Origin of the sequence: Citrobacter sp. Ce104, assembly GCF_030334595.1 — a bacterium.
GTDB classification, from domain to species: Bacteria; Pseudomonadota; Gammaproteobacteria; order Enterobacterales; family Enterobacteriaceae; genus Citrobacter; species Citrobacter europaeus.
In genome coordinates, this window is the sequence record NZ_JAOWDP010000006.1 from 1 (window position 1) to 54183 (window position 54183).

Annotated in this window: 67 protein-coding genes and 1 pseudogene (1 of these 68 only partly in view); 9 read left to right on the top strand and 59 right to left on the bottom strand. The window is 49.4% G+C overall.

All coding sequences use genetic code 11. From position 1 onward, the window contains the following. The 6 genes and pseudogenes from OGW16_RS00025 to OGW16_RS00050 all read right to left on the bottom strand — a co-directional run. Positions 1–1035: pseudogene (locus OGW16_RS00025) on the bottom strand (hypothetical protein); the annotation flags it as partial. Continuing rightward, a complete protein-coding gene (locus tag OGW16_RS00030) occupies positions 1035–1502 on the bottom strand; it encodes a hypothetical protein (RefSeq protein WP_071667140.1) in 468 nt (155 codons plus the stop codon). The gene OGW16_RS00030 and the pseudogene OGW16_RS00025, both read right to left, overlap by 1 nt. Before the next feature lie 127 nt (positions 1503–1629). Then, complete coding sequence (locus OGW16_RS00035; RefSeq protein ID WP_257664060.1) at positions 1630–2550, bottom strand: phage tail protein; 921 nt, start codon at positions 2548–2550, stop codon at positions 1630–1632. Continuing rightward, positions 2550–3974 (bottom strand): baseplate J/gp47 family protein, encoded by a 1425-nt coding sequence (locus tag OGW16_RS00040; protein ID WP_286517456.1) that lies wholly within the window; start codon positions 3972–3974, stop codon positions 2550–2552. The genes OGW16_RS00035 and OGW16_RS00040 overlap by 1 nt, the downstream gene beginning before the upstream one ends. After that, positions 3974–4321 carry a hypothetical protein gene (locus OGW16_RS00045; RefSeq protein ID WP_286517457.1) on the bottom strand — a complete coding sequence of 116 codons (348 nt, stop codon included), beginning with the start codon at positions 4319–4321 and terminating at the stop codon, positions 3974–3976. Before OGW16_RS00045 ends, OGW16_RS00040 begins: the two co-directional genes overlap by 1 nt. 173 nt (positions 4322–4494) lie before the next feature. Then, a complete protein-coding gene (locus tag OGW16_RS00050; protein ID WP_286517458.1) occupies positions 4495–8010 on the bottom strand; it encodes a transglycosylase SLT domain-containing protein in 3516 nt (1171 codons plus the stop codon). 361 nt (positions 8011–8371) lie between these two features. On the opposite strand from OGW16_RS00050, the gene OGW16_RS00055 reads away from it, so the two are divergent. Continuing rightward, positions 8372–9031 (top strand): ParA family protein, encoded by a 660-nt coding sequence (locus tag OGW16_RS00055; protein WP_071667145.1) that lies wholly within the window; start codon positions 8372–8374, stop codon positions 9029–9031. Positions 9032–9121: 90 nt separating this feature from the next. Continuing rightward, positions 9122–9379, top strand: a complete 258-nt coding sequence (locus OGW16_RS00060; RefSeq protein ID WP_185656587.1) for a chaperonin — start codon at positions 9122–9124, stop codon at positions 9377–9379. Positions 9380–9526: 147 nt separating this feature from the next. On the opposite strand, the gene OGW16_RS00065 is transcribed toward OGW16_RS00060, so the two are convergent. The 34 genes from OGW16_RS00065 to OGW16_RS00230 all read right to left on the bottom strand — a co-directional run bounded on the left by OGW16_RS00065 (position 9527) and on the right by OGW16_RS00230 (position 36225). Next, entirely contained in the window at positions 9527–10423 is an 897-nt protein-coding gene (locus OGW16_RS00065) for a morphogenetic protein (protein ID WP_286517460.1), read from the bottom strand. 9 nt (positions 10424–10432) lie between these two features. Further along, complete coding sequence (locus OGW16_RS00070) at positions 10433–11038, bottom strand: phage tail protein (RefSeq protein WP_286517461.1); 606 nt, start codon at positions 11036–11038, stop codon at positions 10433–10435. A gap of 3 nt (positions 11039–11041) precedes the next feature. Continuing rightward, positions 11042–11605 (bottom strand): hypothetical protein, encoded by a 564-nt coding sequence (locus OGW16_RS00075; protein WP_257664054.1) that lies wholly within the window; start codon positions 11603–11605, stop codon positions 11042–11044. Positions 11606–11641: 36 nt separating this feature from the next. After that, positions 11642–12355, bottom strand: a complete 714-nt coding sequence (locus OGW16_RS00080; RefSeq protein ID WP_257664053.1) for a hypothetical protein — start codon at positions 12353–12355, stop codon at positions 11642–11644. An 86-nt stretch (positions 12356–12441) separates the two neighbouring features. Further along, positions 12442–12648, bottom strand: coding sequence for a hypothetical protein (locus tag OGW16_RS00085; RefSeq protein WP_286517463.1), 207 nt, complete (start codon positions 12646–12648; stop codon positions 12442–12444). Positions 12649–12736: 88 nt separating this feature from the next. Further along, complete coding sequence (locus tag OGW16_RS00090) at positions 12737–13282, bottom strand: GNAT family N-acetyltransferase (RefSeq protein ID WP_239177791.1); 546 nt, start codon at positions 13280–13282, stop codon at positions 12737–12739. Then, the gene (locus tag OGW16_RS00095; protein ID WP_071667153.1) at positions 13266–13577 is read right to left on the bottom strand and encodes a type II toxin-antitoxin system TacA family antitoxin; all 312 of its coding nucleotides are present in this window, start codon (positions 13575–13577) and stop codon (positions 13266–13268) included. Before OGW16_RS00095 ends, OGW16_RS00090 begins: the two co-directional genes overlap by 17 nt. 303 nt (positions 13578–13880) lie before the next feature. Then, positions 13881–14375 carry a baseplate protein gene (locus OGW16_RS00100; RefSeq protein ID WP_185656593.1) on the bottom strand — a complete coding sequence of 165 codons (495 nt, stop codon included), beginning with the start codon at positions 14373–14375 and terminating at the stop codon, positions 13881–13883. Between the two features lie 15 nt (positions 14376–14390). Next, a complete protein-coding gene (locus OGW16_RS00105; protein ID WP_211924576.1) occupies positions 14391–14969 on the bottom strand; it encodes a hypothetical protein in 579 nt (192 codons plus the stop codon). Positions 14970–15010: 41 nt separating this feature from the next. Beyond that, positions 15011–15751 carry a hypothetical protein gene (locus OGW16_RS00110; protein WP_275377533.1) on the bottom strand — a complete coding sequence of 247 codons (741 nt, stop codon included), beginning with the start codon at positions 15749–15751 and terminating at the stop codon, positions 15011–15013. Positions 15752–15759: 8 nt separating this feature from the next. Further along, positions 15760–17361: a hypothetical protein gene (locus OGW16_RS00115; RefSeq protein ID WP_185656595.1), complete on the bottom strand. Its 1602-nt coding sequence runs from the start codon at positions 17359–17361 to the stop codon at positions 15760–15762. A 54-nt stretch (positions 17362–17415) separates the two neighbouring features. After that, the gene (locus tag OGW16_RS00120; protein ID WP_185656596.1) at positions 17416–19134 is read right to left on the bottom strand and encodes a DUF8615 domain-containing protein; all 1719 of its coding nucleotides are present in this window, start codon (positions 19132–19134) and stop codon (positions 17416–17418) included. 437 nt (positions 19135–19571) lie between these two features. Next, entirely contained in the window at positions 19572–20021 is a 450-nt protein-coding gene (locus OGW16_RS00125) for a hypothetical protein (protein WP_275377536.1), read from the bottom strand. Further along, entirely contained in the window at positions 20021–20803 is a 783-nt protein-coding gene (locus OGW16_RS00130; protein WP_286517470.1) for a hypothetical protein, read from the bottom strand. The genes OGW16_RS00125 and OGW16_RS00130 overlap by 1 nt, the downstream gene beginning before the upstream one ends. 352 nt (positions 20804–21155) lie before the next feature. Next, on the bottom strand, positions 21156–21530 hold the full coding sequence (locus OGW16_RS00135) for a hypothetical protein (protein ID WP_275377538.1): 375 nt from the start codon (positions 21528–21530) through the stop codon (positions 21156–21158). Continuing rightward, a complete protein-coding gene (locus tag OGW16_RS00140) occupies positions 21527–22267 on the bottom strand; it encodes a hypothetical protein (RefSeq protein WP_071667161.1) in 741 nt (246 codons plus the stop codon). Before OGW16_RS00140 ends, OGW16_RS00135 begins: the two co-directional genes overlap by 4 nt. Next, the gene (locus OGW16_RS00145; RefSeq protein WP_286517471.1) at positions 22267–23079 is read right to left on the bottom strand and encodes a DNA adenine methylase; all 813 of its coding nucleotides are present in this window, start codon (positions 23077–23079) and stop codon (positions 22267–22269) included. The genes OGW16_RS00140 and OGW16_RS00145 overlap by 1 nt, the downstream gene beginning before the upstream one ends. Further along, the gene (locus tag OGW16_RS00150) at positions 23061–23825 is read right to left on the bottom strand and encodes a hypothetical protein (protein ID WP_211924569.1); all 765 of its coding nucleotides are present in this window, start codon (positions 23823–23825) and stop codon (positions 23061–23063) included. Before OGW16_RS00150 ends, OGW16_RS00145 begins: the two co-directional genes overlap by 19 nt. Beyond that, positions 23822–24724: a recombination-associated protein RdgC gene (locus OGW16_RS00155; protein WP_286517473.1), complete on the bottom strand. Its 903-nt coding sequence runs from the start codon at positions 24722–24724 to the stop codon at positions 23822–23824. Before OGW16_RS00155 ends, OGW16_RS00150 begins: the two co-directional genes overlap by 4 nt. Then, positions 24724–24975, bottom strand: coding sequence for a hypothetical protein (locus OGW16_RS00160; RefSeq protein ID WP_139239846.1), 252 nt, complete (start codon positions 24973–24975; stop codon positions 24724–24726). The genes OGW16_RS00155 and OGW16_RS00160 overlap by 1 nt, the downstream gene beginning before the upstream one ends. Positions 24976–25242: 267 nt before the next feature. Next, entirely contained in the window at positions 25243–25854 is a 612-nt protein-coding gene (locus OGW16_RS00165) for a baseplate protein (protein ID WP_211924567.1), read from the bottom strand. After that, positions 25838–26848, bottom strand: a complete 1011-nt coding sequence (locus OGW16_RS00170; RefSeq protein ID WP_185656605.1) for a phage tail tape measure protein — start codon at positions 26846–26848, stop codon at positions 25838–25840. The genes OGW16_RS00165 and OGW16_RS00170 overlap by 17 nt, the downstream gene beginning before the upstream one ends. Next, entirely contained in the window at positions 26838–27653 is an 816-nt protein-coding gene (locus OGW16_RS00175) for a hypothetical protein (RefSeq protein ID WP_286517475.1), read from the bottom strand. The genes OGW16_RS00170 and OGW16_RS00175 overlap by 11 nt, the downstream gene beginning before the upstream one ends. Then, the gene (locus OGW16_RS00180; protein ID WP_286517477.1) at positions 27643–28401 is read right to left on the bottom strand and encodes a phage tail protein; all 759 of its coding nucleotides are present in this window, start codon (positions 28399–28401) and stop codon (positions 27643–27645) included. Before OGW16_RS00180 ends, OGW16_RS00175 begins: the two co-directional genes overlap by 11 nt. Next, a complete protein-coding gene (locus OGW16_RS00185) occupies positions 28401–29612 on the bottom strand; it encodes a phage tail protein (RefSeq protein ID WP_286517478.1) in 1212 nt (403 codons plus the stop codon). The genes OGW16_RS00180 and OGW16_RS00185 overlap by 1 nt, the downstream gene beginning before the upstream one ends. A 3-nt stretch (positions 29613–29615) precedes the next feature. After that, positions 29616–30809, bottom strand: a complete 1194-nt coding sequence (locus OGW16_RS00190) for a DNA-methyltransferase (RefSeq protein WP_286517479.1) — start codon at positions 30807–30809, stop codon at positions 29616–29618. Beyond that, positions 30809–31150 carry a baseplate protein gene (locus tag OGW16_RS00195; protein WP_257664038.1) on the bottom strand — a complete coding sequence of 114 codons (342 nt, stop codon included), beginning with the start codon at positions 31148–31150 and terminating at the stop codon, positions 30809–30811. Before OGW16_RS00195 ends, OGW16_RS00190 begins: the two co-directional genes overlap by 1 nt. After that, a complete protein-coding gene (locus OGW16_RS00200) occupies positions 31147–31794 on the bottom strand; it encodes a hypothetical protein (protein ID WP_286517480.1) in 648 nt (215 codons plus the stop codon). The genes OGW16_RS00195 and OGW16_RS00200 overlap by 4 nt, the downstream gene beginning before the upstream one ends. A gap of 225 nt (positions 31795–32019) precedes the next feature. After that, on the bottom strand, positions 32020–32646 hold the full coding sequence (locus OGW16_RS00205; RefSeq protein ID WP_286517481.1) for a Ref family recombination enhancement nuclease: 627 nt from the start codon (positions 32644–32646) through the stop codon (positions 32020–32022). Further along, entirely contained in the window at positions 32646–32891 is a 246-nt protein-coding gene (locus OGW16_RS00210; protein ID WP_286517483.1) for a hypothetical protein, read from the bottom strand. Before OGW16_RS00210 ends, OGW16_RS00205 begins: the two co-directional genes overlap by 1 nt. Positions 32892–33073: 182 nt before the next feature. Beyond that, positions 33074–33592, bottom strand: coding sequence for a hypothetical protein (locus OGW16_RS00215; protein WP_286517485.1), 519 nt, complete (start codon positions 33590–33592; stop codon positions 33074–33076). Positions 33593–33811: 219 nt separating this feature from the next. After that, positions 33812–34465, bottom strand: a complete 654-nt coding sequence (locus tag OGW16_RS00220) for a hypothetical protein (protein WP_286517486.1) — start codon at positions 34463–34465, stop codon at positions 33812–33814. Between the two features lie 378 nt (positions 34466–34843). Further along, positions 34844–35167, bottom strand: a complete 324-nt coding sequence (locus OGW16_RS00225; RefSeq protein WP_211924556.1) for a helix-turn-helix transcriptional regulator — start codon at positions 35165–35167, stop codon at positions 34844–34846. 20 nt (positions 35168–35187) lie between these two features. Beyond that, the gene (locus OGW16_RS00230; protein ID WP_211924555.1) at positions 35188–36225 is read right to left on the bottom strand and encodes a tyrosine-type recombinase/integrase; all 1038 of its coding nucleotides are present in this window, start codon (positions 36223–36225) and stop codon (positions 35188–35190) included. Positions 36226–36716: 491 nt separating this feature from the next. Between OGW16_RS00230 and OGW16_RS00235 the strand changes: the two genes are divergently transcribed. Together OGW16_RS00235 and OGW16_RS00240 are read left to right on the top strand one after the other, a co-directional pair. Further along, on the top strand, positions 36717–36965 hold the full coding sequence (locus OGW16_RS00235; protein ID WP_139239848.1) for a hypothetical protein: 249 nt from the start codon (positions 36717–36719) through the stop codon (positions 36963–36965). 67 nt (positions 36966–37032) lie between these two features. After that, the gene (locus tag OGW16_RS00240; RefSeq protein WP_071667180.1) at positions 37033–37893 is read left to right on the top strand and encodes a hypothetical protein; all 861 of its coding nucleotides are present in this window, start codon (positions 37033–37035) and stop codon (positions 37891–37893) included. Between the two features lie 33 nt (positions 37894–37926). Here OGW16_RS00240 and OGW16_RS00245 read toward each other — a convergent pair whose 3' ends face one another. Together OGW16_RS00245 and OGW16_RS00250 are read right to left on the bottom strand one after the other, a co-directional pair. Then, the gene (locus tag OGW16_RS00245) at positions 37927–39432 is read right to left on the bottom strand and encodes a terminase (RefSeq protein WP_071667181.1); all 1506 of its coding nucleotides are present in this window, start codon (positions 39430–39432) and stop codon (positions 37927–37929) included. After that, complete coding sequence (locus OGW16_RS00250; RefSeq protein WP_286517489.1) at positions 39416–40627, bottom strand: hypothetical protein; 1212 nt, start codon at positions 40625–40627, stop codon at positions 39416–39418. The genes OGW16_RS00245 and OGW16_RS00250 overlap by 17 nt, the downstream gene beginning before the upstream one ends. Before the next feature lie 219 nt (positions 40628–40846). On the opposite strand from OGW16_RS00250, the gene parM reads away from it, so the two are divergent. Together parM and OGW16_RS00260 are read left to right on the top strand one after the other, a co-directional pair. Continuing rightward, positions 40847–41938: a ParM/StbA family protein gene (parM, locus tag OGW16_RS00255; protein WP_071667183.1), complete on the top strand. Its 1092-nt coding sequence runs from the start codon at positions 40847–40849 to the stop codon at positions 41936–41938. Position 41939: 1 nt separating this feature from the next. Further along, positions 41940–42410 (top strand): hypothetical protein, encoded by a 471-nt coding sequence (locus OGW16_RS00260; protein WP_211924553.1) that lies wholly within the window; start codon positions 41940–41942, stop codon positions 42408–42410. On the opposite strand, the gene OGW16_RS26410 is transcribed toward OGW16_RS00260, so the two are convergent. The 6 genes from OGW16_RS26410 to OGW16_RS00285 all read right to left on the bottom strand — a co-directional run bounded on the left by OGW16_RS26410 (position 42366) and on the right by OGW16_RS00285 (position 46428). Further along, positions 42366–42803, bottom strand: a complete 438-nt coding sequence (locus OGW16_RS26410) for a hypothetical protein (RefSeq protein ID WP_441302999.1) — start codon at positions 42801–42803, stop codon at positions 42366–42368. The genes OGW16_RS00260 and OGW16_RS26410 overlap by 45 nt on opposite strands. Before the next feature lie 287 nt (positions 42804–43090). Then, positions 43091–43465: a helix-turn-helix domain-containing protein gene (locus OGW16_RS00265; RefSeq protein WP_286517491.1), complete on the bottom strand. Its 375-nt coding sequence runs from the start codon at positions 43463–43465 to the stop codon at positions 43091–43093. A 70-nt stretch (positions 43466–43535) separates the two neighbouring features. After that, positions 43536–43799, bottom strand: coding sequence for a type II toxin-antitoxin system RelE family toxin (locus OGW16_RS00270; protein ID WP_286517493.1), 264 nt, complete (start codon positions 43797–43799; stop codon positions 43536–43538). A gap of 120 nt (positions 43800–43919) precedes the next feature. Beyond that, positions 43920–44492: a DUF6884 domain-containing protein gene (locus tag OGW16_RS00275; protein ID WP_286517494.1), complete on the bottom strand. Its 573-nt coding sequence runs from the start codon at positions 44490–44492 to the stop codon at positions 43920–43922. Next, entirely contained in the window at positions 44489–44944 is a 456-nt protein-coding gene (locus OGW16_RS00280; RefSeq protein ID WP_257664021.1) for a hypothetical protein, read from the bottom strand. Before OGW16_RS00280 ends, OGW16_RS00275 begins: the two co-directional genes overlap by 4 nt. Continuing rightward, positions 44944–46428 (bottom strand): DUF5417 domain-containing protein, encoded by a 1485-nt coding sequence (locus OGW16_RS00285; protein ID WP_286517497.1) that lies wholly within the window; start codon positions 46426–46428, stop codon positions 44944–44946. The genes OGW16_RS00280 and OGW16_RS00285 overlap by 1 nt, the downstream gene beginning before the upstream one ends. 147 nt (positions 46429–46575) lie before the next feature. Here OGW16_RS00285 and OGW16_RS00290 point away from each other — a divergent pair, with 147 nt between their 5' ends. From OGW16_RS00290 to OGW16_RS00300, 3 genes are all read left to right on the top strand, one after another. After that, the gene (locus OGW16_RS00290; RefSeq protein ID WP_286517499.1) at positions 46576–46980 is read left to right on the top strand and encodes a hypothetical protein; all 405 of its coding nucleotides are present in this window, start codon (positions 46576–46578) and stop codon (positions 46978–46980) included. 803 nt (positions 46981–47783) lie between these two features. Further along, positions 47784–48380 (top strand): DNA-binding protein, encoded by a 597-nt coding sequence (locus OGW16_RS00295; RefSeq protein ID WP_286517500.1) that lies wholly within the window; start codon positions 47784–47786, stop codon positions 48378–48380. Then, positions 48373–48714, top strand: a complete 342-nt coding sequence (locus OGW16_RS00300; RefSeq protein ID WP_286517501.1) for a hypothetical protein — start codon at positions 48373–48375, stop codon at positions 48712–48714. Before OGW16_RS00295 ends, OGW16_RS00300 begins: the two co-directional genes overlap by 8 nt. Before the next feature lie 307 nt (positions 48715–49021). Here OGW16_RS00300 and OGW16_RS00305 read toward each other — a convergent pair whose 3' ends face one another. The 11 genes from OGW16_RS00305 to OGW16_RS00355 form a co-directional block, all read right to left on the bottom strand. Then, positions 49022–49330: a hypothetical protein gene (locus OGW16_RS00305; protein ID WP_286517502.1), complete on the bottom strand. Its 309-nt coding sequence runs from the start codon at positions 49328–49330 to the stop codon at positions 49022–49024. Next, entirely contained in the window at positions 49317–49613 is a 297-nt protein-coding gene (locus OGW16_RS00310; protein ID WP_286517504.1) for an antitoxin PHD, read from the bottom strand. Before OGW16_RS00310 ends, OGW16_RS00305 begins: the two co-directional genes overlap by 14 nt. 7 nt (positions 49614–49620) lie before the next feature. Next, the gene (locus OGW16_RS00315; protein WP_286517505.1) at positions 49621–49950 is read right to left on the bottom strand and encodes a hypothetical protein; all 330 of its coding nucleotides are present in this window, start codon (positions 49948–49950) and stop codon (positions 49621–49623) included. Positions 49951–50028: 78 nt separating this feature from the next. Beyond that, positions 50029–50664 (bottom strand): hypothetical protein, encoded by a 636-nt coding sequence (locus OGW16_RS00320; protein ID WP_286517506.1) that lies wholly within the window; start codon positions 50662–50664, stop codon positions 50029–50031. Then, on the bottom strand, positions 50657–50938 hold the full coding sequence (locus tag OGW16_RS00325) for an ASCH domain-containing protein (RefSeq protein ID WP_286517507.1): 282 nt from the start codon (positions 50936–50938) through the stop codon (positions 50657–50659). Before OGW16_RS00325 ends, OGW16_RS00320 begins: the two co-directional genes overlap by 8 nt. Before the next feature lie 225 nt (positions 50939–51163). After that, positions 51164–52246 (bottom strand): hypothetical protein, encoded by a 1083-nt coding sequence (locus OGW16_RS00330; RefSeq protein ID WP_286517509.1) that lies wholly within the window; start codon positions 52244–52246, stop codon positions 51164–51166. Next, positions 52246–52578, bottom strand: coding sequence for a hypothetical protein (locus OGW16_RS00335; RefSeq protein ID WP_286517510.1), 333 nt, complete (start codon positions 52576–52578; stop codon positions 52246–52248). The genes OGW16_RS00330 and OGW16_RS00335 overlap by 1 nt, the downstream gene beginning before the upstream one ends. Then, positions 52575–52901, bottom strand: a complete 327-nt coding sequence (locus tag OGW16_RS00340) for a hypothetical protein (RefSeq protein ID WP_286517511.1) — start codon at positions 52899–52901, stop codon at positions 52575–52577. Before OGW16_RS00340 ends, OGW16_RS00335 begins: the two co-directional genes overlap by 4 nt. Positions 52902–53129: 228 nt before the next feature. Beyond that, positions 53130–53327, bottom strand: coding sequence for a hypothetical protein (locus OGW16_RS00345; RefSeq protein ID WP_071667199.1), 198 nt, complete (start codon positions 53325–53327; stop codon positions 53130–53132). Further along, complete coding sequence (locus OGW16_RS00350) at positions 53324–54049, bottom strand: hypothetical protein (protein ID WP_286517512.1); 726 nt, start codon at positions 54047–54049, stop codon at positions 53324–53326. Before OGW16_RS00350 ends, OGW16_RS00345 begins: the two co-directional genes overlap by 4 nt. Then, positions 54046–54183, bottom strand: partial view of a hypothetical protein gene (locus tag OGW16_RS00355; protein WP_286517513.1) — the end only. Its footprint extends 141 nt past the window's final position; only the last 138 of its 279 coding nucleotides appear in the window; its start codon lies beyond the right edge, outside the window; its stop codon occupies positions 54046–54048. Before OGW16_RS00355 ends, OGW16_RS00350 begins: the two co-directional genes overlap by 4 nt.

Below are 54183 nucleotides of genomic sequence, written 5' to 3' on the forward strand. Positions count from 1 at the left end.
TAAACCAAGGTATTGGAGAAGACCAGCCACGTCTTTTCCGCTCAGATTCGTCAGCGTACTGTCTAACGGCTGCTTCCCAGCCAACTTATTAAGCATCGTGGTAGCAAAGTTGGGATCATTGCCTAATGCTTCAGCTAACTCTGCCAGTGTATCCAGAGCTTCAGGAGATGAGCCAACTAAGGCAGCGACCGCAGCCTGAACGAACTCAGTATTCGCAATCTGCTTGTTGCTGACACTTAATGGCGGAGTTGGTACGGTTGCAATCCCTGTCAGGGCTGGATCATGTAGCGGAGCCTTCAGCGCCAAGACAGCATTAAGTGTGTTGAAGAAATCAGGATCATTGTTAATGGCATCCGCAATTTTCTTCAACGTATCCAGACTCACTGGCGCATTATCTACCAGTTCTTCAATCTGTTTTTCTGTTTCGTCACGAGCTGCTTTTACTGCTTTTTTTACCGCGTGAGATGATGCGCCAATATGATCGGCATCGCTGTCTATAGCGCCACTCAGCGTAATCCCAACCGTTTTATTCAGGCGGCGAGAGATATCGATCATCTCTTCGGTAAGCTCAGGTGCGCCTGCTGGCACAGTCACGGTGCATAGTTCCAGCTGATTTTGACGAAGCGCGGTCCCTTCTTCCAGGAACTTTATTTCGGCCGCTTGAACTGCGGATTTACAGTTAACTTGATATGTTTCTTGTCCCAAAGCATAGGTTGCTTCAAGAACGACAATAACCTTTTTACCTGCGGTTACAGGCATAGTTACATCAGCCTGTTGGCGAACCGTCATCTGGTAGTACTTATCGATGTTAATCGATGCGGTACCGCCCTCTTCCCCTGATGAAATTTTTAAATTTAGTCCACCAGCCGGTGACGGTAAGAATCCACCATAAAAGCCGGGATTGACTATCCCTCTAAATTTTCGGTTAAGGGCCGCTGAGCTATATGGCTCGTTGAACTGCAGATCGCTAACGAGCGCCAGACTCGTTGCATCCGGGAACGACTTGATCGAGGAAACTACAACATCAGCAACCATTAGCTCACCATCGTATTGATTTCGGTGACCGTGACATATGATTTACCGAGGTAAAGGCTGTCCTGTTGGCAGCAAAGAACAAGACATGCTTTACCTAAGTTGTCGCAGACTACCAGGGTGTTAAAGGGATAGCTGACGTTCGCCTCCAGTTTTGAAGAGTCCAGCTCTGCGCGCAGCGTTATGATTCCCGAGTCGTATGACGTGAGGAATTTCTTGTTGGAGTTACCGCCTGGATCACCTTCTTTGGTCGACGTGGCCACCTGAGAAGTGAGGTCGGATAGATCAAAGTCTGCTGGGATATCAGCAATGTCATATATCCCTGAAGGATTGCTCGTAACGAGGCTTGAAGTGCCAAAAATGGCAGAGGTCAGCTCGAAGCGATCGCCGATGCCTATAGACGACTCTGCGCGGCGTTGGTAGTAATAATCCAGCAGTTTGACCTTAGATAGTTGGTCAGAAACATTCATTCAGATCCAGCTTCCTCATTAAGGCCCCGGCGCGTATTGCAAGCGGGCGCAGGGGCATGTTGATTCTTAATGCGAGTCTACTGAAAGTTACATTTAGCCTGGGTGCTGTTTTTCTTTCTTCCTTGCCCTATTCGATGGGTTTATGGCTGCCTATATCCTCACGGTCGCGAAGCTTAGTAACGATATCAGGAGCCGGGGCCACGAAATCGAGGTGATAAAGCGTATCGAGTACAGCGCCGTCATGACGGGTATGATCAAAGCGTCTGATTCCTCCAGGTACGGTTGAAGTAGGCTCAGCCACCAGCGGTGCCATTTCTGTACCTACACTGACCAATACAGGTATGTCAGCGAGATCCTGACTGGAATAAACCATCTCGGACGTTGAATAGGCATGCCAGCCAATATCCGGAGTTTCATCGATATGCAGTTTCAGCATCAGTTGCATGCCATCGAAAACGATATGTAATGGCAGCAGCGGTTTAACCACTTGCTTAAATTTGTTCAGAGCTATTTCCGTCAGCTCTTCGGTAGTTTTGGCCTCACCTAATATCAGGATCAGCTTCTGCAGGTCGACGATCGACACGCTGATAACGCCGCGGCTCGTCATAAATAACTCCCCGAACGATTCACCAATCGAATTCAGGTCATTTTCAGCTATGAGCTGTGAGCCATAAGGGTATTTTTCAACGTCTACCGGCGCGAACAACGGTTGCCAGGTAACGGGAATCCCATTGAATTCACGATAGAACGTTTGGGTTATTGGCTGCGCTGTACCCTTAAAGTGGATTTCGTCCAGTCGCTGCTGTAGCAACATAGGTTTACTGGAAGCATCAGATACTCGGATCGTGAAAAACTTCCCCATTTCCCCGATACGGGTATCGAGGTCTTCATCAGCCATTGTGAAAAAGGATTTACGGGCTGATATCCGGGAGAGAATGGGCTCCACGACCTCTTCGAAGATATCCTGGATGATGTCAGCAAGGCTGCCGTACATCTCCGATACGCGTTTCGAGGGCGTAAGCTGGTTTTTGAACCAACCGGGTTTCATCAGTTATCCTCCGGCTCCGGGAAAGTAGAGTTTTCGACATCGAGGTAAACGAAATCGTTGAACCCGTTGGATTCCTGCATACCGTTTACCTCGATCTCGAATTTCGAGAAATAGCCCTGCTGGTCGATGAAGGACCAAAGATCCTTCACTTTGATCACCTCGTAGCTGCCTATGTCGTCGGGGTCGAAGTATTTTGAGTCTTTGCCGAAACGCGTTTCCAGAGCCTTTTTGAGCTCAGAAATCACGACGCTCAATGTCAGGTTGCTTGGAATAGTGCCCGAGAGCGTGATGGTGAATGGTTTTTCTGCGGCTTCGACGTAGACATAGCGCTTATTCAGCGGGTTTGGCACATTCTTCAGCGTTGTCATTATCAGTTCGCGGAGCTCCGCCTGGGTTTTCCCCGGGAACCAGCCAGAAATGAAGATCCGGTTGATGAACTTAAGATCCATTTTTCCCGCTATTTTTTCCTGCTGTTCCTCGCCCCAGGCCGCTAACCAGGTGGTGGCTGGCAGGTTTCGCTTCAGGTAAAACGTGTAGTCTTCGGACCAACACACCTGGTTGTCATAGGACAGGTAATACATCGCCCGATTGCGAGTTGCTTCAATCGACTCAACATCGGTACCGCCGGTGATAGAGGTTTCCGTTTTTGCCGTGATGTAATCAGCCAGGAAAGCATGCTCGTTTGACGGGGTAAGGTCCTGGTTGGCCAGCAGGGTTATATCGCCATTGCTGCACCAGACCTTCAGTTTTATCGTCGCGCCAACGGGTAAGATCATGCCAATAGTGCCATCACCGAAGCGCACACCGAGCTGATCTGTTGGTTTGTAGAATTCCACATAGACTTTACTTGTCGATGTGGCCATGCGGAATTGAGTACTTTTGATCCACTGAGTTTCAACGCCATCAATAGTGATCAGCACGTCGAGTTTGTAACAGACTTCAGTCAGCGCGCGACTGAGCAACACGTGATAAAAAGCCTTTTCTTCGGTTACAGTCGTAATGACATCAATAATTTCCATTTGGGTCAGTCCAACCGTCGCCGTCCCGCCTACCGGTACAGTAACGACATCATCAGTCATATACGGGTATTGGTCATCGGATAAGAAAGTTGTGTACTGAGGCAACGACATTGCTTGTGTCGAGGTGTTGGTGACTAGCGCCCTCCCCTTACTGGGAGTTACTCGCGTACCAACATAGTTCCTGTCTTCTGACGCCGCCAGTATGCTGGCGCGCTTTGTCGCTGTAGAGATGAAGCCCTCTGCTAACGATGCGGAAGCGAATTGCAGGCAGCGATATACCATTTGCCAGATAAGAGTGGCCAGCATGTTGACGAACTGAGAACCGGCGAACTGGGACCACCAGCTGTTACCGGCGATGAGCTTGTTAAGCTTATCTTTGATTGTTGAGAGATCGAGTGTTGCCATTATTTTGATACTCCTGAGCTGATAGTTCCCTCGGGAAGGCGAATAGAGATAATGGCAAGGTCAAATTCCTGGCCGGTAAGTGAAATGCCGTTGATCTTGAGCGAGGGTAAGTCTTCGGCCAGCTTTTGAAGGAGTTTGCTCTCTATTGCCACCTGAACATGGTCTGAACCGATGGGATCATGCTTGAACTCTGAAAGGATGTTTCCCCAACCCGGGCGGCCATAAATGGAGCCTATAGGAGTATCGATCCATTCCTTCAGCATGGCGGCCTTAGCTTCGAGTGGGGTGTCGTATGTCCGTAATCCTGTTGATGTGAGCGTCATCAGGTAGTCGATTTCGTTATTCATTGCTTACCCTGAGCGGTAAATTGAATTGCCTGAGTTGACCTGAGCCAACCTAATCCTGGGGTGATTGTATGGATAGTTACTTTTGGATTGTGCGGCCGTGCTGATTTCACGTGATTTTGCTGTGTGAACAGATGCTAAAAAGGCCCCGAAGGGCCTTGAGGATGATGCCGGAGTTAGTTATTCGCGACTTCGTTTATCAGTGGGTCCTCGATAGACAATGGAACGCTCGTTCTTGGGGCTGGTTGTGGCGTATTGGCTTTAGGTGAGCTATCTCCTGTTTTCTCGGCCGTATCTTTAGTGTGGCCAGCTATTTCATCCAGGCGTTTAAGGATCATGTCCCAGGTCTTCGTAAGCGATTTTGGTAATGCCACTTCGTTAGCGACATTCACTGTCGGTTTCATCTGGCTTGCTGTCATATCCTTAACAGACGGGATTTTTGACGGTATGGCCATCGCTGCTGGTTGCACGTTCTGTTTGGATGGTGTCGCTTTTGCAGGTGCAATGCCTAATTGCATATCCTGAATTTCAGAGGCTGACGCCTGGTGGCGCAATCCCTCTGCATTAGCAATTTTATCCCCGCCATACTCACTGATGATCTTCCCTACAAACTCACCACCAGGGATATCTTTTAGCGACTGACTATCGGTAGGGAGTTTTGCCCGGGAGAACATTGAGCCAGTGGCTACGGCAGTGGCCTGGGCTGTGGCTTCTTTTGCCTCCTGAACTTTTTGCTGACTCTGTGGTGTTTGGCCACTTTGCAGCGCAAGAATATCAGCTGCGGAAACCTGGTGACGGTTGCCCTCAGCATTACGAATATTATCTCCACCAAGCTTATCTACGACGGCTCCGATTGGCGTATCGCCGATAAGTGATTTTGCTCCCGCTTCGTCTGTAGGTAACTTACCGGGGGTAAATAGAGGATTATTCCCAGTGGAAGCAACGGGCTGAACCTGTTGAGCTGGTGCTTGCTGTGTGGGATCAGTTGTAGCTGCAGCTACAGTGCTATCGTTGGCGCCAGTCGCCTGAGCATAGTTAATTGCTGTGGATGGTGCAGCCGCGCCAGCCGCCTGCATCGCTGCAAATACTTTAGGCGCGTACTCGCGGGTTTCCTTTGGTGCAGCCCCCATGCCCTTACGCTGGATATTACCTTCGCCCCAGTTGTAGGCAGAAAGCGCCAGGCCAACATCTCCGTTATAAAGCTTAACCAGGCCGCTGAGTTTTTTAGCTGCAGCAGCTGCTGACTTATCAGGGTCGTAAACGTCCTCACCAATCAGGCCGTATTCTGCAGCAGTTTTTGGCATAAACTGGAACATGCCTTTAGCGCCAGCACGTGAAACAGCTCCATTATCTCCGCCTGATTCAGTTGTCGCTACAGCTCTCAACAATCCCGGAGGTAATCCGTGCTGCTGTTCGAGTGCGGCGAACTTGCCAGCCATAGTATCCAGCTGCATCTTGCCGGTCGACGACGGCCTTGGGACCTTAATATCGCCTACAGCGACCGGGCCGTTATTCGGTTTACCTGTGAATATCTGGCGAGTAGCTGAAACTCCGTTGTCCACCAGCCGGTTAATAGCATCGATGGTATCTGATGCACCCTTCTTAACGGTTTCGACGAGAGTCTTGTTGCGCTCATCGGCATTTTTATCTGAATTAGTTATCCCGATAGCATCAGTTACTGACTTAACTACAGAGATTGAATCCCCTACCCCTTTATCAATCAGTTTGGCGATATCTGAGGTGTCAAAGTCCAGTGCTTTGGCAACACCGTCCAGACCGATCGCACTGGCACCGGATGACAGAAGGCCAGCAGCACCTGATACAAGTCCTCCCATATCCAGAATATTGGCAGCGGTGTACTCAGTTTTTTGGCGTGCAGATACCTTCTGATCTGGTTCCAAGCCGAAGGTATTTTGCTGGGCTTCCGTATCTCGCCAACCGGAAACAGCATCAATACCAGCACCAACTAATGGTCCCAATATGGGGATAGACCTGAGCGCTACCTTTCCCGCTGATTTTGCAGCAACTGTAGCCCCAGCTTTAACCGCTAATTTCTCCCCGCCCTCTTCCGCAGCTTTTAACGCGCCCTTTTCAACTGCCTTACTTGTCCCTTCTTTCGCAATTGCAGTCGCCTCTTTACTGGCAACCTTTTCTGTTTTAGCTGCTGTAGAGGCCTCTTTCGCTACCGTTTTTTCTGCCGGTTTAGCCCGTCCAGGTTCTTCCTTCGCTACTTTATTCTCGGTAGTTTTCTTTGGGGCTTCTTTGCCCTCACTCTTGTCTGCAGCATTAAGGTGGTCCATTGCCTCAGAAGCGGCATAGCCGGTTGCTGCGGTGGCTGTTACGCCTGTCGCTATCTGTACTCCTTTGTTTCTAAATAATTTATTTAGTAAACCTGGCTTCTTCGGTTTCTTTGGTGCGCGGGGTTTCTTTTTCTTGCCATGACGACCGTTACCATCGGGCAAACTGCCGTCAGCAACATCAGACAGTGTGCCTGCTGCACGGCTCCTGGTTGCCAGCGCAATGACTTCAAGAAGGATTTTTTTACCCAGCGTAAACGCCGATTTCATGACGGCGGCCGCTACTATAAATGGCGCAGTTATAACCGCACCGAGTAGTTTTCCAACGGTCTTTATTGGCTTGATGAACGCTTTGCCGAACAAGGCTCCCATCGTGCCCCAGATACCCTTACCGCCATTGCCGCCGCCCTGCTTATCGACCAGCTCATCGAGACGGTCAATAATTTCTTTATTGCCTTCCTTAATCTGTTCCGTCTGCTTTTCGGTTGCGTCAACCTGCTGTTTCTGGACCTGGCGTTCAATGACATCTTTGCTGCCGTCTTTTTCTTTTCTGGAGAATGCCCGGCGCAATAAACTTGGTTTCTTCTGTCCTTCGTCGTCTTCACCCTCGCCCGCGAGAAAGTCTTTCATCTTTTTACCGGTATCGAGAGTCCCACCGCCGACATTTTTAGCCATTGAGTAGACTTCATGACCAGCTTTCCAGAATGAGCCGCCCGCAGCCGTCCCCGCTGCATTTGTGGAGTCCGCTTCCATGGGGTCGCCCAGTTCGGACATCATCTTCCCTACCCGGGTTAAAAGAGCATTTTCTTTTCGGTCATTCTCTTCCTGGGCCTGGTCTCGGCGCTGGCGGCTACGCGCCTCCTTATCGTCATTTACTTTGTCTTTAGAGGTAAACCGCCCTTTTTGGTCGCGTGTCGCTTCCTGGCGTACTGGTGAACGTAATAACTTCAGCGCGATCTCACCATCCTGTTTTAAGTTTGTCGAATGGTTGTTATCTGATTGCTCTTTGGTTGGTCTGTCGGTTTTTACTGCATTTTCTGCTTTTTGGTTGACTCTTGGTTGTTGAATGGTTGTTTTTTGTTTCTCTTTCTGAGGTTTAACCTCAGTTGATTGGTTTTTTTGATTTATGTCTTTCTTATGGTTGTCATTTGCTTGGGTTTTGCCTTTTCTGCGCCTTACCTCATCTTGCTGAGCCTTTCTCTGCTGGTTCAAAACAACACTTCGTGGAATATTCGTATCTGGCGCTGGTGCTGTGTTACTGGCTCCATTCTTCGCCAGCCCCTCGGACAGGCTTTTCTCGATGCGTGCAAGTACGGCCAACTCCTTAGAGCTGGCGCCATCAACCGAGTCGATTACTTCTTTAAAGCCGGGTATCTCTGGCTTATCCCCGTTCATACTGCCTCCGGTTTGGGGGTTGGTTTACCTCACGGAGTGTATTGAAAGTTACATCCCAACCCGTCACATTGGCTTACTGGGCTGCACTGTATTGATAGATTCCCAAAGTATGTCCCTTGTCTTTCCATTGGATGTATTAAGTACATCCTTAATGCATCCATAGTAAATCTTCAGGATGCTGTGAAATTGACGGCTTTTACTGGGCTTAAGCCGATAATCTTTTCTGTGATAACGGTTTTATGTGGGATGTACTAAGGATTTACTATGGATGTCTATTAAAAACACGATGGATGCCTGTTGTACGCATCATGGATTTATGTAGTATGTACATGGGAAATCAACTAATAAAGCGAGTGTGATAATGGCAATTTACGCTATAGCCCATAACAAAGGCGGCGCGGGTAAGACCACCAGCTCGGTGCATATCCTCGGCGAGCTAGGGGCTGATGAAGTATTGGACCTTGATATTCATACCGGCATTTCTGTTATCAATACCCTACGGCCAGACGATAAAAAATGGTCTGTTACGGTCGTTAAGAGCAAAGAGGAACTGTTACAGCTACTGGAGCAGTTCGACGGTGAAGGTAAAGACGTCTTTATCGACTGCGGTGGTTTTGACTCTGATTTGAGCCGTACAGCCGTCGCTGTCGCCGACCTGGTTATCGTCCCTGCAAACGATAGCGTTCCTGAACAAATCGGACTGGTTACGTTCGATCAGACGCTTGAGGAAGTAAGTCAGCAAATGGGTAAAGACATCCAGGCCTACCTGCTGCTTTGTAAAACTCACCCTAACCAGAAGAACTTCGCTAAGTTGGACGATGTGCTATCCAACATGAAGCACATTAAGCAGCTTGAATCCAAATTGCCGTGGCGTACCGGCCAGCATGGTTTTCAGGATAGCCTGTCCTTTGGGTTGGGTATTACCGAGATCAAACATGGTCGCAGCTCGACCGCCGGTAAGGAAGTTGTTGCCCTGGTTAAAGAACTGAAGGCTTTAGTCAAAGAAAACATGGCTGATTGATTGGATGTATTAAGTACATCCATTGTGCATCCTTTGTGTGTATAATAGATTTACATTAGATGTATTTTGAGAATCTTTGAGGTATCCGTAATGGCTGATAAAAAATCGATATTTGATGCCGTCAGAAACAACAACGTCGGCGGTGATGCCAAACTGAAAGTAAACCAAGCGGCAGCACCAGCGCCGGAACGCAGAACCCGCGCGAAGACCATTAAGGCCATAAATGAAGAACTCTTCGAAGCTCACGCGCGACTGGTTAAGAAGAATAAGACGAACCTGGACGTGTCCAACTACATGAAAGAGGCCTTTCGTGAAAAGCTGGAGCGAGACGGGGCGTTTGAAGAATAACATCAAGTAATCCATAAGGCATACATTGAACCTCCTTTGAATGCCTTATGGATTTCCTTTATACATCCCTTGTATATCCTTTGTATTTCCTATCTTTTCCTCGGATTATTCTTCGCATATAGCGCATCAGCAAAACGTAACGCATCATCAACTGACATGCGCAGTATATCGCTGCGCGGTTGCGGGCCATATAACGCCAGGTTGGAGACTAATGTCTGCAAGGAGTCCAGTCCCAAGGTTTGGAATGAAGAGTGAATTCCGAAATCGGGTCAGCAGGCGCGTAGTAGGGCGTTCTGCTGACTCCTTATATTTCTCTGAGGTGCATTGGTGTGGCGGCAACACAAGGTCCGATTCGCCTTTGTCGAAACGAATATAGAGGCCGTGCTGCAGCTCTTGCTGCATGATTTTGACGTTGGCGGCCAGCTGCATTAATTCGGTGCCGACTGACATCTGGCCAATGAGTTCGAAACGAGTTTGCGCGGACGTATCAAAGTCAGGTTCGAGGTCATACACGAGTTTTGCCTGGTACGTCAGCTCCCATTTACGCAGTTGGGTTATCGCCTGTTTGAACTCATCCTGTTTGCTGGTAGGGGGGAGGGCGGCGCGCATAATTTCAAGACGCTCCATCGCGTAACCGTCCAGAGGTGAAAGCGACCATTCATAGGGTTTTCCATCGACAGGGATTGTAACCTCCCGGTATGGCTGAGTGGTTAACACGCTCAAGTCTTTAGTCAGTTTGAAGACGTCGCAGTTATACCAGTGGTCCTCGCCGCAATGTTGGCAGGTGTAACAAAAGTCGATCACTGTATCAGCACGTGAGTTAATGAATATCCACCATAACGCAGTTCGCCGGTCGCTGGCCGTCCACGTCCGGGAGTCAGAAAAGTTTTCTTTCTCCTGCAGCATGTTCAGGTATTCGGTTGTGTCACGTTCTTCCGTCGCTTCGGTTGATTTACAGAAGTAGATGGCATCGTCGACTGTTGGCCCTCTGAACGCGATATGTTTACGCGGGCGGGAGGGCAGGGGAAAGGCAGGGATTAACAAGTTTTACTCCTATACCTGCGGAAGGAAAATATCGGAGAAATCACCGAATGTTTTCCGTTGAACGAATGAGAGGGGAAACGACATATACTCGCTGACCTGATCTTTCGAAAAGGTCATTTCACCGCATTGTGTCGGGATGACGCTGAGTGATTCCATCAGTGTTGGTACGCCGGTGGTCTGCAGCCGGTATATGCGAATATCCATTAGATAGGCAGACTGAAGGTTTATCGTTCCGTCATCGTTTATGACGCTCGCCAGGCAGCTTTTGAACGTGTCGTAGATAAGACCGGCATTAGTGTCACGGACCACCATGGAAATAGGCTGTGCCGTCCTGGAAATAGGTTGGTTATACTCATTTGCCCCGAACTTCTTGGGCTCCGTCTCGATGGTGTATGTGCCCCAGGTGATGTCCTTCATGAAGAAATCTATTCCCATGCCGCCAATACCATCCACTTCAACGGCAAACATCCACCCCTGAGCAAACAGGATTTTGTTCAGCGCCAATGCCGTGAGCTTATTTATCTGGGTCTCACCGAGACCGGCGGCGAACATAAACGATGGCAGCGCGCCAACCATCGACTTTGCCGCAGTGGCGATCAAATCACTTACGGCCATCAGTTAGCCCCAGCAGGAGAAAACGGAAATTGCCTGCGGGATTGCACCGCGCGTCGACATTTCGTTTTCTAGGTCAGTTCTTCGCTGCACAAGGGCGGCTTCGTCCGGGATGTTTGAGGCATCAAGCTTACCCGCTATGGAGACGCGGCGATCGAGCTCTGAGTTGGGAATGGCGATAAGGATCTCCAGGTAATCCTTAATGATGCCCACGGCCACCGGCGGAACGATTCCTTTATCGAGGTCTAATTCCGACAGGTGAACGAGGTATTCCATTCGGAGTGGATATTTAAGGTACTGGTCAGTGCTTATCTCGACGGTACCGTTGAAAACGTCGCAAGATACGTAATTGCCGGTCGCATCTTTGACGACCACCAGCTCAAGATAGTCGTCAGGGCAGGGGGTACTGGTCCCTTCCTTTATCTGAATAGCTTTTATGAATCCAGCGCGGTCCTGGTACTCAGTCAACGCCTTAATGAGCAGGGAGTCGAGCAGGTCTTTTTGGTTTTCAACCAAGAGGGTGAGAAAGCGTTTCTTCACTTCCTCCAGTAGTTCGCGAGGTGTGGCCATAGTGCCTCCTGTTTAAAGGCACTATGTTAGGGAAAGTTACATCTGAGGTGTTTCAGTGGTAACGCGAGGAGATGGCGAAGGACTTTTGAGTACCCACGCAATTTCTCCATTTTCTAGGTGAGTTGGCAGAGCAAAGCCATTGTAGTAATCGAAGACACCTTCGCTTTTAGCATTTTTAAAGAATTTTATTAAGTCTTGCTCGTTTTCAATTTTGGGACCTTGAACAAATACCTTATCGAGAGCGGCGAAAAATTTATCAAAATTTTCTTTGGCTGCAAGGTTACTCGCTAACTTTGCTTCTAGGTCTTTATTCTCTTGTCTCTGTTTATTGATGAAGTCTGTGAGATTTGCTTTTTGGTTATATAGTGCCTGAGCTTTTAATGCAGCCCTGGCCAGTTTGACCTCTCTTGCCGCGTCTGCTGCTTTCTCGGCGGATTTTATACGACTACGGGCGTCTGCTACCAGACGGACATAAAGCACTATAATCCATGGCATGATGAACGCTGCTACTGTGCCCCATAGTATGGGAGACCAAAAATACTGGGTTAGAAAATCAGGCTGCGAAGTAATATTTTTAATTGTTTCTTCTATTGGCTTCTTGGACTTGAACAACATAAAAATATTTTGCCAATTACCGATGAAGAACGCCGTAACTAAATAACCGTAAAAGCCATCCTTCAATCTGTCGGAAACGACATTTGATGCTCTTTTTTTTGCGTCTTCTCTGACGTCTGCTGAGTTATCGCTCATTACATACCTTTTGTCGAAAAATATGATGGGTGCCTAATGGATGTATCAGGGATATCCTTGGTGTTTACATGGGATGTACGATGATGCTACGTGGTGGGAGAGCCCGCAATCCGCTCATTGAAATCTGAGAGCTCCGGAGCACTGTCTTCATACTGCGAAATTTTATCGCATAGGATGTCCACCAGCGGGCTATCAGGCTGGTGCTCCAGCAGATGTTCTACGGTCTTCAGGGCCTCTTCATAGCCATGCTGAGAGAGATTACCAGCGGCATTAATTTCGTGCGCGTACTTCACCTGTTGTACCTTTTTGAATTCGTTAACCTGACCTGTTCGCTGCTTGTTGAATAAAGTAATAAAAAGCCCGCCGAAGCGGGCTTATAAATTATGCAGCAAGTATGTGCTGTATGCCTAAAAACATTGGAGCAGCGCCATAGGCATTTGGCGGTTCCGGCAACTGGACGAACCCCAACCGCGCATAGAAATTTATGGCATCAGGGTCGGCGTCCAGGTAAACACCTTTGATTGGTAATGACTGGTGAATGACTTTGACGTGCTCGAAAAAATCGCAAAGCAAGTCTTGGCCATAACCTTTCTTCTGGTAGTTGGATGCTATTCCAAGCATTACCAATCTCACGACACCGATTTCAGAGGGCAGGGAGCCCTGCAGAACACCGGCAACGCGCTGTCGTTCGAGTGAGTACGCTGTGAATGTACACACACCGATAAGCTCACCGCTTTCAGAGTTGATAAGAGCTTTCGCGGCGCAATCGCCGTTGGCCACACTTCTCTTTAGCGAAGAGCGTACAAATTTATCGATTACGGGATTACCGCATTCGAAGTGCTTCTGACTCTTATAGGTGATGTCTGCTTGGTAGTTGCAGGACATCACCAGGTTTACTTCATCACTACTGTCATGCTGATCGACCATGTGTATTCTTCCTTCTCATCAACGCTTGTAAAGCGAGCGTAGGCTGAGCAGGTTCAGACATGAGCTGATTCATTAATTCCCAGCTCTGGTTCGAAAGCTGTCGGCGGCGCTGGTTGTCCAGCACACTTTCAGCTCGTTCCATCGCAGCACTGAGAATGAATGCACTCAGATCTAATCCTACAGCTTCAGCTGCTTCTCGAAGCACGTTTTTGGCGTCCGGGCTGGTTTTTAATTCAACCCTAGCGTTTTTCAGGGCTTTTTCAGCACCTGGCAGTGTTGCTACTTGACTTGTCATATTGTTTTCCTCTCGTTTGTTGATGAACCTCCTTCGTTTTTAAAAAAGGACCAACCAGTTAGTGGTGGTATCTTTATGATGTTTTTGCATTTTTAATGCCTCACTCTTTGTTTTTATCAACTAAGTTAACATCTCACTAAATTAGTAATATCTAAATTTAAATACGGCTATTGGCCGTATGCTCAATCTATACCCAAATATTCTTCACGTCAACATGTACGGCTATCAGCCGTATGCTCTACGCATTAAAAAACCCGCCGAAGCGGGTTTATCTGTACATCATCGATAGCGTTATCGAGCTGATTACTCAATAAAGTTATAGATGATACGCAGGTTAGGGCGCACCATGGCGGTGACGTCTTCGGTCGAGAGGTCGGTGCCATCCATGTAGATTTTGCAGTCGTACAGGTTGACCTTCAGAGAGTCCGGAGACTTACCACCCAGTGATTCCGGGGTGGCTTCAACACGAACATCGAAGTAGCTTTTGCTTTTCACCGCGTCCACGATGAACTTCAAAACAGGGCCCTGGATGGTTTCAACAACCTGGCATGGCATCTCACCCCAGTTACGGACTGGGCCGTGCTGGTTGAACTTCATGCCATTAGGACCGAAATCTTCGACATCTTCACGAGTGCGCTCAGGGAACTGGGTTGTACGGAACAATACAGAAAGATGCTCAGCGCCGATGATCGTTAACTTAAACTCGGAGCCATTGAGCTTTTCACCCATTGAGCGGTTGGCAATGTATTGTTCCTTCAGGAACGCAACGTTGCCAACGGCATTAGCATGACCAGGCATAAGGTATTTTCCTCATTAAATAAATAGTTTCTCGATCTCTGAACGGTTTTGCACCGCCATACCAGAGAGTTGAAGGTTGACTACGTTGGAGATGTAGCTGCCGTCAAAGGCTTTGGGTGCATCGATGTTGTATGAGACATCCTGAATAACGACGTCGGCCAGAATGAGGCGACGGCCAATATTCAGCGTGACAGCGTAAGGGCGGCGTCCACCTGGTGTCGTATCATTGAGCTCCGGGGAGATCATTTGACATAACCGGGTGATTGCGCCGTTTACTTCTATCGCTGGGTTATCAATAGCCAAAAATTCGAGTGGCAGGGTAAAGGCGGGCGGTTGTGATCCTTGCCATACCATAAGGCTGTTCCATCGAGAAACAGAGGTTGTTGCCGTCACGGATTGAGCCATGTTTGCGACGGTCTCTATCCCGGCAATAGAACCTGCGTTATCGCCTTCGAATGGGCTATTCCACGCAGACGCTATCTGCATTGATGCACCCTGTCCGATATAGCCAACCACGCAGTATTTATCTGACGTGATATAAGCTTTCAGAAAAGGGCTCACGCCATCTGGATTAATCGCACCAAAGTACTCCATTGATACCCCAAATAGGCCACCATTGCTGGTGGCCGTATCCGTTAGCCAATGCGCTTGGCGCGCAGTTTCATGGATTTTTTACGGTGCAACTTGCCCTGGGCCGTATTGGCTTTACGCTGAGCTTTCTTAAGAGCCATGCGCTGTGCCGATGTACGACGATGCTTTCTGAATGGTTTGCGGATCAGCTTCACCTTACCGTTGCGCACAACCTTTTTCAGCGCTTCGGTCATGGTGTCGTCGCCGCTTACGGAGTAAGTGGCCACCAGCTCATCCTGTTCATCCGGATCGATGTCGCTCAGTTGGGAAGCAATGCTGGCGCCCATCTCATCATCAGCATCATCAAAGAATGTTGTCACAGCATCTTCATCGATGCCGACGCTGACCATGAAGTTGGCCATCTCAGCCAGGATGGTGTAGTAATCATCCATTTCTTCGTCGGTTGGCTCATCGGTATTGTCATCAATACCGGCCAGAGACTGCGCGAATGCGTCCAGGTTGTCGTAGGACGAATCCTCACTGCTCGCCCAATCAAACACGGCTGTCGCAGAGTCGGCGAGGCTGGCGCTGGTCACCTGAGCTGCAACGGCCTCAAGAATCATCTGGTGGGCCTTGTCCGGAGTGAGTTCAACTACAGGCTGTTTAGGCTCTTTTCCTGAACCATCAGTGTCGGGCTTATTGCCGCGATTCTCCATCATGATAGAGGTATGAGGTTTGCCACCCATTGCGATAGTAGTCAGTGCATCAGCCTGGCTACCGCCATTTTGAAAGTAATTATTAGCCATAATATGCCTTATCGAATAACAACAGGTTTGCCGAGTAAACGACGTGCCGAACCAGTCGGGCATGCCCACCAAGTGACGGACCAGTAATCGGACTCAACTTGCTTAACAACGAGAATGAATGGAGCGGTACCGTCGGTTTCAGGATCACGCGGAGTGACCAACGCACCGGCAGCATGGAAGCGCTCTAACACTTTCGTCATTTCACGCGTCAGACTGTCCTCGGTTACACCGTCCGGTTGGTGCTTCAGTTTGCGGCCCAACTGGAAGAAGAAGCGGCTGATCGCATCAAAGGTCGAAGGTACATGCTGGAAGCGCAGGTAGTTCTCTTCACTGTAGGTGGTCAGGGCGTCGTCAATAATCATCTGGCCGGTAGAGCTGGTGGCCACCTTATTGATGCGTGCGGTGTACATCGCATCGAAATCAGGAGTACCGATACCGTCGATCGGTTCGATCTGGGCACGGTTGATGAGAGCGCGAGTTTCGCCCGCTGGGGAATAGTGCCAGCCACCAACGTCAGTGTTGAGTGCAATACCGCGTGCTTTTGCCGCGTATGCTGCACCAGACAGGCCGTAAGCGATACGGGCTTGTGTCCACTTGTCTTTGCAGGTGAAAGGGAAGTGATACATTGAGCAGGACGTGTAATCGACGCCAAGAAGGCCGGTTGATTCCGACTCGGTCACTGCTTCCGCATAGGTCAGCGTTGGTTTTAAATCGAAGAAACCATCGATACGACGATCTTTGCAGATATCAGCCAGCAACGTATAGGATGGAGTGCTGTAGCAGCCAAGCCCCAGAACGGCGGTATAGTTCACGTTGGCGTTGTTCAGGACTTCGATTGCTTTTGCATACTGCTCGTCAGTGATATTGGCCTGATCACCATTGGTGCCGCCAATAAACTTAACGTCTTGAATGTTGCCGAGGTTAACACCTTCTGCAGCAGTCAGATCACAAGTCGCACCAAGATACGCGGAACGGGATTCCAGTGCCGTAGTAATAAAGCAAGGACGGCCCATTGCATCCATCTCATCAGAATTGAGAGATACAACAATGTTTTCCAGAACGGTCACGGTACCGAGTTTGCTGGTTTCTTTCAGTGTCAGGGTTAAACGGTTTGGGTTGGTTTTATCCGGAGTGAAAGAAATGCTGCGGTTCGTAGATGGATCGCCGTCGACCGGATAGATCATCAGGAACTGTTTATCTTTCAGCTCGGTCTTCTGGCCATATGCTAACGCGCTGTTGGCAGGAACCGCGTTGGTTTCGCCGGAGGATGCGGATTCCTTAGTGAAGCTGATAATCGGGAATTTTGCATCGGTCGGGACCACTCGCACAACATAGCCATCGGTCTGCTGCACAGCTTCATAGACGTGACGCATTGGCTCGAAGTGGCTACCTTCCTGCGGGCGAATAGGATCGCCGAGAACGTCCATATAGTTGGATTTGGTGACTTTTAACGCCTTGAACGGTTTCCCGCGAGCGAACACACCCACGCCAGCCCATAAGGACTGATTCAGGTTAGAACCCACAGTCGCTGTTTTGCTTGCGTCGATAGCGGCAACCGCAACAGCAGAAACGTTAGTCAACGTAAAAGGGATACTGTAGTTAGAATTCATTCAGTACGGTCCTGATTAGCGCCCCAATGGGGCGCGTTGGTTGAAAGCGTTTGATTAGTTGCTGGAAGAGGACTCAATCACGCCGCCGGTGCGGAAGTTCAGGCCGCCAACTTTGAGACTGGTGAGGGTGAACAACGTGAAGTAGTCCTGGCCGTTTCGCGGATGGATACGGTTGATGGACGAGCCCCAAAGGGTGGTACGGTCCACCAGCGCCGGTGTGGTCGGATGCTTGAACGGAATAACCGGAACGGCATCGCCGGTGATGAAGCCAGCTTTGCCCGGGTTTTCGTCGCGGCAGTAACACAGGATGTCGTAGGAATGGAACTCGATACCGCTGGCGGTGAATGCGGTGCAAACGCCAGACGGGATTTCGAACACTTTGATGCCGTTGAACAGCGTACCGATGAAGTGAACGTACGGAACCTGCGTGTAGTTCTCCGCTGCGGTAAACATGGTCGGCGGCAGCATTTTGATGAAACCAGCTGCATCCGCGCCCGCAAACATGCCAACAGAGCCGGTTGTGCGAGTACGTTCTGCGATGTCGCGGAACACCTGCTGCACCTTACCTTTGAACATCATGGTCCAGACATCCAGGTTGGTATCCTGCGGGATAGCCACGTCGTAGGTGTCAGTGTGCTTGCAACGGCGGATCATGGTACGGAGGCGCAGCATGTCCTGTTCGTGGGACAGGTAGTCTTTCAGCGTACGATACTGCAGCGAGCCAAGGTCAATGCCGAATTCGCGTTGCGCATCGTATGCTGCCATCACGCTATGTTCTGCAGCCAGAGCATACTGTGATGGGAAAACGGTCCATTCCCGCATTTCCTGGTTGATAACCGGAATGTATTCAGGAGCCGCTTCGATGTTGATCTCAACTTCAGCTTCCAACTCAATGCCTGAATCGAGTGGCTGGGTGAAGGTGAGGGTGATCTGACCTTTGCCGTAGTCGACAACGCCAGTCAATACGTTCTGCTGGCCATCTGCGTTGGCAAAGCTGTAAATGATCTTCCCGGTATTACCGCTAGCGGCATCTACATCAGTTGATTCGTTATTGACGTAGATGACGGAACGGCCCTTACGAATAGGGATTTCTTTACCGTTTTCAAAGTCGGAGATTTTGAAGGTGAAAGAGGTTTTTACACCATCGCCTTTGGTTGGCAGGACATAGTTACGGCGCATCTGCGCGTACTGGCCAACGGACTGCATGTCCAGCTGGTCGCCCTGTTTGAAATCACCGAAAGTGGTACCGGCTACGTTGATGATTTCATAAATCTTGGATTTATCGCGCGGTACCGGAATGAAGGTACATGCGTCACCGGTTTGTGCGCCCAGGGCGACAGGCAGAATCATTGCCAGGAAGATTGGCTGACGGATGATACCGTCCTGACTGGACATCACTTCTGCGTTGATGGATTCCAGCATGATATCGTTCAGCGATTTCTGGCCGGACTGGACGTTTTCCATCAACAGGCAGTTTTCGAGAGTCTGGTGAGCAGCTGCCAGTACTTCAGGACGAGGTGAACAGCGGTGTTTGTTGGAGTATTCCGCGATCGCAGAACCCCACGCAGACAGTACAGAACGCTGTACGGACTCAGGAACCCCTTCGAAGATCGGATCTGCTTTCGCTGCTTCCATCATGGAGGTGATACGCAGCTCAGGGTCCTGGATGTAGCCGTTATGGTCGAATTGCGCATCGGAACAATAGCTGGTTACGAGATGAGCATTCTTCGAGATCTCGGCAATGCGTTGGCGAAACTCTTTGTTGTCGGACATAAATCAAGCCTTTGTGGTTTTCAGTCGGCTCAATTATCCGGAAAGTTACATCTCGATTATCTATTGCTTAGTAGATTCCGTAAGAAAAAGGCGCTTTCGCGCCTTTGGTTTTGCCATGTACCGATTAACGCCTAATGCTTAAGAGAAAGGCGTCTTAATAGACGCCTTGAAGGAACTTGCTACGGTTGCTTCCGCAAGGAAACAGGCAAGAGCTGTGAGAATACTCTAAAAGACATGCAACGAAAGTAATTTAAATTAGTATTTATTGTTTGTCTACCGTGGCCGCTCCATTAAGACGGTTCACTGTGATGTTATGATCGTTTGTGATCTCCAGGCCCAGCCGTATTGCTTCAATGTAGACCGGATAATCGCCATAAAGATTTACATCGTAGGCGGGCATCTGACACATCGAGGCGCTAACACCCGCTGGTGCTGCATTAACGTGAATACTTGGCGTTGAAGGCGTCGATTGATTCCCGCTGCACCCGGATAACATCATCGGGAACAGGAGCATTAGCACATACGTTGTTATCCTGGAGTTCCCGAAGTTTTTGCTGAAGAACGTTACTTTTTTGCTGATATTCTTGAGCATGTTTTGCATTCATTTGACTCTCTTGGTTAAGTATCTCGGTTCTGGCCGCATAGAATTCAGCTTTCTTTTCAGCCGCGAGGCGGGCAGTGTCGAGGGTTGATATCTGCTGATCTTTGCTTCCAATGGTTTTATTGAGGTTATTTATGGCCGTGGTTTGCGTCTCTACAGTAGTGAGAACGCCATCAAGCCAGCGCCATCCCAAATAGGCCGCGATACACACCATGACGATCAGGACCAACATCGAGACGCTTTTCAGGCTAGGGGTCCCAACCCATCCCTTAATCAAAGCCCACACTATGAATCCCCTTTCAATGCGTTAAGCACAGTAGCCGGTGTAATCGCTGTGATAGCGCTGGCGACCGTGCTGTCATTAACTGAGGCGTTTACCAACGCAACGGAAATCGCATTGCTATAGGCTGTCTGAGCCGTATTGCTGCTGCTGGCCGCGTCCTCATAGATGGTTTTCAGTTCATCACCTGCAGCAGTGACATTGGCCATTGGAATGGTGAATCCCTCAACCGCATCGTTTAACGCTTTGATCTGGTCATCCGTGAGTGTTGGGCTGGTGGTCCCTCCTGTTTCTCCGCCACCAGTCTCTTCGCCACCGGCGCCAGCAGATAACGCAGCATTGATTGCATCCATTGCTTCTTTAAGAGGGGCGGTATTGAGCGCAGAAAGAGCAGACCGGAGGTTTTCCGGATGAGTTTCGTCAGCTATGGCCCGTGATACCGGTAGTTCGGTTGCTGCGAGATCATTAGCGCGGCAATAAACATCCCAGCCGATAGACAGCTGAATAAGTGCCGATGGATCGGCGTATTCACGTAAAAGCTTCACATGCGCGTCAGTGGATTTTGCTAATTCAGACAGAAAGGAGGCCCAACTGGAGATCTGCGCTGTGCTTGTGCTGATTGTCTCGGGGTATTCAACGGTCGACAGGAACAGGCCTGTCAGCAAGGTGCTAATTGCTGTTGCATTGGTGACTACTTCGACGCTTTTTTCGATACTTGGCGGTGTGGTCATCCCACCGGCAGCGGTGAGCTCTTTGTAGGCATCAAGTTGATTTGTAGTTGAGAGCATAATTTATCCAACCTTAACGAGCGGATCACCGCTGGTGACAGTCGATCCACAAGACACAGGGTCGCCTTCGCATACAACCGGCTTGCCTCCGATGGTGAACCAGGGGCGGGTAGAAACGGCATTACCTGGGTGAGATGAATTACCGTCTGAATGCGCGGGGTAGGCGTTACCGTCCACCAGCACGCCAATACCGTTTACCTTAACGAATTCGACGGCCTCAGCTGGTGGTCTGGAAGGGAATCCGCCATGTCCGGAACAGACAGAGTTTTTTACTGCGATGTTCGACATAAAAAAGCCCACAGATTGATGATTCTGTGGGCAGTGTATGGAAAGTTACTTCTCAAATAGGGTGTTATTTCTCGCCGTTAACCCGGCAACCGCGTGCCACGCTTTCGAGATCTGAAACGACAGGGATGAAGCGCGGATCATCATCAATCCAGATGTTAGGTTTCCAGCCGATCTCTTCGCAGAATGCTTCTTTTTGCTTACCTTCGGTGAAAATGACCGGCACATTAAGTCGTTCGCCCCAGGTGATAATGTCGCTGTTATTACCTGTCGAAAAACGGAACGTCACAATGCGCACGTCGGCACCGTATTTAAGCATCGATCCGACCAACTGACAGAAGAGTGCGGTATTAGCCGTAAACGTCCCGTCGAAGTCGACCGCGATGTTCAGCGTCTCTGCTGCGGGCTCATGAGACGATTCGCTATCCCTATTTTGCATCATATCTCTACTTTAAATCCCCGCAGCTTCGCCATTGCCTTATCCAGTTCGGCCATTCCATCCACCATCGTATCGAAGGCTTTTGTCACTTTCTGATGTGCCTGGAGCACTTCACGGCGGACTGGTTCCAGCTGTTTGGTGATGGCATCGCGTGCGGTTTGGGCTTCTTTCGCTTCCTTGGCGCGGGATAGTGCCATTTCAGATATTTTTAGTAACTGCTCAGGCGTAAAACCGGCGAGAGGATCGGATGATTGTTGATGAGTGGAATGTTTAGCTAACATGGTTTCTTCTCTAAGACGTTTAAGGCAGTGACTGCAAGTTTCCAGTGGCTTGCCGTAGTTATCAGGAAATTCAGAAAGAGGTTTGCTTGTGCCGCACGACATGCACTGATGTTTAGGGGGAGCTTCCTCCCTCCATGAATTCACAACCTCTGTAACTGTTGGTTGTGCTGGGACGACGCTTGCAGCCGGTAACAGGCTAACCTTGTCCTCTGGAATGCCGGTGAATCTCATATGCTGAAACCAGAGCTTTTCCTTCCCAGGTTTACCGGAGCGAGTTACATGGAGAGCGCTGGTGGATTCGATAATGCCCACCAGCTGCTGTCGTTCTTTTTTACTTAATACTGAAAATGAATCCACCTTATACAGATCGGACTCTTCTACGCCGTTTGGGTAACGCAATACGTATGCTTTTACCCGGCTAAGAGCCCGCTCTAAATGAGGCGGGGTTTTTCTGGCCATTAATCAAGTACCCCCAAAATATCAGTTGTTATCTCGCGTGAGTTGCCATTGCTGGCTATCGACTGGCGGCGAGGTATGTGATGAATAGTGAATCCCGCGTCATGGTAAAGCTGGTCAATAGCTGGTGCGCTGGAATTGGATATGACAATTTTGGCTCCGCGCCGGTGAGCTGCGCGGCAGGCCTCAACGACTCCTAATTGATCTTCCCATTTAAAACCGTCAGGAGTGTAATTGGTGAATCCCGCCTGGCCTGGCATCGGTTCATAAGGTGGATCGCAGTAAACCACGTCACCCTCTCTCGCAAGGCCAATGGTTCGCCGGAAATCACTGAGCATGAACACGTAGTTATGCGCATATTTCGCGAAGGCTTTTATTTCTTTTTCTGGGAAATATGGGGCCTTGTAGTGTCCAAAACTGGTGTTGAATCCACCTGAATTGTTGTACCTCATGAGCCCATTGAAACAATGCCTGTTCAGGAACAGGAATGCAGCCGCGCGCTCAGGACCGGATAACTGCTGCTCGTTGAAGTCACTGCGAATGGCAAAATATCCGCTTTCAGAGTTCATCTTGTCGAACATTACGCGGGCCAGCTGGAGAACGAGATCCGGCACAACGGTGAGCATTTGATACATGCTGATTAGGTCAGGGTTAACATCGGCCAACAGGAAGGAACCGTGCTTATCAGAATTGGTGAATACAGAACCTCCACCAACAAAAGGCTCAATTAAGCGAAGACCTTCAGGCATGTGGGGAAAGATATGCTTGAGCTGACGCTGTTTGCCACCAGCCCATTTCAGGATCGGATTAAGCATGTGGCGCGGTCCTTGTTTGCTTCGAATATCGCTCTGGCGAATCCTTCAGGTGTTTCGCTGCGGAGGTTCGCCCGTTCAGGGCCTGGCGCTGCTGTATGGATACGATTATCGGGATAGTCTGTGTAACCGGGAAAGGTTACCGGGAGTTTTCCCTTTGGGATCATCCGGCCATATTCAGCGATCACCCCTTCGATAGCTGCACTTACCGCGGGCAAAAGCGCCGGAAAGGGCATTTGCATGCCTTGCCCCGTCCATAAGCAGGTGCGTTTGGTGTAGTTATCTTTGGCTATGTACGCAGTGAATTCATAGGGATCAAACAAATGGTCTGGCTTGCGCCAAAAAGTCGATATTCTGCTGACCGGGTTTTCAATCAGGAAAGGGCATCCAATGAAGCGGGCAAGGTCATAACACTGCCAGACAACCTGCATAGCCTTAAATTGAAAGGCTGGATCTTCCTCTGCCTTTGAAGCGAACCAGCGAGAGCCGGAAGTGGCTAAATTTGTGCAAGGAGGAAAGCCAGCGAGGAATGTAATACGGCTCAGGTTTTCCCTGATAAAAGCATATACCTCAGAGCTATCGATGATGGCGCTAATACGCGTCAAAGTAGCTCCAGAGGGGTGTAATTCATCGCTCGTGACCTGGTGCTGTGGATCAACTATTACAGCATCGCAACCGGCTTCCAGCCATGGACTAACCATTTTCCCCGTAAAATCGCATAGGCTAACCACCAGCGCGCGATTACTCATCGAGAGGCCTCGCCTCCGAGGGCCGCTACAATTTTAGAGGTCAGGCTATCCAGCTCACCGGCCAGCAGAATGATATCCGCAGAACGGCGCTGCAATTCGTCTTCAACATCGATATCAGAGTTTTGATCAAGCAATTCGTCGGAAAATTTAACCCCGGAGAATCCAGCGCCATCATTAATAGCGAAGTTTACCCTGTCAGTGCAAAGCGACAGTTTTGTGACCAGCTTTCCGGCCGCAATCATTGTTTTAACTTCATCACTGGAAAGATCCTGCTTATTCAGCTTGGCAGAACCTCCGTCCTCCAGGATGGCTTTAAGATCGGCTTTTTCACCCAGGGTGTAACCAGCTGGTGGAGCATCATTACGCACCCATTCGGTCAGCGTCAGTTCAATAGGGTTTTCGAGCGTAAGTGGCACAACCGGGAGAGAACCCAACGCTTTGCGCAGCATAGCCAGCGCATCCTCAGATTTGCGAGGGCCGCTGTTGATATACAGCAGGTTTGTTTCTGATGAATAGAGTATCTGGGTCCGGTCGGTGGCGGTAAAGGCGCGCGGAAGTAGTGAGTGGATCACTTCGTCTTTGAGCGAGTCCTTCTCGGTTTTTTTGAGCTTTCTGCCTTGAGTGGCTTCGAGATTACCAATTTTTTGGTTGAGTTCAGCTTTGATGACATGCCCGGGAAGTAATTTCTTCTCACGCTGAACGGTTAATGCAATGAAGCCGCTGGCCGCAAAATACAGCATGTCGGAACCCAGTGGACTGGTGAAGCCGGTGCGAGCCATATCCTGGCTTCCACATGGTGAGAACTGGTAGTCAGGTAGTGCCGTTTTGAGCGCTTCCTCATCGAGCTTCATATCGCGGCTAAGGCGATAAACACAGAAGTTTTTGTATTGCTTAAACATCAGGAGGACGCCTTAAGGTACTGGACATGGAAGCTGAGAACGCCGCATTCACGCAGGAAATCAGCGGGAGGAATTATGTTGGACCAGGTGCGGCGATCGTAACCGATTGTGCCCAGCACCAGTTCGGTGCCATCAGCGCAGCGGGCGACGATGTAATGCTCTTTTCCTTCAACATAGATTATGTATTCGTCGAACTTCCCGGCTGTCATTTCACGGATGAAGTTCGCCCGATTTAGAACGATTTGGGCCATTTAGCATTACTCCGATAAATAGAATCTACAGAGTATACTAATTTATTAAGAAAATGATATTGATTCAAACGGTAGCTGCTTGCTTTTGCAGGATAATGACGGGTTACTCTCATGGTGGTTAACGGTCAGAACGGAAGCTGATTCCAGGTGGTTGGTACGTGTTGTATCGTACTCGGTGATTACTTATGGATGTATAAAGGATTTACTAAGTAAGTACAAAGTACACCTTTCATAAATCTATTGGATGCACTTTGTACGCTACCAAGATTAGCCTTTGTCAATGGCGACTTCTGCACCCTTAATGGATATTTTACCCGCGGCGCTCATGTTGATATTGGCATCTGATTTGATCGTCATATCATTAACAGAGTGTACGAAAAGCGATAGCTGACTACTAATGTATAACTGACCTGAATCATTCACACCCATGGTGGAACCCGAGGCTTTATGAGTTATGGACCAAGATCCGCTTTGGTTCCTAATCTCTAATAACCCGTTCCTGTCGCTCACATAGTCTTTACCCGGTGTAGTTTTACCGGCTGCGGGCGCACCTTCTACAGCTGGTGGTACATAAGGTGAACCTTGCCCGGAGGCTTCTGGGGCTGAGTTAGGAACGCCGCCAGGGGCATCTGTAGCGCGCCCAACAACACGCGGGCGTGTACTATCCCCGCTATATGGGAAGTCCACCCAGACATCATCACCGGCGAGCAACGGAATGAATGCGCCATCATCCGGAGGCATACGCTCAGCCCATGGTAGATCTCCGTCAGGAATGCTATCCCATATGCCCACCAGCCGCACAGACACTCTAAGCAGACCGGCAGGATCGTCGACCGTTACCACCTTCGCCCGCTGCGGGCCGTTAATTGGTGCCGTCATAAATCACCCCTAACAATGCGCGTGTTACATATCCAAATCGGTCTTCCTGATGAGCTGCAAGCTTAACTACTAATTTGGTAGGCACAGATTCATCAAGTCCGCTTTCAGTGTTGTAGTTGTGGATCAGGACCTTCATCGGCAGCCCGGGAGTAATAGCTGAGTTGCCGGTAACCTCGATATCGATTTTGGGTAAAAGGAACGTCGAAAGGTTATTGAGGGCTGTCTGATCATCAACGCTCACCATCTTTACTGGCCACGACTTATCTCCGGACGTCAGGAGGCCTTTAGTTGGGCTGTATGCCATTAGCCGGTATTGGCGTGAGCGGATGTATTGATCGTCATTGTTTAGCTTGGCGAAGCGGTTAATACGTAACGCGGCCTTTGGGTTATTCGCTTCATACGTTAGTGCCGGTGACTGCCTGGATAACGTGGCCATACTTTTAACGTTAATCGAACCACGACACACCCAACAAAGGGCACCAGCTTCCTGAGCCATCTGCGCCAGCACTCCGCTGGGTTTTTGCCCCATGTTCAGATGATACGTACCCAGCTTTTTGAAATTGTCAGCGTTAACCGTCAGGCCTGTGGCCAGAGCGCGCACGATATTAGCCGGTTGCTTCTTAACAAAAAACTGAGGCTTTGAAGCCGGAACTTTGAGTGTTTTCACCTTTTCACTGAAAGCAATAATCGTGACGATATCCGCCGACTGGGGGGCTTTCAGGACCTCAAATGTATCGGTCCAGGTTGTGTTGCCTATGCCCTGTGGATCACCAAAGCTGCAGGTAAGAATCGTGCCTTTTTTAACGCCTAATTGATCTACTACGTAACTGGAATTATCGCGAACCTCCAACTGCAATTGCGGACCGGTCAGATCGGCTACCTCAATGTAAAGGCAGCGCGCAATCATGGAACGGGGGATTTCCGTGTTCCCAATCTTTACGGTCTGTAGGAAGAGCTGGGAACGCTTCTCTGATGAATTGCTATTAGCGGCCATTGGTCACCCTACCTGATTCAGGCATAACGCCAGAATCATTACCAGAGAGGACATCGATGGTTTGCGATAATGGCGTACCTTTCCACGCGGAATAGAGTGGGGCGATAACAGTGAAGGATATCGCTGAGGCGAACACTCTGTTCGACGCCAGCGGTAACGTTAAATTGTCGACAATGACTGCCTTGGGATCACGTATCAGGCAATTCAGCTGCAATGCAGCTCCCGCAATAACGGTCTGGAAGGTGAAATTTGTATTTCCAAAGTTGGAGAACTGGCGGAACCAGGACGCATAGATACCGGTTAACGCGTTCAGAACCTCTTTTTCGTTGGCTAAAACCATCAGAGAGTATGAGATCTCTATGGGGGTATGGCTGAGTAAGGCTGTCGGCTTCCCATCCTTATCAGTGATATACCCGGCATCATATTCATCTGTCACTATGGTGTTGTCGTGTAACTGGAATCCCGGCGTTCGCCCCAGGTTCAGTACTGGCAGGGAATTGGTATTCACTTCCGGTCGATTCGGGTTGAAGCGACGACCGGCACCCGCAGAACGGTATGCCCGGAGAAACGCTTCCACATCATCAAACTCACCAAATTTAAGCTGATCGCTCTTTTTACGGGACAGAAATTCGACAAGAGGCTTGGACCACGGCCGTGTGTCGGTTACTTCAATGTCTTCCAGTGCCGATAAAAGCGCATTACCCAGACCGGCATCCACATCGCTGGTGGATGAGAGCTCACGCTTACCCGTGGGCATCAACATAGCGCTCTTAAAGCGCATCAATAATTTGTCGTTATTCACCATCAGATACGGATTCCTCAAAGGTGCGGCAAGGTATGCAGACGAATAGCGTGCCCACTGCAGCTGTTCCATAGTTAAATTTGCGATGAACGTACCACCAGCGCCGGGCCATTTCTCCGGATGCCAGTTCCTCATTCCATTCGAGGATCGAACCTATTGAGATATCAAGGGCGGCCACACGGAGTATCAAAGAGTCTTCCTGATAGCCGGTGTTGTCGTCCTCTTCGTTCATGCTCAGGAAGCTGTCCATTTCGTCCGGACAGTCCAGGACTTTCACGATTTCAGGCTCGCCGTAGGAGAGCGTTTCCTGGTTTGGATCAAGGCGTTCCGCCTGCATTACCTCAAAACCCTCATCATCAATAGGCGCGTCTATCGAGTTGGCGCGATACAGGAGCGCGTCGAACGACAATGGGTCTTTGATGATGGCTAAAGCCCACGCTTCGCGGTAAAGGTCGTTGAAACTCTTGTGGCCAAGAAATCGAGCGCGCATATCACTGTTAGCAGGTCGGGAAAGCATTGCAGCAGTAATTGAGACAGGCGCTTCAGTTGGCTCTTTGGTTTCGTTGGGTAATTCATGTTTTCCAGATGGCTCATCTATAGGGTCTGCTACCGGTTCCAACGTCTCAAACGTGGTAGAGGTTGGGTTTTGAACTGCTACAGTATCAACAGGAGAAGGGACGCCATCAGGAACGCCACCAGCCACTTTGATATCGTCGTTGTTATCGATGAGATCGTCATAAAAACCTGCCATTATTGTTTACCTTGTTGGGAGGCGAGCCATTTCTTAAATGCTGTCTCTGCCTGTTGATCGGTCATGCCGGTTATCTTCAGAGCCTGAATGAAGCCTTGTTTCTTCAGCTTCAGTTGCTCCTGTAATTGAGCCTTCATCGCTTCCTGCTGCTTTTTCAGCAGTGCGTTCTCTGCCCGGGCGGTTTTAAGCTCTGCTGCTTTGCGCTTAAGTGAGTTACGCGCGGTGGAGGCCTGTTTTCTCAACCTATCGATCTTGTCTTTCTCGGTTCGTTGTACCTTGGCTAACCCGCGTTGGGCGGCTTGGTACTTTTCGAACTCGCGGCGGATCTTCGTCTGGTCTGTTTGATCAGAGCGGTTACGGGCTAAAGCTTTCAGTTCTTTGTCGGTAAAAACCTTTGTCGTGCGTTTCTTGTCATCGCCAAAAGCTACTTGCTCAGCAGCTTTCTTCATCTGTGTGCCCAGCTGGCGTTGCCAGGTAGACGACTGAAAACGGGTCATGACATGGAGGACGTGCTTGCAGGCTGCGCCGACGAGATCAGGGTTGCGTATTTTGGGGAAGGCATACTCAGCTGGTGGCTTCAACGCGTAGTTACCGGCTGTGGCCATGTAACGGAACCAATACTGATGGCGCCCGCAATCACAATCGAAAGATACGCGACCTTTAGCGAGGTTTTTTGCCAGCGTGGCCAGACTTACTTTTTCATCGCCGACGTCTTCAACGTAGCGGTCCCACTCTTCAAAGCGCACTCGCACCAGGTGGTTATCGTCGACCGACGCATCAGATGCTGTAACCTTCACATCGGCGATGTTATGGCGTATGCGTATAAACAGCGCCGACTTAATGCCGGTGCCATCATCTACCTTGTTGTTGGCGCGCTTAACATCGATCTGAGTCGACATGGCCACCAGCTGAGCGTAGGTAATCCCCGCCTGTTCGCTGCTGAACTTCGTGCGATGGCCAGCGCGTTTTTCGATGAATTGCTTTAAGTCTTCAGGAGTAAAGAATGTGCCGTCTTTCTTCTTGCCGAGCTTAAGAATCTCATCGACGCTTTTATTACGCAGTCCTGCGGGAGTAAGCGTGCGGTGTGCGCCTCTACGGCTTGCGCGCTGACCTTTACGGATTTTGTTGAAGACCTTAAGGAAGTCAGTTGCAGAAAGGCCATGTGTGGCGTAGCGGCCATTCTCTTTTTTCTCAAAACCGGTAGAGGGCATCAGTTATGCCTCCGTTAAGTTGTGCTGCATCCCGAGCTTATCCAGCACAAATGTGATTCGGGCGCGGGCAATGTTTACGTACTCTGATTCGCGCTCAATGCCTATGAAGCGGAAGCCTTCAATAACTGCGCCCTTACCCGTTGATCCGCTACCCATGAATGGATCGAGAACAAGTCCGCCAGCAGGGGTGACCAAGCGGCAAAGATATGCCATCAGTTGAGTAGGTTTTACTGTTGGATGTCTGTTCCCATCGAGCGAGGCATTCATATTCTCAATGTTTCGTAGGGTGGAACCGTGCTTTATTGGGCTGGTGGTGCGCACAAGCCCTTCATGCCGATCGGCTGGGCTAGTTTTAGGGCAATAGAAAAATCTGGCCGTTGAACCACTATCTGTATGCTCGATGCTGATATGGTTGTCATGGAGCCAGTCAGTGTTGCTGACCTTAGCCGAACGGCTCTTCTCACTGCGTTTGCCGGTGACACTGCTTTGCGGAAACTGGCTTACTACCACCTCACTTCCATCGTGTAATACGTTGGCTGGCCAGCGGCCAGGGGCGTCATAATCTTTTTGTTGTCTTTCAAAGTGCCCGTAAGCATTTTTAGTTACAGGGCTATCGGTGCCAAACTTTGCATGGCTATTTTTAGCCTTGCTGGATTGCTCATCAGAGCCACCAGCGAAAGGAACTCGGCACAGGTCGATATTTAATGCCCCGGTACCATATGCAAGGACGTTTCTTGCTACAGTTCGTTTGAATGGTTTTCGGGCCATTACAATAGGCTCATGGGCTGGTTTTAGATTAGTTCCCATCCCATCCCAAGTTGATTCTTGCCCAGTGACATTCGGGTACATATCTGTCCCTCGCAACTTCACCATAGCTTTCCCAATATTCTGTGATTTTGGGAAGCCAGAACCGTACAACCACATAAGCTGATCGCGTATCTCAAAACCTGCGTCTTCAATGCGAACGGCCATTCGGTGATACGTGCGAGCACCGGCAAACGACAACAGGTGTCCTCCTGGTTTCAGCACGCGTAAGCATTCTTTCCAAATATCGACCGATGGAACGTCGTAATCCCATTTTTTCCCCATGAAGGAGAGGCCGTACGGTGGATCAGTAACGATGCTGTCAACTGATTCATCGGCAAGCGTCTTCAGGATGTTCAGGCAATCGCCCTCGTGTAGTTTTACTTGTTGCATCAGATACTCTGTATGGTGCCGTCTAATTCCGGCATGCTGGTGGAATAGATGTTTATTTGCTCGCGAATCCACGCCAGCTCCGGAAGGAATAGGGCTTTTCCCACTGGTAGCGCTTCGCTTTCATCCTCTTGGCCACAAACACGGGTAATAACCCAACGCAGCTCGTCGGTTCCCCACACACGCTGAGCAATGAGGTCAGGGCGATATATCTCGTCCTGAGCAATGTCGTGGGGAATCAGGTCAGAATCGTAGCTGTTGCACTTGGCCACTACGGCCTGGTGCATGTACGCGCGGATGATTGGATCGGATACGTTACGATCGTCGAGTCGGGAGATGCTCACAGGTATCTTCCTTTGCCCGTAAGCGAACTCATAGTGACTGATTTAATAGCTTCAGCTTCAGTAGCGCGAACAATTTTACGCAGAGGATCTAAAGGGTCAGGAGGCATTTCAACCGTCAACGAGCTGTACATTTGCTCGATGTAGGAAGCGCTGGCCACGTTCTGATAGATCGTACCGTAAACGCAAAGCAGCATCAGAAGGTGTTCGCTTTTGAGTCGCTCCCAGTCAATGCGATACACAGCCTGTCCGCGGGTATCATGCTCAACATCGATAATGTTGTCTGGGATGGTATAACGCTGGCCAGCACCGGTAGTTTTTGGGCGGATGATGGCCTTCTGCAGTGAGAGCTCTCGATAGAGATCCAGTGACTCTACCAGGATAGGTTTTCCGCTGGTTCCCGGGGCCGCAAACTGGATATGCTTTCCGCCGGTCGAGCTGAAAAAACCGCTGCGTTCGTCCACCAGCACGTCATCACCGTTTTTTTCTATCTCGTGAATGATGTTGGGAAGGACGTCAAGTAACCCCTTACGATCTGCGGGAAGGGTCTGTTCTGATAACAGGGTGAGATTTCCCTTATGCCAGACAGCCTCCACCAGCATTGGTTTGGAAGTGGAAAGGGTGATGGCACATATGGCCTTATCCATAGTCGGACTCCGCTGGTAATGAAGTCTCTATATTATAATTAGTACATTCTGTAAGGAAGGGCGAAATCTGAACAAGAAAAAGGCCGGTATAAAACCAGCCTTGAGGGATTGGGTAAACCTTAACTATTGAAATGCGAGGCAGCGACCATCATAGCTTCCTTATGACGATAGAACCAGTAACGCTTTCTGTTTATGTTGTGTTTTCTTTTCAAAATAAGCTCACAATTAGTTTTTTAAACGTTCAATTCCAGCACGTCTGTAAGCCTCTGCCAGCAGGTCAAGCTGAGTACCATTCGCTTTTTCAAACTCAGCGGGACCGCCAACATTGCCGTCGGCATGCACTGGTAACAACCATGGATATTGCTCCCGGATATCAGCCGGTGCTGCGTGCTGGTGGTGGAAATTACACAATGGCAAAACGTGAGCGTGGGCGTCAGGTGCTGTTCGGCCATCAATATGGTGCAAACTGATCAGCGGCGACACTTTTCCATGTATCAGGCATGCAATACATGGTAAGGCTCCGAGCTTATCCATGATGCGGCGTTCAGCTGCGGTTGGTGTACGTCCCTTATTACCACGGGACTTTATAGCCTTACGTGGTTTGGCGGATGTGTTGAGTGCCGTGCTTCTTTTGCGCGCAATAATCTCTCTGCGTTTCTCCCAATATTCAGGAGACTGCAACTGAAGGAGCCTCTTCTCGCGTTGGCATTCTTGTGCTTCGCGAACTTTATCAACCTGCTTTTGACGATACTCAGGGTCCGCGAGTTTTTCTGCATTGCGGGCTCTTTGCCGCTCAACGGCGGCGCGCTGGCGGGCGAATAGCTTTTCCCGGGCTTCCTGAGTTAATTCCATTAGATTTGGCCCAGCCATTTATAGCGTTCGGCCACTTCAGCCGGGGTCATTTTCCCTGTGCCCAGGAGAGCCAGCGAAATGTACAGCGATCGGAAGTGGCGGCGGGCACGCATTCCAGCAGTTATAAAGCCGCCTGGTTGGTCTGCTGCCAGTTGGGCTATATTCGCTTCCGTTACTGTACGGGTGCAGTATTCATTAAATACAGCCACGGCGACTCGGGAAGGATATTGCAGTGGATTGTTCATGTATTCTCCTTATCGGTGTTTAGTTCGACGCTTAGATTTATTGCGGCGTTTCAGGCCAGCCCGGATAGCTGCCTTGACGAGCTCCAGAGTGCTAAGAGCAAGGATCACAGTCACAGACAACTTGATCGCAATCAGCCACCCAGCAAACGAATAGTCGAGCGCTATATTTATGTAGTGATCAATCATGATGAGTAATAGGGTGATAGTTCATTAGAGGGATACCAGCTGATGTCGTGCTCGGCTGAGCTGAGGATGCGCCAGCGAATAGCGTCATTCACAACTGTTTTCGCGACGTGATACTCCTTCGCTAATTGAATGCTGGCCATCGCTGTAACAGCTTTAATGTCGATTGCCGCGGGTTTATCACCGTAAGCAGGGACGCACGCAGTGCGAAGGAGCTCTCGACAGCGAAACCAACATTGTCCCAGGTGCTCTTCGGGTAAGTTAAATGTGAAACCATGGCCAGCCGGTGCTGTCTGGATATGGTTATGTTTGGCCAGAGAATGAAGGCGAGTTGTCGACAGCCCCGGGAGAATCGCGGAACGCTCCGCTGATGCAATCCGTATGGCTTTATCCATCCAGTAGCCATCATCCGGGGTGAGCGTATAGCCACCATCGACCATTAAGAGAGCCTCCCGCGGAAGCTGCTTAATGGTGGCGCTGAAAATTGCGGTGATGATCTTGTCGTCGGTCAGTCTCATGCTCGTAATAATGACACATAAAAAAATAAATAATTAGTATTATCTGTATTGCGGAGGGGAGTTTGCCTTGAAAATGCGCGAGTTATTGGGATTTGAATTGCATTGCCTGTCTGGCTTTAGTGCATTAACATCAGCTGGTGCTTTTAGAAATAGTGATTGATTGATAAGAGCATGCAGCCCCTGGTTCGCCGGGGGCTGTTCATTTCAGGCCTGGTCCCTCTAATACACGTTCTTATTCCAGTTTTCGCACATGTAATTACTGCATCCGTCAAAATCATACGGGTTGAGTTGCCAGCTTATCCGACCGCAACACGGGCAGTTCCAACGAGTTTTACCGGTTGATGTGCGATCGCGTCGTTTCTGACGTTTCAGCCAGTCAGGCTGGCGCAGCCCGCGGGCCTGAATCATTTTTCTGCGGTCGAGCTTATTAATGCAGAACGTGCGGCGTTTAACTTTGTTGGCCAGATGGTATGGGAGCCAAATTAGCCCCTCGCTGGTAGTGACGGCGAAGGGATGAATATAGGCTTTCGTGAAATCAGTTGTCGGCAGCTCGGCACCGGCAAGCCAGTAAACGTCGTTGCCATCCCATTCTCCTTTCACATACGCCACATATTGTGTGCAACCTGGCTCTATTAACGTTTCGCTCGGCAGCCGCTGTGAGTCGACATGCCATATAGCCAGTTCATCAATACAGTCGGCCGCAACCGGCAGGTCGATAGGACGGCCTTTATTCCAGCTTTCCTGTGCTTCTTTAAGCGTATAAACATGTGCTGTATCGATGTTACTGCTGTAACCATTTCCGTTCTGGCAATGGAAAGAGGCATTTGTACCGACAGTTTCTCGAAGGCAGAGCATATAAAAGCGATCATTCATTTTCGGCCACCAGCTTTTCGTTGTGTTCGATTAACAAGAGCATTTATCCCAAGTTTTGCGTAAGCGATGGATGCCTCGGCATCAGAGGCACCAAATACTCGATTAACACCGGCAATAACTTTCTCTTCTGAGCGGCTTAGGCGGGAAAGGATACTGCGGCATACGAAGCGGTCCGCATGTGTGATGTAAGCGTCAGCCGTCTCCATTGATGGCATAGGCCGATCAACCTGAAGAAAGTGCAGTGGGTTATGGGCGCCATAGTTCAGCGTGCAAGCAACAACCGGCGTTCCGTTCCGCAACCCACTTTGTAGGTGGACGTGAACGCCATTAATCAGCATTGATTTTTTCATTTATAAAAATAAGCACATAATTAGTATTCTATGACCAAAACAAATCAGGTCCATGAGACGACGTGCTGTCTTCTTCCAGAATGATTTCCTGTGCCTTGAGCATGCCTACTTCGGTCAGCTGATAGGTATGAACTGGCGGTGTTTCATTGAGGGTATGCACTGTTAGCAGGTTTTGCTGCTCCAGCCTGGCTAATGATTGACGCACATTCTGTGTTCTGGCCTTACGACCTCCATAATGCTCATCGATATAAGCAGTTATAGCGAGCAGGGTTACGGGAGTAAAAACATGCTGCTCGATATACCTGCGTCCTATGCAAGATAACGCTAACTTTTGAATTGTTGAAAGCGCCATTGTTGCTTGTCTCCTTGATCTTACCGCTTCATGCGTTGGCTGTTGACAATATCGAGCATCACCGACTTATTGGCATCGATATAACGTATATAGCTCATGACCTGCTCAGGGCGTTTCCACGTCCCCTCATGCATGATCTGAGTGAGCTCTGTTCCTTTCAATGCCATATCCTGCGCTGCGCCCACGCGGGGGCTGTGCCCGGTCCAAGTTCTGTAGCGGGAGGATTCAAGAGGGGCTCCTTTGACCGCCTCCCAGGCTTTGGCAAATATTTTCTCTATATTTTTACCGGCCATGGGTTTTGCTGCTGGATGAGCATTGCCATAGCGGTCTACCTTGCCAAAGATAAAAGTTGAATCATCGGTGAGTCCGCTCGCGTTAAGCCAGTCACGTAGCCAACCGGCAACATCTGGCGCCAGCACCTTTACCACGCCAACCTCGTCTTTAATTGTTTTTGTATAACCAACATCAAGCGTGGCCGAACCATCCCGTTGAAACTGAATATCACCAATTCGTAAGCGTGCGACTTCTGACATGCGCAACAACGTGTTGTAGGCCACACCTAAGAAAGCGAGGTCCCGTAGCTGCTGCAGTTTGCCACTGGCCTGGGTAATTTCGGCCAACTGGAAAAGATCATCGAGGTGGAGAGGGATCGCCTGTTCTACTCGTTCACCACTGAGGACCGCTTGCCGACTTATCTTCTTCATCCCACGCGTTACCAGTATGTGTGATGCAGGTAAGGCGAGACCAGCCTCGCGATGGATCTTGTTAATCATCGATTTGTGCATCGCGATGGTGTTTTTTTTGCGCCCAAGAGTCTCTCGCAGGTAAATCAGGTATTCACGAACGTCGGCGGGCTCGGCCGGAAGCCACACTTTATTGAACTGCTTACACCATAATCCCCAACTGCGGAGGACTGACTTCATTTGCGCCCAGGTGTTTTCTGATGCTGCTTCCCGGTCGACAAAGAACATGTGTAAATTTTCGGCAACCCGTTCATCATATTTGTCCGCAGTAATCAGCAGTGGGGATTCGGTCTGGTTAACCGGCAAATTAGTCATTGGCATATCTCTCAGTTACACGGGTATGAGTAGTGACTCAACACAGAAAACTATCACAACATTAGTATAATCTGTTAGGTTTTTTATGAAATTTACATGGTTTTTTAGAAAACTGCCGTATTTTTCATTTAGCAGCACAATGGCCGCAACAAAACCTCAGATTTCACGTAGCAACGCGAATACTTGAGTTAACTGCAAGGTTATAGTCACAATAAAAACTAGTTCATGTGTTTTGTTAATCGCCCCATTTTACACAAAAACAAAGGTAATATAATGGGTGTTATATTACTTTTGTGACTTTTTAAGGGGGGATCGAATTACGAGAGTTCGTGTTAGGAAAAGCCTGTGTATTACGCGCTTTCTAAGCGACTGACTAATAAACGTACAAATCATACTTAATTTCAATGATTGCCTTTCTCTTACTTTTACCCCGGGCATCAGGATGATATACAACCCCAATTCGAAAATTTGTATGATTTTAGGAAGGATAAATGGCTAACAGTGATGAACTTTTACTCGTTAACACTGAGATAACGACTGCAATTCAGAAACTTCACCTTGATATTACTTCACGTCGTGCAGTTTCAACCCTCACCAGCCATTTCTGCATAGTCAAAGGATTGCATTCCAAACCCGCCAGTGAACTAAAACGCCTTAAAAAAAGTATCCAGTTTCAGATAAACACCCATATATCCCAAAAATTTGCCCCAGCTAACTCTGCTTATGGTCGATTTCTCTAACGAAATAGACTAAATTCTCCCTTAGTTTTTAGCTAATGGGCATTGCGCCCACAACCGGAGAATACTGATGTCAGATAGCCGTACGGGCGAAGCCGTCTATAAGGAATTTATAGAGTTCCGAGACGCGTTCCTGACAGATGCTATGGATGAAGCTTCTGCCTGGAGCACGAATAAATATGGTGAAAAGTTTAGGCCTGTGGTGCTTGTAAGCGCCCGCAGGCTTAAAAAATGGACTGAAGCTATCGAACAATGGAATAAGTTCGCACAAGAACTCAAGAAATATCCTCAGTTGGGAATCCCTGTTTCGCTATATGAACCAGCTCCGAAATTCATCTCCGGAGCTATACGCGTGCGTTGCTATGAGCTACCAGCTACTGAGGTAACGACCAAGGCGCGGGAGAAGATCCTTGCAGATTACGACCGGGAAATTGAGCGATTTAAGGCTATAGATAATACTAATCCTTACCTTACCCAACTGCAGGATGAACGGAAAACATTCGAAGCCTTACCTCCAAAAACGAAACTGAGATTACGCCGCACCGGCTACACGGATCTGAATTGCGCATACAGCACAACTGAAGAGAGTCAGATCATGGTGCGCGTATCATCCTCTGGTGTGTTCTTTGATGAACGTACTCTCGGGCAGGGTTTCACATTCGGGCCTAAAACCAAAAACAGTAAAGCATCTATTTACTCAGAATTGAGCCCCATTCCACAATCGCTATATCAAAGCATAGATATTTACGACATCGATACTGTTGAAAAGGCAAAAGCCGCACGCAAAAAGTATCGAGAAGAGAACGAACAAGAGATCAAACGTGAGCAATGGTCGCGCTATAACAAAACTCGTGCTGCCAAAAATGCAATCCAGGCTGATGCAGAACATGCGGCAAGCGAGAAAAACCCTTCAGGTAGCAGCCACGATTGACTCGGCCACCAGCGCGCAGCTGGTGGTGTGAGTTTAGCTTGCTCTGCGTCTACGCAACCATTCCTCGGCTTCAGAACGAGTCTCTTCTTCATCGTGGAAGGTCTCTTCGTTCGCCGGGGTAAAGTCCACCAGCTGCGTGAAGCAATATACATCCCAGTGATCCGGTGATTTGATGTTGAGCTTCTCGCGCATTTGCTCTTTCGGCACCATATACCATTGACCGGCTTCATTTAGGCCGCATGGGATCTTACATGCCTGGTCGACAGCCTTACCCCCTTTATCAAACTTGAGTCGTCCCTGCTGCACGGCCATTTTGGCCATGATGTTTGCATATGCACGCTGGTTGATGAATCGCTCTTTGTCCTTCTTGGTGTGCATCCTTTTACCCCAGCGGATTCGTTGGGCGATGATGCCGTGTTTTTCTTCCAGTACATCAGCAGTGGTCGCGCCTACGCCGTCGCCATCAATGGCGATCTGAATATTGGGGTATTTCTCCGGGTCACATTCACTGAATATGAAGTCAGCAAAACGTGACGGTGTAACAGTGGCTTCCATTTCCTTAACCAGATGAGGGACTACGCGCCGGTGTTTGCCGTATCCGGACACCCTGAAGATGCCCATTACTGATTTATCGCGGCCATTACCTACGTCACAGCAACAGATCCAGCCCCAGCCCATTGCAAGGGGAACCTTACGCCGCTGCGCACGTTCACACTCATCACGGCCAAGCAGATAGCCGGAAAGCGAGCTGGGGAATTCACCGCGTACCTTAATGAGGTATTCCGGTGACTCCCGGCCACCATAGTCCACCAGCTTTTCACGGATGAACTTCAGCGTTACGAGAGGCGATTCTTCAGAGTTAAGCTTAATCGCGTTGTATAGGCCATTCGGGTTGGCTTCTGTGCGCGCCAGGCGATGGTGAGAGTCATAGAATTCACCAGCAGTACGCGTCGGCTGCGAGATGAGCATCAGCCGGTTGTCGTCCTGCGTCAGCGCACCTTTGATAATACCGAATGCCTTATCCGACACGCCTGACGCTTCATCGATGATGTAAAGCAGGTGCTCTGCGTGCTCCCCGGCGAGTGCTTCTTCGTTCCCCAGTCGGAAGCCTTTAGCGATAACTTCCCAGCTACCCTTCGACGCGTTCTCGTAAAAGGTAACATCGGCCAGGGTGAAGTATTGGCCTAACCATGGGAACCGCTTCAGGCACTCTTTCCAGTTCTGCCGGATGTACTTAAAGATACCGGTTTTAACCTGCTGCAGTTTGTTGGCCACGATGATGATACGAGACTCTGGGAAGAACATCAGGTAGCACAAGATCATGATGGCGGTCATGTCGGACTTACCCGTACCATGGCCGGAGGAAACCGTCGTCCAGCTGCCGGTCTGCTGAACTGATTCGATAATTTCCTCCTGCTGCCAGGTGGGGATCTTATTGAACAAGACTTCAGCTGCGGTTACCCAGTCATAACGATACAGTTTAACCAGCTCCTGCCAGCGCGGGTCTTCAGTGATTGAGCGCCTAGTTATGGCTGCCATCATCGCCCCCGTACAGCAGGTTATTTACCTCATCATCTGGTATTTCGTCGTCGGCAAATTGTGCAGTTAGGTTGATATCGTTAAGAGAACCGTCAGCAGCGACATCACCAAACCCGCCACCATCCACCAGGAGATTTACAGCTTCGCGTTTCTCGGCCATAAGTTGTTCGTGCTGAGCATGGCGAATTGCGCGCGCCTCCCTGGCCTGGCGGTCCAGTTCTTCTGGGTCATAAGCTACTGCTTTAACCTTGTCGGACTCTCCTTCTTTCACCTCTTTACGTGCCATCTCCATGAGCAACGCCGGAACCTTATAGCCATGCGTCTCGATGTAGATCGCGGTATCAACAGCACTCCAGCCGTTTTCCTTTCGCTGCTGGTACGCTTGCATGATTCGTTCTGGCTCTTCTGTTTTGCGGTCGTGCAGCTCTTGCTCGCGCTTGTTCTTCGCATAGCTCTGACGAATGCCCGCTAACGATCGTGCGGTGTCATTGATGGCACCCGCCGCGGCCGCGGCAACAGAGAGAGCTTTCGTTATTGGGTTCGGTCCGGATTCATCATCATCACCTGATGCCGGTGGTTGTTCGGTAAGGAAGGTAAGGACCGCTTTCACAGTACGGTTAAGGCAGAACAGGTTAACGAGGGATGATTCGATGGCCATAGCCTCAATATCATCAACACCGGCTGCTGCTATCAGCGTTCGGGCTTCCTCCATGTCTTCATCGCTGGGGATTATGGATGCTTCCAGAATCTGGCTACCGGCCATGTACTGATCACGCGTACGTCCCGATTTCGTTTTGGTCGATACTGCATTGATCAATTTACCGACCAGCACAGCCTCTTCCGTTTGCCCAGCTTCGATGCGCGCGTGTCTTCCGGCCTCTTTAACTTGCAGGCTTAATTCATTGATTTCCTGTGATAAATTTTTATTCTGTTTCGAGGGCTTTTGATCGCTTTTGCGCTTACCTGACTTTTTTTGATCATTTGATCGTTTTACTTCCTTTTTAACGATCTGATCAGCTGATCGCTGGTCTTGAACCTTACCTAACTGAGTAGTGCCTTCCCCCAGGTAGCGACGTGCAGTATTAGGGTTTAAACCATAGGTAAGTGCATATTCCTTAATAGATATTTTCTCGCCAGCAGCGCGCATTTCCGCATAGCGATTTCTATGTTCTGACCAGTCCGTTTTTACTGCCACTGCGATCACCCCTTTACAACGATGATCGCAGTCTACTGATCGTTACATCTCAATTGATCACTTTTGATTGGTATTAGCTGTCATTTCAGCAACCAAAAAACATACATATTTATGTTATTTACTGGATGGTTTATTGATTTTCTCGGTGGTTTTTGTAACATGTGACTCGCTATTTCAATCAATCACAAGCAGTTAGCGTTAAACGCAAGGATTAACACTATGTCTAAATCACCAATTTTTGTGGCTGTCGACGGCGGTTCCGGCAATATCGCACTTCGTTTTGAAAATGAACAAGGCGAGCTGAAAACGCACATCAGCCCCGCGCTGGTTCGTCGTGGCCTGCTCCAGCATGGGACTCAGGAATCATCTACAACCTGGCGTACCGATGAAGACGAAATCTACTCGGTTACCAATGACGCAACCAGCATCGAGCTGGTCAACACCTGTGATCCAGAATACCAACTGAGTCCGGCCAACCGCGTGCTGGTGCTTAATGCGCTCAGCCGCGCCGGGTTAGGTGGGCGTGACGTGGTTCTGGCCGATACACTGCCAGCGGATCAGTATTACGGTGATAACGGCATCAACAAAGTACGCATTGAGGCCAAGAAAAACAGCCTGCTGCGTGCCGTCGAGAACTACTCCGGCTCAGCTGCTGCGCCGAATATCAAACACGTGGCCATTTACCCTGAAGCAGTCACAGCGTACGTCAGCGCAACGGTAATGCCAGACGGCAGTGAAAACCCCGCGTTCGAAGGCGTACAGCGCTGCATGATTGTGGATCTCGGTCGCTTCACCTGTGACATTGCTATCGTTACCAACGAGCTGGAAATCCTCAACCGCGTCACTACAGAACACGGTATTCACGTGATGATTAAGCGCCTTCATCATCTGCTGCAGGAGCACCAGGAGGCGCTCAATCTGCCTGAAGCCAAAGAGATTAGCCTGTCTGCCCTCGATGGCTTTATCGAACGTGGGTATGCCGGTAGCCAGGCGGCTTCGCGAGCGCATCTGCGCCGTGATATTCGCCATTTAGTCGAGCAAGCAGCGCGCGAGCTGGCGAACGATATCCGCAATGACATTCGCAGCCTGCACCGCAACATGACCGACATCGATATGCTGCTGTTTGTCGGTGGTGGCGCGAACTGGCTGGGCGGGAAACTGGACTATCTGCCAGACTTCTCTAAAGAGTGGCACGATTACACGTACATTCCGGATGAACCTCAGTTCGCCGTAGTTCGTGGCGTACACCTTCTGCTCCAGAACGCACAAACGCGCATTCTGCAAGATTTAGCGGAAACTGCGGAGGCTTAATATGTCAGGAAGCGACACCAAGGCGAAACGTGATGTGTTGTCTATCAACATCACCGAGGATTTGAAGCGATCGGCGGCTTCGTGTCGCTTCATTGATGAGTATAGAGCCACCAGCGACCGTAGTGCAAAGCGCATCAAAATTGTCAGTGCTTTGACAGCTGGCCAGATTTTGCAGGAATGCGATCTGATGGCCGTTATTGGCTTTATCGACACAGAGGCATTTGCCAGACTCGATATTGATCAAAAGAGAATGATGCTGCTGGCGAGAATGCAGGAGTTCATGGGGGTCACAGAGTCAGTTGCTGCGCCGGTGGTTACGACACCCAAAGCAGCACCTGTAGCGCAAACTAAACCAGTGGCCCCTGCTGTTAAGGAGCCACCAGCAACAACTACTGAAGAAAAGCAGGAAAAAACAGAGGAACAAGGTTCAGCTAGAGTGAGTCGCTTCGCTAACCGCTTGCCCGGTGCTTGATGTATTTCGCGATGTATACAGCATCAACCGCGTCAAATAAGCACCTGCTCTTTCCTTCTCATCCTCATCCATAAGCATTTTTTCACGGCGGTCCGGAGGGATTCTCTCCGGATTTCTGCAACGCCTGAAGAATGCATCATCTATCCGTGTTAAGTAAAACGTTCGTGGGCGTACAGACAGGTCTACTACGCAATCTGAGTTGTGCGACAAGGCAATAGATCGCATTCTCAGGTAAATATTACGTAACGATGAGTGGTATTGCGGATACTTCAATTTAAGCCCTTCAGCTACTTCTCTTGCTGTGGCCGGTCTACCAAGCTCAATCAGATACTGCGAAATTTCCCACGACGTTAGCCTATTGTGCTTTGCCAAATAGACACCTCGCCGAGACAACAGATTGTACTAATGCAAAAGGGATTCTACTGACGACATGCCTGTTTTTCAAACGACATTAATCACAGACAAGAAAAAGGCGCATTAAGCGCCTTGATTCATGGAATTTTAGTATGCACAAAGATTACCGATGGCTACTCACAAAAGAATCTTGGAATGGACTCGACTAAGCACATTACAAAACCCCTCAGAAGCTATGCCGCACATATCTTATTACAGAACATACTAAGCATTCAATGTATAAACGATCAGTTGCAAGAAAGCCCGCTTGTGCGGGCTGTATCCTGTCAGTCGTCTATCAGTTGGGTAACGCGGCAGTCGTACAGTTTGGCCAGTTTTTCGAGAGTCGCCTTTTGTGGCTTGCTTCGCTTTTCCATGTTCGCTACGCCCGCCTGAGTGATGCCTAGCGCCTCTGCTACGGCCTCCTGAGATAAACCGCGATACATGCGCCAGGCCGCTTGTAAGGTCACGCCTTTTTTAATCTGAAAGCCTACGACTTCATGAGGGATTGTCTCATCGTCGTTCGGGCCTTCTGTGTATGGGATGGCTTCATACAGCTCATCCAGATCAGAAGTGGCCACCAGCTTATTAAACAAATCAATCGGTATCACTACTGATTGACGTGCGCCGTTTTCGTCGGTCAAAAATTGTATGTTTCTCATTCTCACGGGTCTCGTAAATATTGGAGAAAGTCGCTTTCTCGCTGGGTTGGGCGGGTTTCCCCGCCTCGCCTTAGTACGTATTTGACTGTCTGCGCATTACCTCATCAATTCGGATTATCACCGGTTTGCCGTCTATCACTGTGAACAGCACCCTGTATACTCCCACCCTTACCCGATACTCTTTGTCTTTACTGCCTTGCATCTTCTTTAAGTCTAACTGCACATCGGGGAAGTCCTCTAACTCGCTAACCTTGTCAAAAATCATTTCACGGTAGCGGTTATCTATGCGGGAGAGTTGTTTCTTTGCCTTTTTACTCCATTCAACCTTCGGCACTTTGTATCCCTCTCGTCGAACTTCGAGATTAATTATAACTATATTTAGTTATAATGCAATTTATTTAGTTATGTTTTCGAGGGATAGTTATAGTTTTTTCTAAATGGCAGTGACTGAGATTCATACCTTTGACGATTTCATAGCCTTACGTAGCTTCTGCAGTTGGCTCAGCGTGCTGGATAATCCTGTTTGGGGGTGACATGCTGAGAGCTTTCCATCCAGCTCAGTCGTGTAGCTATCAACCAGGGCGCGCAAATGGGCTCCGAGCTGCGACCGCTGATAACCAATGCCGCCATGCGTATTCTCGATAGTTATGTCAGCATCCAGCAAGCCAAGTTCGATACGGTGAGCAATCGCCGCGCGCATAACCCTTTGGTAGGTTTTGCCTCCGGCCATCAGTATCGAGTTCACGCCGCAAGGCCATTCGATGGCGTCAAAGGCTGGTAACGCGGCAACCATCTCATCAGCTCGCGCCTCTGTCATGCGTTGCTCATACGGTTCAATGATACTGTTCGCCTCGATGAAGCCGTGCTTTGCCGACAAGATGACAATGGCAGGCCGGGTAGCTGGCGCGTTCGCGCGAAACGTCGAATACATAACCCCTTGATAGAGGTCCATTGCCGGGGCCGCCACCCTGCCCTTTGTCGCCGAACAAGCCATTAAAATCAGGTGCTTTACGGGTTGCGGGTTCATACTTTCGCCCTCGCAAGCGGTTTACGTAAGCTTGCAATCTGACGCATCACGTTTTCAAAGCCATTGTGGGGATGGCAAGCGCTGAATATGCCGTCCTGCTCTTCGGTGTAGCTGCCAGCCAGTTCAGCTAATAGCGCCTCAGCCTGTTGTAGCAGGGCAGCAGCTTCATCACGCAGGTCGGTGCGAAGTTCTTTTGTGGTCAGCGGAGTTGGCTCCCCGGCGACCTTTTTCACTCGCAGGAAGGACTGCGGCATTTCGTCCTCAACCACCAGCAGTACCTTTTTCAGTTCAATTTTAATGCGCTGCTTACAGGCTACAGCTTTAAGGCTCCCGGATTCCTGCTGATACGCGCCGGGGTTGTACGGAACTATCATAATGGACTCACCCAACGGCAGTTTATTCAGCGCGGTAACGGCTTGCGTGCGGGTAGCATAGTTTCGGTATAAGGTCATTAGATTGCCTCCATTTCGAAGGCTCTGGCGAACGCTTCCCATGTATGGCTGCTGGTGGCAGCAGACAGTGATTGGCGCAGGCGCTGCTCATCGAAACCATCAGCTACAAACTGGATGATTTTTCTTTCGAGTCGATCCTTTGCCTCGTACAGCTTGGCTTCTTTGTTGTTACGCAGGAAACGCAGCATGTAATCAGAAATAATCCGTACCGGCGTTGTGATGTCAGTGTTGGCCGCAGCGGCGGATTCATTTTCCAGCAAAGCTTCGGCATGTACTGCGTCCAGAATTTTCACCTTCATCGTGTCGCTGTGCTCTTCCCAGATGTCAGCCATATCGCGTGATGCCAGGAATGGCAGCGTTTCTTCAAAGGTGGCGTCACACTGCAGCGCGTCGACGTGTGCTGCTTCAATGCGCGCGGCGCGGTATTCTTCTGACCAGGTATTTTCCCAAAGGAATTGACGATTACGAAACTCTACTGGCTTGGTCAGCACATAGGCGTTATCCGCTATTGCGCAGTTACGCACTCCCTCATGCCCTAAAGCCTCGATATGGTCACGATCAAACATTTGTAACTTTGTCGCGGCATCAGCGTTGCTGTATGCCCACTGCTGGGCATACGCCATGGCCTGATCTGCTGTCAGAGACTCGAATTCACGAACAAACGTGATCTCCTTGTCCATTTCCAGCGCTTCGGCGTGGGATTCGATCACCACATACCGCAGATTACGAAGAGCAGCGAAGTAATCATCCTCTTCAGCGAGTAGCTCTTGTCGGCATTGCTCAATACTAAAACCAGTTTCCTCAGACAGGCGATGAAGTCTCCGGGCTGCAATTTCCTTAGCGGTCGCAATAGGCGCTACAGCAAAGGCTACATAAATCTGATCATCGCTCATATCTTCCAGCTCATGTTTACGCGCTTCGGTAGGTTTAACGCGGTCGTTGAAGAAACCAGAAAACAGCTCGTTGTGGTGTGCATCGCGAGCCGCTTGAAGGTGTGCAGGCCGCGGCGGGCAGTCGTTTAAAATTTCGCGTACTTTAACGCGGGTATCGTATTCCCCCATCAAGTCGGTCGCCGGGATAACATCCCCGATTTTCGGCAACGTGGTAACGACTGCTTTCATGTGCAGCTTAGAACCGCAGTAAACGACATCGCCTGGGTGGAAAAGGTTATCGACGCCTACCGAGCCTTTAATAGTGATTTCGAACTCAGCCGGGGCAACTGGCTGGGCCATGAACTCTTTAACGCCAGCTTTAGCTTCTTTGTATGCCGCTTTGAACTGGTCAACGTCACTCAGGTCGATCCACCAGCCACAACCGAAACCATCGTCGTAGCATGGGCAACCGTCATGACTCCAACCGGCAGCCGTAAGCATGTCATCCATTGCTTCCAGGGTGGCCGCAGGTGCGTTCTCGATAGTGAAATGGTGTTTGCGGCCGCGCAGGTCAGGGGTTGCAGTAGTTGTAGCGTTGCGAATCAGTTTCATCGTCTTTTCCTCAATTTATCGTGGCGCCGTCGCCAATGAGTAAATATTTACTCATTTTGGAGGTAAGATCAAGAGAAAAGAGTAAATATTTACTCTTAATTAATGAGAGGATATGATGTGCACCACCAAAGACAGCAGGAAATCAGCATGAAAGTGAACTATGTGAGGAAAGGCACCGGCACACGCACGACGATCGTTATTCCCGATCACCTATGCCAGCTATGGTTAGCAACCACACCTTCTGATGCAGTAAAACGCGATACGCAGCGCATTAAAGAGCGCCTGGAGCAACTGGATGTACCCAGCGAAGGCGAACCATTCCAGCGCTTAGCTGAGTCTGCGCTGGTAGCTGATATTGAGGCATACCAGGCCCGTTTGCTTGCCTCCGGCGAGCAGATGAAGGTTCGTGTCATTGATGCCCTATTACCGTGGCTGCAAGGTGCAGTTGAACCGACCGCCAGCGCGGGGGATGTGTTTAAGGCAATTGAGAAATTTAAATCTGTTCCGTGGGAAATTGAGGAATCATTCGAAAGTCTTGAGAACCAGCGCTAGCTGATTTAACTGTGCATACATACACTATTTTGCGTTAAAAAATAGAGAATTGACTTGCTGCGCATGAATAATACGGCACTCGATCAAATTTTCTATTTTTTTTCTCAATTATTGACATATCTGCTAGGCCTTATAAGACGCGCACTTAGCTATTATTCCCCTTCTGCAACCTCAATTTAACCTTAAAATCAACTCTTGTACTGAAAAGAATCCCTACTAGAATACTCACCATATAGCGTCTACTTTATCAAGCATCCACTACATGTAGTTTTTATTTTGGGTTAAGACCAAAATAGAAAAAGCCCAGTTGATGAGACTGGGCCTTTCAGTCAGTAGTTGAGTTTGCGGCTCAATTACCGTGCCGAATGTATCTGGCGACTGAGGGAAGCTTAACGAAAGGAGCAGCATTCTTCAATTTTTTTAGACGTAAAAGTCGTTTACTACTGATTTGAATGTGAATTTAGTTTGTCCAGGTTTTTGGTGATGCTTAAACCTCATTCCCACTAAATTCGTGTCGAATGTATCTGGCGACTACGGATACACAAACTGCAAAGGCAAGTGTAAGAGTGTTTGCAGCCAGGCACGGAGACAATAGAGGCTCATGCCATGTTTCTTCTTCTGCTGAAACTTGCGCACCCTGTAGCGGTCATTATCATGACCCTGCTGGAATACTGGAAAGATCGTTAATTTCAGTGCGCAAAGAGGTGCTCGCTTAGGCGGGCCCTCTTCTCACAATTTAGCTTTATTCCCTGTACACACAGTGTAATCTATGAGCATAAACCTCATGGAAATATGGAAATACTATGGCTAACTGTATTCCGCTGGACCCAAAATTGCCCGCCAGTTTTGACGTTACACCAAACGACAAACGTTCTAAGAGCCAGCTCGACGCCTGGTGGGACCATCCGTATGGGGTTACTCAACCAGACGGAAAAATTATGGTGCGGTGCCTTAATGGTGGAGCATGGGATCGATCTTCTTTCCTAGGCGTAGCTGACACATATGATGAAGCCTGCGAACTGGCAGAAAAAAAACAGGCTGAGTGGGTAAAAGCACGCGCAAAACCGACGTTCCTGTACTCGACAGAACCACCGTTCATTCTCATTCGACAGCCACAGCGTCCAGACCACCAGCAGGTCGTCATTGCTGAGTTCGCCACAGTAGAAGAAATGAGTTTGTTTAACTTAAGACAGGAAGGAAATGAGTTTGTAGAGGTCGCACCTACCCTCAACCATAAGCAAATGAATCTCCATCAGTTGGCCTGGTATAGCCATGAGCTTGAGCTGTCTATCTCTAAGCTGGGTAATGAAGCAAACGCGCTGCGTGAACTACGGGACGTTGTGTTTAAGCGTATGCGTGAAGTGCAGAACGGACAAAAAGGGAATACTGATAATGGCTAAAATTCAATACAACCGTGACTGGGGTAATTACCTGGAAGTGTACGACCACGACTCAGTTGCAGAAATGAACGATCAGCTACTTCAGCACTGTGAAGAGACAATGGGGGCTAACTCTCCAGATATAGTCGTTGAATATCCGGTATATCTCCGTGATATCTATTCTGTGAAAGAACCAGGGAAATTAACTCGCATCGGCTACGTGAGCTTGGTTTATGAGGACGCAGCCGACGGCTATGTGGTCCACCATTACACGCTCGACAAGAAAGAGCTTCCTAATGAATGGAGCGCCTTTAGCTTTTATGGCGGGGAATACGGGCTAAAACAAGCTCAGTAAAAAGACATGTAGTGAGGGCATCAATGGCGGTAAGGCTATATTACAACGCAGCTGATATGCGAACGAGGGCCAGTGATGCCTGGCATACTGAATGGATCAGTAAAAGCGGTTTGAAAGCGCGACTTTGGACTGATAAGGCTATCTCAGATTTTCTCGGAAAACCTCAGAAAGCAGGTCCCATTATGGCGTGGAGGCAAAAAGAAGTGCTGCAGGTTGAAAATACCCCGGCGTTTCAAAACTGGATGTTGAAACGCCGTACATGGTTAACCGCGCGGGGGAAATTACCTGCAGAATGATAGTTGACCATCTACCCAGCTTGTTTACGGCATTTTGGGCATTGGTTGTCGCAGTAATACGGAAAGCTATTATCCAGCTCGTCCACCCAGTGCTTGTGATCGTAGCAGTAGAAAACCTCCCACGGCAGACCATACTCAAACATCCATTCTTGGACCTGCGCTGTCATCGGTATTGGCGGGATCGTACTCTGGTTGGTGCTGTAGCAATTTAAGCGTTCTTCTGCCTCACGCAGCTGGCGTTCAAGGCTCGCTATTTGCTGACGCATCAGCCGCCGTTCTCTCAGCATTTTGAAGTAAATGCTCTCGTCAGTGACTGCCATCTTCCCCCCTGCATCCCGGACACGTCCCATAGGTATCGTGCGGGAAGCTACTACACAACTCATCAAGCCAGCGTTCGTGCTCATAGCACCAAAAAACCTCCCACGGAACCCTGTGCTTTTTCATCAGCGCCATCAGGTTTGTCGGCATATCTGCCGGTTGGCATTCTTCAGGAAGAAGTTGCCCGGAGAGCTGCCTTTCCATACGGTGCAGCTGGCGCACAAGTTCTGCGTTATCCCTCTCCAGTTGATCACATTTGGCCTGGAGTTCAGTTTTAGTTGGCATAATTTCCCTAAATTACGGGTAGCTCATCAGTGACTGCATTTAATGCGGAGTTGATGAGGAATGTAACGACTCCCATGACCGTTACATCATCAAGAGCATCCCCTTCAATGGCTTCGCCGTCGTCGGTTATCAACGCTCTCCCCATAACACGCGCAAAGTGAGTACGACCGCAGAATGAGATCAGCACCAGGTTGCGCTGTTTTGGCCTGAATGAGCGGTTAACAACGGCGTAGCCGGTCGATGTTTGTATGGTCAAACAGTTAGCATCGTTCTGGCAGATATCGTCTACGGTAAGACGGCGTTCGACATAATCATTAGCTGGTGATGGAAAGCCCACGGGAATACCTCGTACAACTATACTGTATATAAACACAGTATAGCCAAGGCGTCCGTGGTCTTCACATTCTTTTTGGATCTACTCACTCGGTGGGTCGATTCTGCGTGACTCAACAATAGCGGTAAGTGTGTCTCCATCGCGTATAACGCGTGAAATAACCTCAGCATATTGCAATTCACCATTAACCGACTTACAAAACCGGAGCTCCCCCTTTGCGCCAAAACTGTGATGCGTCCAGCCCTTGCATAACAACTCACCAGTAACATTGTTGAGAGCCTCCAAAGTAGAAGTCCTCAAGCTATCCTCTACCTTTGCACTGACACTGACACTCAAATTCATACCAGATAGATCCGGCGTAAAAGTGTTGTCAGTTAGCACTATTTTGTTCAGTGCTGCATGAGGAACCGCCATATCCTGGCGTAAACGTGATTCCCTCAGCATGTCTTCACGTTCGGATGGTGTAAAACTACGGTATAAAGCCAGTAGTTCTAACTCATGTGGTGTAAGCAGCTTGCCAGCCTTGTCTAGTTCTGCGCAGGTGGTAGCAGCCTGCGCTTCCTGATTGCCGTGTGCGCCATGAGTAAACATGCACTCCGGATCTTCCACGACGGTAAAGCCCTGCATTTCCAGACCTACTCTGATAGTGCGCAACACCGTATACGGCTCATCGTCATTGTCGAAAAACATGTGGTTTGGGATTAATGCTTTAGGCATTGATATTCACCTTAATTGAAAACACCTTCACTGGTTCGGCACCAAAGTGAGGATGAGTTATTGTCTCTATGTCATAGCCGTCATACGGAACAACTATGCGTCGCTCCGCATCGTCTTTGCGTGGATAGCCCTTGGTTATAATCAGGCGGTCATATGAGCGGCCAACCAGCCGCTTAGTCCAATAGTCAGTACACAAACGGTACTCTTTGGGTTTTTCTCCACGCTTCATAGCGTCAAAATATTCGCCTTTCACCGCCAGGTGGAGATCAGCCATTCTTTTTATTCCGGTTATATGAAGCACGTACCAGGCGAATAATTTTTTCTACCGTGACCCAGATAATCACGATGATCGTAGGTATAAACCAAACAAAAGCGAGTAATAGCGCCTCCTTTGGATTTCTTTCGAGGCCGCATTCCTCATCGCGCTTTAACGAATAGAAATACATGCAAATAAATCCCAGGCAATAAACAACCAGAATAGATAAATAAATGTGAATATTCATTTACCCTCCGAAGTAATGGCGTTTGCACATTTATCGCACCAATGATGATCCCAACCATTAAAATTCAAACGGTAAGAATCACCATGGCATCGAGGGCATTGGACCAAAATGCCACCAGCAATAATGGCTTCGCGGGATGGTATATGAGTGTCGGTAGGTTCGCGTACTCTGCGTTTGTTTATTTCATCTGGTGATGCAGGTTTCCATTGTATATGGCCGTTTTCCTTTTTCCGCGCCAGGGCTTTACAACGGTCCACCAGTGATTGTGCAGTGACTGTTAGAGAGCGAATTTCTCCCGGAGAATCATTGCCACACATAATAACGGCCAGCCGTTTTAGGGTCTCGCGCTCAGCACCTTCAGTTGAATGATAAAAGCGGTTTTTCATATCCAACATATAACGAGCAAGTAGCTTTTGCTCTGGCCACTTGAGATCAGAACCGTAAATGATTTCCATCAGACGGGCAGTTGTGAAGTAATCAGAATCCTCATCAGATGCCTTCGTTAGCGCTTTCTGTGCGATTTCACAAATAATATCACTTGCTTTCCCCCCACAGAATGGACAAGGGCGGAGTCCATTCTCATCAGTCGCTAATTGAGGCTCAAGCGCAATCATCACCGGCGCTGGCGGTATACCAGCATTTGGGTGCAATGCCCGGATACCCTCAGCTATCTCTGCTAACGTGTCGGAATATTCACGCTGCGCGTCGTTGCCAAACTCAAATGAACCAGTGTCATTGTCACGGCGACCGTGTTCGTTGTCGTAGGATTCGCGTTGCTGGTCTACCCACTTCGCTGCGGCCTCAATCCCTTGGCTGTATGACGGCGGCGCGGCGGCGTAAAGTGGGCCAGGTTGAACATCATATGTTCGTAATTCTGCGTGCGGCATCCTTCCGGATCCACCAGGGCCACCGCTGACTATATCCGCCACAGGCTCAGCGGTAAGCGCTGCCAGCGCCGTTTCAAGAATCTGCTTTTCCATTTGTGCCTGTGAAGCCATAGACACTGGAAACGTTGATTTAGAATAGCGGTCCAGCTTTGCAATAACGTGTGCTGTTACTTGCTCTTTGGTGAATTCCATTATTTTCTCCCCGGGTGGCAATAATGCGCCCCGTCCGGCCTTTGTGATACCACACCACAGCGGGAGCAAGGTTCAGGAGGCATGATTGATGCTCGGCACAAATCCCAAATGCCTTGCGCGTCAAAACCGCCGTCGCACATATCGCTCATGGCGTCCAGGACGTGCGGGGGAATATCATCTGGCGCGGTTAACGTTGCCAGTGTGATTTCAGCAAGGTGAAGATGAATTTTGGCAATCTCAGAGTTGCCCGGTAATCGGGTTACGGCCCCCTCCAGCACTTCAATATTTTTTCGTGCCTGTTCAATTAACTGCTCTTTGGTAAATGTGGTCATGCTGCACGTCCTTTGCGTTCATGGCCCAGCGCGTAACGCGCTTCTGTCGGGTCTTCTTCTTCGTATTCACAATTGACGCTTTTAACCATTGCTACACAGCACTCGTTGCAGCACCGATAGGACATGAGTTCTCCGTCGAATTTCCACTTTGCACTACGATGAATTTCACCCTTTACAATTTCGCCAGCGCAAATGTGGCATGTGTATTCACCGCGAGAGGTAACAATTCTGTTCGATAGTTCGGTATCGCACGGCGTACCGAAATCACCTTCGAAAAGGTCAAAGTCCAGTGCGTCGTCTAATTCCTGTTTGTTATTGTTCATATCTTCCACTCCCTACCGCATGACCGGCAGCTAATAACACCGTCCTCATTATCCAGTGCACCATGACCGCACTTATTTCTCTCAGCCTCGAATGAGGCCAGCACTATACGCGCCAACTCTTCCGCTTCTTCTGCTGGCATTACAATGTTGCTACCTGGTCCGTATGTTTCACGCCACGATTGGATTTTTAGAAGGCGTTCTCTGGTAATTTTTGGCATGAATTACCCCTCAACCTTCCTCAATCGGCTTAATGCTGTCCAACTTCAGACGACGCTTTGTATGCGGTGCGCCAATGCGGCGGCCAGTGAATTTGTCGTATGTCTCTCTGGGACCGGCGCACCAGGTTGTTGCTGTCTCACGCAACTTAATGCGTTTATTGCCGTCTTTGGTGACGACTTCACCTGTATGGGTTTTAGGTTGGCTCATTGGGCCTCCTGTCGTAACTGGGTGGCGAACGTATGCAGCAGGTGTTTTACAACACCGGTTGAGGTGATGGTGTCTACGCTCAGAACCTCCTGGATAGCCATCTCTACGCCCTGAGCTTTGATCGCCCTAATGGCAGAATTCAGCGCCGGTGTTTTTCGGTTTTGGATCAGAGTGGAAAACGCGAGCTGCAGGCCCACGTCAGGTAAGGCGGTACTCTTCAGAGCATCAAGAGCAAGAAGCATCGCGACGGAGTTATGTTGTGGAGCATGCTTTAGCGCTGCACCTTCAACCACCAGCTGCTTGAGGTGCTCTTGCAAATCAACACCGTCAGGACAACCAGAATTGGATTTGGCTTCGCGTATGGTGTTTAACGCCGCATCTAACTGGCTATAAACATTGGAGCGCACCCATACGCATTCAGGGCCGTCTTCACTTTCATAAATGGCTGCGATAAACCATCCATCGCCGCTAGGAGCTTCAGGGTCCCAGGTCGTGAAGGATGCTGTCGAAGCATATTCGCGCGCAGCGGCCGTATCTGGTTCCTGGTCAAATTGACTGACGGCATATTCAAGTCCGTGAGCGGTTAACCAGTTTTCTAACTCCGGGTAGCTGATCCATTCGCGACCAGCGCAAAAAGCTGTGTAGGCTGGATGGTAGTAAGATCCGTCGCTATTACGAACTACCTGCTCAGGAAACATGGCCATCAATTTTGGAGCAATCACAATGACACCCTCCGCTGCTGCACGCGGCCCAGTAATGAGTTCAACAACGCCTGGTTAGGACTACCGAAAACAGCCGTGTTCTTAAGAAGCTGGTAGTGATTGCAACCATTGATACGCTTACTTTCTACAACTCT

What these genes read in the sequence shown, in the direction of transcription:
- OGW16_RS00235 (WP_139239848.1), top strand. Translation starts at nt 36,717, where the DNA reads ATGGCTAACAGTGATGAACTTTTACTCGTTAACACTGAGATAACGACT.
- OGW16_RS00320 (WP_286517506.1), bottom strand. Translation starts at nt 50,664, where the DNA reads ATGCCTAAAGCATTAATCCCAAACCACATGTTTTTCGACAATGACGAT.
- OGW16_RS00150 (WP_211924569.1), bottom strand. Translation starts at nt 23,825, where the DNA reads ATGAGTAATCGCGCGCTGGTGGTTAGCCTATGCGATTTTACGGGGAAA.
- OGW16_RS00175 (WP_286517475.1), bottom strand. Translation starts at nt 27,653, where the DNA reads ATGGTGAATAACGACAAATTATTGATGCGCTTTAAGAGCGCTATGTTG.
- OGW16_RS00345 (WP_071667199.1), bottom strand. Translation starts at nt 53,327, where the DNA reads ATGAGCCAACCTAAAACCCATACAGGTGAAGTCGTCACCAAAGACGGC.
- OGW16_RS00210 (WP_286517483.1), bottom strand. Translation starts at nt 32,891, where the DNA reads ATGAACAATCCACTGCAATATCCTTCCCGAGTCGCCGTGGCTGTATTT.
- OGW16_RS00275 (WP_286517494.1), bottom strand. Translation starts at nt 44,492, where the DNA reads ATGAACCCGCAACCCGTAAAGCACCTGATTTTAATGGCTTGTTCGGCG.
- OGW16_RS00135 (WP_275377538.1), bottom strand. Translation starts at nt 21,530, where the DNA reads ATGATGCAAAATAGGGATAGCGAATCGTCTCATGAGCCCGCAGCAGAG.
- OGW16_RS00295 (WP_286517500.1), top strand. Translation starts at nt 47,784, where the DNA reads ATGGCTAACTGTATTCCGCTGGACCCAAAATTGCCCGCCAGTTTTGAC.
- OGW16_RS00105 (WP_211924576.1), bottom strand. Translation starts at nt 14,969, where the DNA reads ATGGAGTACTTTGGTGCGATTAATCCAGATGGCGTGAGCCCTTTTCTG.
- OGW16_RS00265 (WP_286517491.1), bottom strand. Translation starts at nt 43,465, where the DNA reads ATGAGAAACATACAATTTTTGACCGACGAAAACGGCGCACGTCAATCA.
- OGW16_RS00245 (WP_071667181.1), bottom strand. Translation starts at nt 39,432, where the DNA reads ATGGCAGCCATAACTAGGCGCTCAATCACTGAAGACCCGCGCTGGCAG.
- OGW16_RS00300 (WP_286517501.1), top strand. Translation starts at nt 48,373, where the DNA reads ATGGCTAAAATTCAATACAACCGTGACTGGGGTAATTACCTGGAAGTG.
- OGW16_RS00110 (WP_275377533.1), bottom strand. Translation starts at nt 15,751, where the DNA reads ATGGCTAATAATTACTTTCAAAATGGCGGTAGCCAGGCTGATGCACTG.
- OGW16_RS00285 (WP_286517497.1), bottom strand. Translation starts at nt 46,428, where the DNA reads ATGAAACTGATTCGCAACGCTACAACTACTGCAACCCCTGACCTGCGC.
- OGW16_RS00240 (WP_071667180.1), top strand. Translation starts at nt 37,033, where the DNA reads ATGTCAGATAGCCGTACGGGCGAAGCCGTCTATAAGGAATTTATAGAG.
- OGW16_RS00050 (WP_286517458.1), bottom strand. Translation starts at nt 8,010, where the DNA reads ATGAACGGGGATAAGCCAGAGATACCCGGCTTTAAAGAAGTAATCGAC.
- OGW16_RS00205 (WP_286517481.1), bottom strand. Translation starts at nt 32,646, where the DNA reads ATGGAATTAACTCAGGAAGCCCGGGAAAAGCTATTCGCCCGCCAGCGC.
- OGW16_RS00130 (WP_286517470.1), bottom strand. Translation starts at nt 20,803, where the DNA reads ATGCTCTCAACTACAAATCAACTTGATGCCTACAAAGAGCTCACCGCT.
- OGW16_RS00225 (WP_211924556.1), bottom strand. Translation starts at nt 35,167, where the DNA reads ATGGCGCTTTCAACAATTCAAAAGTTAGCGTTATCTTGCATAGGACGC.
- OGW16_RS00215 (WP_286517485.1), bottom strand. Translation starts at nt 33,592, where the DNA reads ATGAGACTGACCGACGACAAGATCATCACCGCAATTTTCAGCGCCACC.
- OGW16_RS00260 (WP_211924553.1), top strand. Translation starts at nt 41,940, where the DNA reads ATGTCAGGAAGCGACACCAAGGCGAAACGTGATGTGTTGTCTATCAAC.
- OGW16_RS00115 (WP_185656595.1), bottom strand. Translation starts at nt 17,361, where the DNA reads ATGAATTCTAACTACAGTATCCCTTTTACGTTGACTAACGTTTCTGCT.
- parM (WP_071667183.1), top strand. Translation starts at nt 40,847, where the DNA reads ATGTCTAAATCACCAATTTTTGTGGCTGTCGACGGCGGTTCCGGCAAT.
- OGW16_RS00095 (WP_071667153.1), bottom strand. Translation starts at nt 13,577, where the DNA reads ATGACAAGTCAAGTAGCAACACTGCCAGGTGCTGAAAAAGCCCTGAAA.
- OGW16_RS00325 (WP_286517507.1), bottom strand. Translation starts at nt 50,938, where the DNA reads ATGGCTGATCTCCACCTGGCGGTGAAAGGCGAATATTTTGACGCTATG.
- OGW16_RS00155 (WP_286517473.1), bottom strand. Translation starts at nt 24,724, where the DNA reads ATGTTTAAGCAATACAAAAACTTCTGTGTTTATCGCCTTAGCCGCGAT.
- OGW16_RS00335 (WP_286517510.1), bottom strand. Translation starts at nt 52,578, where the DNA reads ATGACCACATTTACCAAAGAGCAGTTAATTGAACAGGCACGAAAAAAT.
- OGW16_RS00145 (WP_286517471.1), bottom strand. Translation starts at nt 23,079, where the DNA reads ATGCTTAATCCGATCCTGAAATGGGCTGGTGGCAAACAGCGTCAGCTC.
- OGW16_RS00170 (WP_185656605.1), bottom strand. Translation starts at nt 26,848, where the DNA reads ATGGCCGCTAATAGCAATTCATCAGAGAAGCGTTCCCAGCTCTTCCTA.
- OGW16_RS00120 (WP_185656596.1), bottom strand. Translation starts at nt 19,134, where the DNA reads ATGTCCGACAACAAAGAGTTTCGCCAACGCATTGCCGAGATCTCGAAG.
- OGW16_RS00220 (WP_286517486.1), bottom strand. Translation starts at nt 34,465, where the DNA reads ATGAATGATCGCTTTTATATGCTCTGCCTTCGAGAAACTGTCGGTACA.
- OGW16_RS00180 (WP_286517477.1), bottom strand. Translation starts at nt 28,401, where the DNA reads ATGGCAGGTTTTTATGACGATCTCATCGATAACAACGACGATATCAAA.
- OGW16_RS00100 (WP_185656593.1), bottom strand. Translation starts at nt 14,375, where the DNA reads ATGCCTGGTCATGCTAATGCCGTTGGCAACGTTGCGTTCCTGAAGGAA.
- OGW16_RS00040 (WP_286517456.1), bottom strand. Translation starts at nt 3,974, where the DNA reads ATGGCAACACTCGATCTCTCAACAATCAAAGATAAGCTTAACAAGCTC.
- OGW16_RS00075 (WP_257664054.1), bottom strand. Translation starts at nt 11,605, where the DNA reads ATGGCCACACCTCGCGAACTACTGGAGGAAGTGAAGAAACGCTTTCTC.
- OGW16_RS00310 (WP_286517504.1), bottom strand. Translation starts at nt 49,613, where the DNA reads ATGCCAACTAAAACTGAACTCCAGGCCAAATGTGATCAACTGGAGAGG.
- OGW16_RS00090 (WP_239177791.1), bottom strand. Translation starts at nt 13,282, where the DNA reads ATGGTCGATCAGCATGACAGTAGTGATGAAGTAAACCTGGTGATGTCC.
- OGW16_RS00060 (WP_185656587.1), top strand. Translation starts at nt 9,122, where the DNA reads ATGGCTGATAAAAAATCGATATTTGATGCCGTCAGAAACAACAACGTC.
- OGW16_RS00290 (WP_286517499.1), top strand. Translation starts at nt 46,576, where the DNA reads ATGAAAGTGAACTATGTGAGGAAAGGCACCGGCACACGCACGACGATC.
- OGW16_RS00230 (WP_211924555.1), bottom strand. Translation starts at nt 36,225, where the DNA reads ATGACTAATTTGCCGGTTAACCAGACCGAATCCCCACTGCTGATTACT.
- OGW16_RS00340 (WP_286517511.1), bottom strand. Translation starts at nt 52,901, where the DNA reads ATGAACAATAACAAACAGGAATTAGACGACGCACTGGACTTTGACCTT.
- OGW16_RS00165 (WP_211924567.1), bottom strand. Translation starts at nt 25,854, where the DNA reads ATGACGGCACCAATTAACGGCCCGCAGCGGGCGAAGGTGGTAACGGTC.
- OGW16_RS00045 (WP_286517457.1), bottom strand. Translation starts at nt 4,321, where the DNA reads ATGAATAACGAAATCGACTACCTGATGACGCTCACATCAACAGGATTA.
- OGW16_RS00280 (WP_257664021.1), bottom strand. Translation starts at nt 44,944, where the DNA reads ATGACCTTATACCGAAACTATGCTACCCGCACGCAAGCCGTTACCGCG.
- OGW16_RS00185 (WP_286517478.1), bottom strand. Translation starts at nt 29,612, where the DNA reads ATGCCCTCTACCGGTTTTGAGAAAAAAGAGAATGGCCGCTACGCCACA.
- OGW16_RS00035 (WP_257664060.1), bottom strand. Translation starts at nt 2,550, where the DNA reads ATGAAACCCGGTTGGTTCAAAAACCAGCTTACGCCCTCGAAACGCGTA.
- OGW16_RS00190 (WP_286517479.1), bottom strand. Translation starts at nt 30,809, where the DNA reads ATGCAACAAGTAAAACTACACGAGGGCGATTGCCTGAACATCCTGAAG.
- OGW16_RS00160 (WP_139239846.1), bottom strand. Translation starts at nt 24,975, where the DNA reads ATGGCCCAAATCGTTCTAAATCGGGCGAACTTCATCCGTGAAATGACA.
- OGW16_RS00080 (WP_257664053.1), bottom strand. Translation starts at nt 12,355, where the DNA reads ATGAGCGATAACTCAGCAGACGTCAGAGAAGACGCAAAAAAAAGAGCA.
- OGW16_RS00055 (WP_071667145.1), top strand. Translation starts at nt 8,372, where the DNA reads ATGGCAATTTACGCTATAGCCCATAACAAAGGCGGCGCGGGTAAGACC.
- OGW16_RS00330 (WP_286517509.1), bottom strand. Translation starts at nt 52,246, where the DNA reads ATGGAATTCACCAAAGAGCAAGTAACAGCACACGTTATTGCAAAGCTG.
- OGW16_RS00030 (WP_071667140.1), bottom strand. Translation starts at nt 1,502, where the DNA reads ATGAATGTTTCTGACCAACTATCTAAGGTCAAACTGCTGGATTATTAC.
- OGW16_RS00070 (WP_286517461.1), bottom strand. Translation starts at nt 11,038, where the DNA reads ATGGCCGTAAGTGATTTGATCGCCACTGCGGCAAAGTCGATGGTTGGC.
- OGW16_RS00200 (WP_286517480.1), bottom strand. Translation starts at nt 31,794, where the DNA reads ATGGATAAGGCCATATGTGCCATCACCCTTTCCACTTCCAAACCAATG.
- OGW16_RS00305 (WP_286517502.1), bottom strand. Translation starts at nt 49,330, where the DNA reads ATGGCAGTCACTGACGAGAGCATTTACTTCAAAATGCTGAGAGAACGG.
- OGW16_RS00140 (WP_071667161.1), bottom strand. Translation starts at nt 22,267, where the DNA reads ATGGCCAGAAAAACCCCGCCTCATTTAGAGCGGGCTCTTAGCCGGGTA.